This window comes from Mycobacterium sp. (assembly GCF_035570115.1).
Taxonomy (GTDB): domain Bacteria; phylum Actinomycetota; class Actinomycetes; order Mycobacteriales; family Mycobacteriaceae; genus Mycobacterium.
In genome coordinates, this window is sequence record NZ_DATMLH010000265.1 from 1 (window position 1) to 53,765 (window position 53,765).

Below are 53,765 nucleotides of genomic sequence, written 5' to 3' on the forward strand. Positions count from 1 at the left end.
CTTGCCCCGATAACCGGACGCGAAATTACCCCGAGTGAACGGATAGGTGCCCGGTGGCGGCGGCTCGTTACCACGCTCCCCCGGCCCGTACACGGGCTCCAGCGGGATGCCGGACGGAGTATGGGCCATGTCATCCATCGACGATCACCGCACTTTCCTCAATCAGCCGTCCGTGTCAGATCGACCGGAGACGTCATCAAACTGACGATATCATATCGCCTAAGTTCACATCCGGTCACCGCTTGAGGGCCGAGCGGTGCTGAGGCGCAATAGGTGCGCGAATCGCCCGCGGGAATCTGACCTGGTCCGCGATAGAATGTAAAATGTCGCAATGGCCGGAAAGCCGAAACACACGATCAGCGCACCGATCGCCCACAAGTCGATGACCGACCAAGTAAGCGAAAAATTGCGCAGCATGATCCTCTCACGTGAACTCGCGCCGGGAACGCGGGTCACGCAGGCCGATCTAGCCGAAATGCTGGGCGTCAGCACGATGCCCATCCGTGAAGCGCTGCTGCGCCTCGGCGCCGAAGGCTTGATCACCGCGTCGGCCAGTCGGTCGTTCGAGGTCTCCGCCGTAACCGGGCGCGGCATCCGCGACGTGTACTGGGTTCACGGTGTCCTGGCCGGCGAGCTGGCTGCGCGGGCGTGGGATGAGAAATCCGACGAGCTTATCGGCACGTTGCGCCAGGAGCACAAGAACTACATCGCTGCCCAAAAGGCCGGCGAGCACGAACTTTCGACCGAAGTGAACCGGCGGTTCCACGCGGCGATCAACTCGGTGGCCGCGTCGCCCACGCTCAATGTGCTTTTGCGAAACACGCTGCACTACTTCCCCGATTTCTCCCTTGAAGTGCCGGGGTGGCGGGATTTGGCGAGAAGCTGGCAAGTCGAACTCATCGACGCCTTCACCAAGGGCGACCGGGAGAAGGCGCGTCAGGTGTCGATCGAGAACAGCCGCACCGCCGGCGAGTTGTTTGTGCTGACGTTCTGGTCGCCGACCGTGGCCTAGTCAGCCCCCACCGCACGCCGGTAGATGTCGACGATCGCGCTCATATCCTCCGGTACGTGATAGCCGGCCTCGTCGCATACCTGGGCGAAGTTCTGCGCAACCTTCTCCACCGTGAGCTCACTGTCCACGTAGCCGACGGTCTCTCCGACAAAGATCCGAGCCATCCGCCCCGCGCCCACCGCGAACGCTTCCCCGCTCACCGGGCATGTCTCGTGGACGAGGAATACGCTGCCCGGGGCCACCAACTCGGGTTTGGAGTACGTCTCCATGAACTTTGCCTGCGGAGTAGGTGGGAGCCCCGCAGCCAATCGCGTATAGGCATGTGGTGAGACCATATTCACCCGGATGTCGTACGAGCGCCCACGCACAGCCAGGCATCGCCCCAACCCGAACGCGCCCATCTTCGTCGCACCATAGGACTGGATCGGCCCGTAGGTCCCCCCGTTCGAAGCGCCGAATAGTCCGGCGCTGGAAGTCGTTAGCAGAATGCGGCCGTACCGCTGCGCCTGCATGTGCCCCCATGCCGCCTCGGTTAGCCAGAACGCAGCGCTGAGGTTGACGGCAGCCAGTTGCTCGAATGTTCCATCGACGATGCCGGCGTTGTGGATTAAGACATCGATGCGACCGAACTCCTCGAGCGCGCGCCCGATAACCGCCTCGGCCCCAGCCTTGTCGGCCACCGAATGGGTATCGGCGACCGCCGAACCTCCGGCGTCGGCAATCTCAGCGGCAAGCTGCTCGGCCGGGGCCGCCGATGGACCCGAACCATCGGGCGCCACACCGAAATCGTTGACTACGACTGCGGCGCCGCGCTGCGCCAAGAGCTGGACGTACTGACGCCCGACACCGCGTCCGGCCCCGGTGACCACAGCGACGCGGCCGTCAAATCGGAGTTCGTTCACCGTCATGCCGCTTCCGCTATGCGCCGTCTGGTTTCCCCCAGCGACACCCCCACCCAACGGTGCCTCGCGGTCACCGTGGCGTTTGCCGTTGGCGGCTGACACGGTAACCCGACGCGGTTGGTTTTTGCTAGCGGTCATTCGTTTCACGCGCATGCCCAAACTCCCGGTGTCCATTTACGATATGATATCGTCGTATTGGGCTCCGGTCAAAAGATCAAAAATCGGTCTCAATGCGTCCCCACGGTCGCACACCGATGCCAGTCGGCGCCGAGGTTATCGGGCGGTGAGCTGGCTGTTCTCCCACAGTTGGGCCAGCGCATGCTTGTGCACCTTGCCGGTGGCTGTCATCGGTAAGGCTTCGAGCACGGTGATGGCCACGGGGTATTTCTGCGGTGCCATGCGGCGCCGCTGCAGGTAATCGATGATCGCCGAGAGTCCCGGATAACACTGCCCAGGGCGCGTGGTCACGTAGGCCACCACTTGCTCGCCCAAGCGCTGTTCGGGGACACCCAGGACCGCGGCAGCCTCGATGGCCGGATGATCGCAGAGCGCGTTTTCGATCTCGCGGGCCGAAAACTTCTCGCCGCCGCGATTGATGATGTCTTTGATCCGGCCGGTGATTCTCACCCATCCATCGCAATCCACCATGCCCACGTCGCCAGTGGCCAGCCAGCCACCAGGATGTCTCGTCGCGTCGACGTCGCGCACATATCCCATCATCTGCTTGGGGCTACGCAGCAACAGGTGGCCCTCGCGGCCGGCGGGCAGCGCCACGCCGGCCTCGTCGACAGCGACGACTTGTGATTCCGGCTCAACACGGCCGTCGAAGTTAGCTCGCCGGTCGAGGGGGTCACCTGCGGTCGCATACGATATCGTCGGCGCCTCGGTCATTCCCCATGCTCGCCAAGCGGCGATTCCGACGCGGTCAGCGCGGGCCAGCAAGGCTGAGCCGGTTGGCGCCGCGCCCGTCTGAAACTTCGATAGGCGGTGGCCGCAGAAGTCGGACGACTCATACAGCGCCACAAGCTCGTTGAGAAAATACGGCGCACCGACAGCGAAGGTCACCCGTTCCCGGGTGATCGCCTCGCGGGCGCGCTGGGAATCCCACTTAGACAGCAGTACCACCGGCGCACCCACGCACCACGGCACCAGCACGCTGATCACCAAGGCGCCGACGTGAGCGATTGGCGCCGGATTGAAGATGACGTCGCCGGTGGTGAGCTCGGCGCTGCGTCGGTAACTGTTCACCTCGGCCAGCAACGATCGTGAATCGTGGCGCACCCCTTTGGGTTGGGCGGTCGTTCCCGAAGTAAACAGAATCAACGCGCACGCGTCGGCATTGGCGAATCCCGGGTGCGGCTGCGGAGACTGTTCCTGCGCGGAGCCGCTAACAGGAAAGGGCATCCAGCCCGCGGTGCGATGTGCGACGCCCAACCGGATCAGCGGCCTGACTGACGCGGCAGCGAGTGCGCTGTCGATCTCGGCGGTTGGCACCCGTTTGCTCGACCCGGGGCCGGCGATGACCGCTGTTGGCTGCGTCTGCTGCGCGACCGCCGCAAGTTCCGGTTCACGGAGAAGAGGCAGCACCGGCACGGCGACGGCGCCCAGATGCCAACTGGCCAGGATTGCGGTGATCAACTCTGCGCCGTTAGGCAGCTGTATCAGGACCCGGTCGCCGGGACGCACGCCCCATCCGTGCAGCGTGGCGCACACACCTGCCGACCACTGCGCCAACATGGCGAAGCTGTAGTGCTGGGTGTCGACCGCGCAGGCCAACCCTGCAGCCCGCGACGGCTGACGGATCGCCTCTGACACGGTCAACCGCGACCACGCACCGCTGGCTTCCCACCCTGCTATCAGCGCTTCGGGCAGTGGTCGGGGGCGATCGAACTGCGCGCTCACGGGTAGGGCCCCCGGGTGATCTTCCGCACTAGCGGCACCCAAGGCTTTCGGTCAGCTCGTCAAGTGCCGGCTGCAAAAGCCGGGCGAGCTCATCGATGTCGGGTATCACGCCAGGCGAACTGGCCACCCCGACATCAAGGTGGTCACCATTGCTGACCGCGGTGAAATTGACGACAGAGTTCAGCATCAACGGACCAAAGACGAACATGGCGCTCACCGCGGCACCGCCGACAAAAAGCTGAACAGGAGGCCCGGGGACGTTGGATACCCCGATGTTTCCGATCAGGCTGATCCGCCGGTGTAGCCCCGCCGCGCGACAGAGCCGCGCCAACCCGCTGACCAGGATCGGCGGACCCGCGGCGGCCACACTGGTATCGCTTCGGTTCTGCAGCGCTTCGGTGAGCAGCTTGGCTTTCACACTGCTGTCATGAATCGCCGACAGCCGCACCAGGGGATCGCTGATTGCTGTTCCCAGGGTCGCGAACATAACGCTGAATTTATTGCTGCTGTCGACCTTTTCGTCAGCCGCGCGTGTCGACACTGCGACGTTGGCCACCAGCGACGGGCCGCTGACTCCCTGACGAGCCACTAGATAACGGCGCAAGGCGCCCCCGACCACGGCCAGCAGCACCTCGTTGAGCTTGATATCCGCCTGATGGCGGACGGCCTTCATCTGCTGCATCGACAACTGGGCGCCCGACACGGTCCGTTCCCGGCTGATCCACCCAGGGAAGGGATTGCGTGGCGCGTTCAAGCCGAGGACCGGCCGATCGCCGCTCAGGACTGCTCGACCGACCGGCAGCGCCTGGCGGATGAGTTGGCGGGCAACTTTGACCGATTCTGCCGGTTGCACGACCAGGCCACGCACCGCCGAGCGCAGCAGCATGTCGACGGCGTTGGGCCTGGCGGACCGGACGCGGGGCGGCCGCGCCGACACCGGCTCGCCGTGTGCGCTCGCAGTCGCCGCAGACATATCGAACATCGCCTGCATCGATTCCAGGCCGCCGACCCCGTCGAACAATGCGTGATGGTTTTTCATGATCAGAGCTCTTAACCGCCCCCGGCGCGTCTCCACCACGTAGCACTCCCACAGCGGCCGGTCGTGCTCCAGCTGGCGTCCGGCAACCTCACCGGCGGCGCGGAACAGGTGCTCGATGGAGCCGGCATTGGGTAACACCAGCCGCTTGATGTGATGTTCGGCATCAAACCCACCGTCGTCGATCCATACCGGCCGGTCAACTCCCCAGGGCGCCGCCCCGACGCGCTGGCCAAACCGCGCCACGCCGGCCAGCCGGGCTGCCAGCGCGGCGCGAAACAACTCGAACCGATATGCGCTCGGCATCGATGTGGGATCCAGGACCAGCAGCGAGGTGACGTGCCCATGCCACTCCGGCATCTCGCCGTGGATCAGCGCAGCGTCGATGGCACTCAAGCGCTCCACCACGACCTCCCGATAATTCGATTGATGATAAATCGATGACTAAGTTACCTAATTAGGTTATGGTTGGCTAGGGCTCCAGACGCCCAGCTGAAGGGAGTCGCAGTGTCGGGCACTTACAACCTCTCCGAGCTGATCGAACGCACGGCGGAGGCGGTCCCCGACCGGATGGCCGTCATCGCAGAAAACCGGGAGCTGACGTTTAGCCAGCTGGATCAGCGCGCCAACCAGCTAGCGGGCCATCTGCTGGCCTGCGGCGTGGGCCCGGGCGACATGGTCGGTCTGCACCTCTACAACGGCACCGAATACGTCGAGGCCATGCTGGCGGCGTTCAAGATCCGCGCTGTCCCGGTCAATATCAACTACCGCTACGTCGAGAACGAGCTCGAACACCTCTACCGCTACACCGACCTGACTGCGGTGGTGTTCCACCGCGCACTGGCCCCGGCGGTGATCCCAGTGGCTCGAAAGCTGACCGCGGTGCGCCATCTGATAGCGGTGGACGACGGCAGCACCGCCGCGCTGCCCGCTGACATCGTCGATTTCGAAACCGCTTTGGCTGCCCAACCGCCGCAGCGGTCGTTTTCTGGTCGAAGCTCGGACGACTTATATGTCACCTGTACCGGTGGCACGACCGGCCTGCCCAAAGCGGTGATGTGGCGCCATGAGGACCTGTTCTTCGCGGCGTTCAATGGGGGCGATATCACGGGTCGGCTCGGACCGGTCAGCGACCCGCAACAGCTCGTAGAACGGGTTTTATCGGGGCCCCCGCTGGTCCAGCTGAGCTTGGCGCCGCTGATGCACGTCACCGGCCACTGGGCGGTGCTGGCAATGGCGATATGCGGCGGGACAACGATTCTGGCTCCGCCAGGCAGCTTCGACCCCGCTAAGACATGGCAGCTAGTCGCGCAGCACGGGGTGAATTTAATCGGCCTGGTAGGCGACGCGATGGCGCGCCCGCTGATCGACGCATACCAGCGCGATCCGTTCCCCCTACCAACGCTGTGGGCAATTGGTTCGGGAGGCGCCAGGATCTCACCGTCGACCAAGGAAAGCATCAACGCCGCGCTGCCGCACGTCGCCATACTTGACGGCCTCGGCTCCTCGGAGACCGGCGTACTGGGCCGCAACCTGTCGGTGGCCGGCCAGCAACACCATGGTCGCTTCCCCATCGATGCGACGATCGCGGTGCTCGGCGAGGACCTACGCCCGCTCCCACCGGGTAGCACCACCGCCGGAATGCTGGCTCGCTGCGGCCATGTGCCACTGGGCTACTACAACGATGAAGCCAAGACCAAACGCACCTTCGTCGAGATCGACGGTCGGCGATGGGTTTTGACCGGGGACTTCGCCGTCCTCGAGAGCGACGGCACCGTCACGTTGTGCGGTCGGGGCAGCAGTTCGATCAACACCGGTGGCGAAAAGGTGTTCCCCGACGAGGTCGAGCAGGTTCTCATCGAGCATCCGGGCATTGTCGACGTCCTGGTGGTCGGCAAACCAGATCCGCGGTGGGGAGAGCGTGTGGTGGCGATTGTGCAAGGCTGCGGTGGCGCCGTCCCGACGCTGGACGACATCCGCCAGCACGCACGGCCTCGGCTGGCCGGCTACAAACTGCCACAAGAGGTGATCGTCGTCGACCTGCTACAGCGGCTTCCCAGCGGGAAGCCGGATCTGCAGTGGGCGAAGGCCTTGGCAAGCGCCTCATGAGACCGCCGGCACGGTGCTATGAGCTAACTCACCTGTACACGGGTATTCAGCACCGACCGCACTACCGTATTATATCGCTATACGATTGCTCGATTTAATAGGTTGGGTTACATGATGATGCGGCGACTGCAGGGCGTCGACAGCTACCTCTGGTACAACGAGACCCCGACCAATCACATGCATACGCTCAAGATCGCCGTCCTGGATACCGCCGCGTCCCCGATCCCATACTCAGCGGAGAAGTTCACCCGGATACTGGCCGAGCGGCTACATCTCCTGCCGTCGTTTCGGTGGCGGCTGCAGCAAACACCGCTGGCGCTTCATCATCCGGTGTGGGCGGAGGACCCGGCGTTCGATATCACCCGCCACGTGTTTCGGGTGACCGCCGATGCGCCGGGCGGTCCGCAACAGCTACACGACTGCATCGGCAGGATCGCTGAAACACCGCTGCGCCGCGACCGGCCGCTATGGGAGGTGCATCTAGTCGAAGGTCTGGCCAACGGGCAGGTCGCCGCGGTCGCAAAGATCCATCACGCGATGGCCGACGGCGGCGCGGCGGCCAATCAGCTGCTGAACGTGACCGACGCGGTCTCCTCCGCCCTGTCCGCCAGCTCGCCTCAACCCTGGTGCCCGGCGCCGCCGCCGTCGCGGCGCAGATTGATACTGTCCGCGCTGCAAGCCCACCCGCGCAAGGCCCGCGGTCTGCCCGGGCTGCTGGCCAAGACCTGGCGTGGACATCGTGCGGCCGCCCGCTATTGGCGCGAGCACCGGGCTTGGCGGGCGCGGCCGTGGTCGGGCCCGCGAGCCTTCACCAACGGGACCATCGACGCACGACGTCGATTTGCCACCACGTCGACGCCCCTGTCGGCCGTGCAGGCATTGCGGCGCGGCACCGCCTACACCATCAACGACATCGTGCTGGCTGTGGTGACCGAGGCCCTGCGTCAGATCCTGCTGGAGCGTCACGAGACGCCGTCACTGCCTCTGATCGCCAACGTGCCCGCTGACAGCGGTCTGCGTCGTGAGCGATTGTTCGGCAATTCTGTCGGGCTGCTGTTCACCGCGTTACCGGTTGAGCTCCCCGATCGTCGACAGCGGCTGCAGCACATTCATGACGGTGTGCGTATCGCCCGCACTGCCCGCGAGCTGCTGGGGCCCGAACTGCTGGATGAGTGGCTGGAGTACATCCCGCCGAGCCTGTTTGCCAGGCTGGCGCGGCTAAATGCGGGATCAAAATTGCTGGCCAAGTTACCGCCGATGATGAATGTCGTGGTTTCCAACGTCCGCGGCTCATCGACGCGCCTGAGCTTGGGTGGTTACCCGATCACCAACGTCTACTCGGTCGGCCCGCTGGATATCGGGATGGCATTAAACATCACGGTGTGGAGCTATGCCGATCGCTTGAACTTCAGCGTGCTCACCTGCCCGCGCCAGATCCCTGACCCCCATATCGTCACCGACGCATTAGAGCGTGCGTTCACCGGCCTCGAGGACGCAGGGCTGTCGTCGCACGGCCAGGCGCTGCTGGACGTCAGCTAAGACCACCACGATCTCACCGCGCGGGCTGATATCAATGGCTCCATGCTGTCGGTCCGTAGTGGCAGTGAACCTTAACGTTGGCTTGCGCGCGCCCGCGCCGGGGAAAACCCGCGCCGAGCGGGATGAGGCATAGGGGGCTCTCGCTGGCCGTCGTCGACGCAGCGGTCTAGGCGTCTCGGACGGGTTGGTAGGTCAATAAGGCGAGGCCATCACCGACGGTACGGGTGTCGATGAGGCGCATGGGTTTCTTGTCGCTGGTCTCGCCGAAGAGGCGCTCGCCGGCCCCGAGGACGACCGGATACACGGTCAGCCGCAGTTCGTCGACGATGTCGTGTTCCATCAGCGTGTGTACGAGCTGGGCGCTGGCATACACGACGATGTCGCCGTCTAACTCCTGCTTCAGCTTCGAGATCTCGTTCACCACCTCGCCCCTGAGGACCGTCGAATTGCTCCACTTGGGCTCTTGGAGGGTCGAGGACACGACATACTTGGGCAGGCTGTTCAGCCTGTCCGCCCACTCGCCACTGCGGCATAGCCACCGCGCGGCGAACCACTCGTCGCTCTGCCGGCCAAGCAGCAGGGCCTTGGCGCCCAGTGCCTCGTCGAGCTCGAGCTTCGCCCACGCTTCGCGATCCTCGTGCCCTACCTCGAGGAACCAACCGCCGCGCCCGAAGCCCTCCTCACCGGTCGGGTCCTGCACGACTCCGTCGAGCGAGACGTTTTCGCTGATGATGATCTTTCCCATCGGTTCTCCTTGATCGGCGTTTCGTAGCTACCACTGATGGAGACACCGCGGCATCAAGAAAGTGGCGGCCCCCAACCGCCCCGTTTGTCCTTGGTGCGTGTCTATACAGGATGGAAGTGCAACAAGGGTGGGGGAAGAAGGTGATGCGAGGGGTGGTAGGTGGCGACCTGATGTCCCGGGCGCGGGCCGGAGACGGCGAGGCGTTCCGGAAACTGACCGAGCCGTACCGTCGCGAGCTGCAGGTGCACTGCTACCGGATGCTGGGATCGTTCCAAGACGCTGAAGACGCCCTGCAAGATACGCTGCTGGCTGCCTGGCAAGGCTTCCGAGGGTTCGAGGGGCGCGCCTCGCTGCGCACGTGGCTCTACCGAATTGCCACCAACCGGTGCCTCAACGCGCGCCGGTCGGCCAGCCGACGCCCGGCCAAGCAGTGGGACGTGCGTAATGTTGAACCGCCCGAGCCGACGCGGCTCGGCGAAGTCGTATGGCTCGAGCCATTTCCCGACGCCCTGCTTGAGGGTGCCATCGATGCGCCCCTCGGCCCGGAGGCCCGCTACGAGCAGACCGAAGCCATCTCCCTGGCCTTTGTGACCGCCCTTCAGATCCTCCCACCTCGCCAGCTCGCCGTGCTCATCCTGCGCGACGTCCTCGGATTCCACGCCAACGAGGTGGCCGACATGCTGGACTCGACCGTCGAGTCGGTCAAAAGCGCCCTCAAACGGGCGCGCGCCGGCCTGCAGCACCGACGGCTCACCACCGACGACCGCGAACCGCCGCCTGCCGCCGATTCACCCCCAGAGGATGCGATCGTGGCGAAATTTGTTAGCGCGTGGGAATCCGCCGATCTCGACGCGCTGGTCATCCTTCTGACCGACGACGTCTTCGTGTCGATGCCGCCGATGCCCTTCGAATACCAGGGCCGAGACGTCGTGGCCCGCTTCTGCGCCAGCATCTTCCGTGCAGGTCGCAGGTTCGACCTCATCCCAACACGAGCCAACGGTCAACCGGCGTTCGGAGCCTACCTGCGCGCCCCAACCGGCATCCGCCACGGAACCGGCCTCTACGTCCTCACCCTCACCGGCGACCGGATAAGCGCCATGACCCGCTTCGACAACAGCGTGCTTCCATCGTTCGGGCTACCGCGATCGCTCCCAAGCCCCTAGCCAGCTTCCCAACGGTAGAAGGCCCGAGCTCTGGGCGACCAGAACGCGCCGGTCTCTAGCCCGCCGGGCAGGCCTTGCGGAAGTGGGCGAGTCGGCAGGAGCTGCTGCCGGTTTCGGTGATCTGCCCGGCAAACGTCAACGGGTCGACAACCGCGGCGCACAGCCGCGGGTCGGTGAATGTCTTTGTCCACGAGGACAATGGCTCGTTGAATCCATCGTGGGCAGACCATGAAGCTCGCAACTCGATCGCTGGACTTCACAACACAGATTCGTCGCGGGGCAGCCCGAGCAGCTGTTCGGCAATGGTGTTGCGCTGTATTTCGGCGGTGCCGGCACCGATGGTTGCTCCACGCGAGTGGAGGAAACCGGTGAGCCAGCGGCCGTTCTCGACAGCGGCCGGCCCGCTCGCGATCAGCGCGTCGGGGCCGAGGAGATCGATGGCAAGCTCGTGGAACTCCTGTTCCAGCAGACTGAAATACAGGCGCGCGACGGACGCGGACGGACCGGAATTGGAGTCATGGAGGGCGATCGCGCGGACGGCCTGCAGGTACAAGATCCGGACGTGAATGACACACTGCGCAAACCTGTCTCGGGCGAGTGGGTCGTCAAGTGCGTGCCGACTGTTCAACAGTCTGGTCAGCGAGTCCAACCGGCGTCGGTAGGCACTCGCCTGACTCAACGACCGGGCGGCCCGTTCGTTGCCCAGAGTAGTGCGCGCCAACGGCCAGCCGCCGTTCTCCGCGCCCACGCGGTTGGCCACGGGCACCCGGACGTCGTCGAACACAACCTCGCAGAACCGCGCGTGCCCGCTCATGTCGCGCACCGGGTGCACCGCGACTCCGTCGGCACGCAGGTCGATAAGCAGATAGCTGATGCCATCTCGGCCGGAATTGCGCGACCCGGTGCGCACCAGCGCGAACATCATGTCGGCGAGATCGGCGTAGCTGCTCCATAGTTTGGCACCACGCACCACGTAGCAGTCGCCGTCGCGGACTGCAGTCGTGGCCAGCGATTGCAGATCCGAGCCAGCCTCAGACTCCGAAAAGCCTTGAGCCCAAACCTCATCGCCACGCAGCATCGCCGGTAAATACCGGTGCTTCTGCTCTTCGGTACCGAACTTCAGTAGAGTGGGGCCCGCGATGAGGGGACCGTTACCAGGATGCGGCGGCACCGACAGCGTGGCAAGTTCGTCATAGTAAGCGACTTGGTCAGCGAACGTCAGCGCCATCCCCCCGTACTCGCGTGGCCACGCTGGACCAGCAAGTCCGTTGACGTACATCGTCGCCGCCCATGCCCGTTGGCCGGCTATTCGCTCCGGCTTGCCGACTCCGCGCAGATCCGGTGGCGGGTTAGCGGCCACAAACTCCCGTAGCCGGCGTCGCAGTTCGTTACTCACATGTCACCCATCCCACGGCACCAAAGATTATTCGTTCTATGATAGCTCGCATTAGCACACTTTGGAAAAATCCGCGACGGTCGATTACGCGCAGCCGTAGGCGTCGTCCACGTTCGGATGGGATCGCGGAACTGGCCTCAGTCAGTCCAGCAGATCAAGAACGCTGTTGACCTCTGGATCGGCGAGCAACTCAACGTCGCCCGCGGCGAGGTGCTTGCGCCATAGTTCCTCGGCATCCTGGGTTGCACCGGCGGCGATGAGGTCGACCAAGCGCTCATGCGCGCGGTGAGCCGCATCGGTGGCCCGCTTGCGTTCAGGCTGCGAGCCACGCGAACTCATGTACCGGTCGGCTTGGGCCTGGATAATGCGGTTCGATACCCCGGTGAGCACCTCAAAGGTCTGCGATCCGGATAGCTGAACCAGCAGTTGATGAAAGCGCCCGTACGCGCGCGACAATTCGGCGGGGTTGTCCAGCACCGCTTCCTCATCGGCCAAGGCTTCCCGCAGAGCGGCCACGATGTCGCCGCGGTCATCAGCGCGCGCCAACAACCCCGCCGCCGGCGCTTCGAGCATCAGCCGAGCATCGTAGACATCCCGGAGGGTGGCGCCCTCACACTGCAACACCAGGCCGATATACCGAGCAACGTTGCTCACGCTGGGAGTGCGTATACGCGCTCCCCCACGCGCTCCGCGCCGAACGACCAACAGACCCTCGGATTCCAGGATGCGCAACGCCTCGCGCACCGTGGTACGGGCGACGCGAGCGTGTTCCATGAGTTGGTCCTCCGGTGGCAGCGGGTCCCCCTCCTTGAGCACACCTTCGATGATCTGCTCCCGAAGATCGGCTGCGACGATGTTTGCCATCTTCGGAAGCTGTACGGCGCGCACCACATTCGCCATGGTCTCCCCTATCTCACGCTTGTACCAAGATCATTCGTTATATTATCAGTCGGTTCTGTATCCGAAGATTTGCAAACTGCGGGACACGCAGATCGGTTGCAAGCCAACCCGCTACGCCTCGTGCGCCGGCGGGCCGGCGGCCAGAAAATCAGGCGGTGTTTTCGTGCGCAGCGCCCGCACGCCCTTGCGGAAATCGGCCGACCCCAGCGCGGTGTTCATGTCTTGCACCGAGGCACGATAAGCGTCGTCGAAACCGAGTGCCGAATCGATGAACACCTGCCGCTTCATCATCCGCAGCGACTCGGCAGAACTTCCGGTGGCCAATCCTCGCGCGTACGCCACGGCGTCCGCGACCACCTCGCCGGGCTCACAGACCTGCTGCACCCAGCCGAGATCCGCGGCGCGTGCGGCGGTGATCGGACGCGGTGAATACAACAGCTGGGCAGCGTTCGGCAACCCGACGATGCGTGGCAGCAACCATCCCAGCCCGTACTCCGCCGGTAACCCGAGCGCGGCGAACGCAGTTGCCACCTTGGCGTGCCGGTCAGCAAACCGTATATCGGCGTAACTGGCAACCACGAAGCCGGCGCCCGCGCAAGCACCGGAGATCGCCGCAATAACCGGAACGGAAATCGCCAGAGGATAGAAGTGGTTGCGGCGCAGGTGTTGTGGCGTTTCAGCCGGAAAATCGGGCAGATCCACCCGATCGACCTCATAGACACCGCCACCGTCCCCGATGTCATCTAGCGCCGCCGAGTCGGCGCCGACGCAGAAGTCGTTTTCTCCCGTGACGACCACGGCCCGCACCTCGGGGTCGACATGACACCAGTGCAATGCCCACCGATACTCCACGGCGGTGTGGCCGCCCCAGGCGTTTCGTCGTTCGGGGCGATTCAGCGTAATAGTCGCGACGCCCAGCTCCGCGCTCAGACGCATCCGGGTGAACTCATCGGGCTGCATAACCCTACCCCCGGCCCCGATACCGAACGGCTCGGCGCTTGTGAATCAACGGATTTCCCATGTACGTTCAGTGCCCGGCGCGAACCCCAGCTTGGTCTTTTCGTTGATGAGCTGCGTGTACATCAATGGAACCGAGCGGCACGCCTCGATAGTCATCGACAGCGAATCCCATACGGCCTTCACGGTGCCCTGCACCGCCAGCGGCGGTTTGTCGGCCAACCGTGCGGCAAGTGTGTGTGCCCGGTCCCACAGCTGCTCACGGGGTATCACCTCAGTGACCAAGCCGATGCTCAATGCTCTTGCGGCGCTGAGCCTTTCCTCGTTGCCGAACAGCGCAATGCGCATCACCTCGCCGAACGGAATGCGCCGCAGCAGTGCCGCCGGTTCGAGCGCCGACGCCATCCCGTAGGTGGTGTGTGGGTCGAAGAACGTGGCGTCCTCGGAGCAGATCGCGACATCACATTCGTTGAGCCAGTAGAAGGCTCCGCCGGCGAACAGACCATGGATCGCCAAGATCAAAGGCTTCCACACTCGGTTCTGCTTGGCGCCCAACCAGAATCCGGGATCGTCTTCGGACAACGGGTTCGGATGGCGGAAACGGCCCTGCTTGCGATCGACCCCTGTGGAGAACGCGCGGTCGCCCGCGGCACGCAGAACGACGGCGTGGATGTCGTCTTCATGGCGGCAAATCCGCCATATCTCGCTGAACTCGTCGAGCATCTGCTGGTTGAAGCAGTTCATTACCTCTGGCCGGTTCAACGTGATGGTGGCGATGTGGTCGGCGACATCGAAGAGCACGGTTTCATACGCGGTCTTGTAGGAAGGGGTCATCGGAAATCCTTCGGTCGGTTCGAACGGCCTAGGCTCGATCGGACGGCGGGCGTTGCGGATTGGTCACCATTGGACGTGAACGTTCTTGATACGCAGATACTCATGCAGGCCATGGCGACCACCCTCGACACCGTGTCCGCTTTCCTTCCACCCCGAGAAGGGCGCCGCGGGCGGTAAGGCAGCCATGCCGTTGACAGAGATATAGCCAGCGTCTAATGCCTCGGCGACGCGGTGCGCGCGCCCGAGATCCAGCGTCCACACGTAACCAGCCAAACCGTACCGGCTGTTATTGGCAATGCTCACCGCCTCCGATTCGTCGTCGAATGCCATCACGCTCAGAACCGGGCCGAACACTTCGTCCTGCGCGAGCGGGCTTTCCGGGTCCACCTCAGCGAAAATGGTTGGCTGAATAAAATTTCCGCCGGCGAGGTCACCGGTCGCCGATGCCCCGCCGTATGCCAGGCGGCCGTCCCCCCGGCGACGCGCCGCGTCGATCATGCCCAATATGCGTTCGCGGGCACCGGCGTTGACGACCGGGCCCATGGTGGTCGCCGGATCGAAAGGATCACCCAGCCGAAACCGTTTGGCCTCGGCGACGACGCCGTCGAGCACGCGGTCATACACGGAACGGTGCACCAGCAGTCTTGTCGGCAGGAAGCAACCCTGACCGCTGTTTTGGGCGATGCCCATAAACGCGGATAGTTTGGCAACCTTGTCGATGTCGACGTCGGGGAACACCAGTGAAGCTGATTTGCCGCCCAATTCGAGGATGGTCGGTAGATGGCGCACCGATGCGGCTTGGGAGACCTCCCGTCCCGCCGCGGCACCTCCGGTAAAGGAGATCAGTTTGATATCTGGCTGGGCGCACAGCCGCGCTCCCACGTCGGGACCACCAGCCGTCACGTTCACGACGCCGGCGGGCAATCCGGCGGCGGTGACCAACGACGCGAAGTACAGGCTGGAGAACGGCGCGAATTCCGAGGGTTTGACAACCACGGCATTGCCGGCGGCCAGGGCTGGAGCGACCTTGAGCGCCAGGGCGACAACGGGTCCATTCCACGGGATGATCGCGGCGACCACGCCATAGGGTGCGTAGCGGGTGTAATCCAGCGCCGCGCGAGTCGGCCCGACGGAGGGCACCACACCGTCAATCTTGTCGGCATGACCGGCGTAGTGACGAAACCATTCGACGGCGGCGCGCACCCCCGCCCGCGACATCCTCAGCGGCATGCCCATCTCCAGCGACACCATCGAGGCCAGCGTGTCGGCGTCCGACACCATCGTGTCGGCCAGCGCCAGCAGCTTGTCCCGCCGCTCCGCGGGGGACAGCGCCGCCCATTGAGTCTGCGCGCGCGAGGCCGTCTCGGCGGCTCTGTCGATCTCACTCGGCCCAGCCAGCGTCCAGGTGCGCAGCGGCTCACCGCTGACTGGATCGAGGTGTGTGTATCGCTGACCGCTGCCGACTACCCACCGGCCCTCAATGTAGGCCGACGCACTCGGCAAAGCCGCGAGCGCCGCGTCGCGAAAGGTGGTGGCCAGCTCGGCCGGTGTGCTCACAATCCGAGTTCCTTCAGCAGTCGTTGGCGGTGGAATGCCGCGTTTCCGAACAGCATCTGGCTGCACTTGGCACGGCGGAAGTACAAGTGCGCCGCATGCTCCCAGGTGAACCCGATCCCACCGTGAACCTGAATGTTCTCGGCCGCCACACCGCAGTACGCCTCCGAGCAGTATGCCTTCGCCAGGCTGGCCAGTGTGGTGGTCTCGGCGGAGTCCTCGTCGATGGCCTCACCGACCGCGTGCGCCGCGGTCGCGGCACACTCCACCTGCATCAGCATGTCCGCGCACTTGTGCTTGATGGCCTGAAACGATCCGATCGGACGACCGAACTGATGGCGGATCTTGGCGTACTCCACGCTCATTTCCAGCACCCGACGTGCGCCGCCCACCTGCTCGGCGGCCAGCGCTGCCAGACCGGCATCGAACGCCCGGCCCAGGTAGTCGTCGGCAGCGCCGGCCTCCCCGATCAGGAACGCGTCGGCGTCATCGAAGGTCAAATCGGCTTGCCGGCGGGTCATATCGACGGTAGCCAACGGCGTTGCGTGGAACCCGGCGGCGGCGTTGTCCACCGCGAACAACGACGGGCCCGCCGGCGTGATGGCGGCGACCAAGATCGTATCGGCGACCGCACCGTCAAGGACGAACCGCCGACGACCCGTCAGCGTCCACCCGTGCCGGCCATGGTGCGCATGTACTTCGCCAGTCGTTGCTTCCCAACAGCCGCCGGCGTCGGTGAAAGCCAGCGCGGCGATGCGGGTTCCATCGGCGATCCCGGGAAGCAGCTCGGCACAGCGGTCCGCATCGCCACTTGCGAGCAGGGCGTGGACCACCAGGACAGCAGACGAGAGATACGGGGCGCAGACCAGCGCCCGGCCCATCTCCTCGACGACGACCTGCACATCAACGAATCGGAAGTCGGCGCCGCCGTATACGGAGGGAATCAGCAGGGCCTGCAAACCGAGCTGGTCGGCCATCAGCCGCCACAGATCTGGGTCGTAGCCGTCGGTGGTCATCATCGCCGAACGGACCGCCGGCTCGTCGGAGTGTTTGGCGAAGAACGCTCGCGCGGTCGCGCGCAGGTCGTCCTGCTCGCCGGCGGCGGACGTAGCAATCACTCGTGCTCCCGAAGACACAGCCAATATATTCGCTCTATAAATAAACGATATAATAGCATCCGGCGAACCTCCGGCGATATGGGCACGCCGGCTGACGCCACAGCTTGCGGGTTGCTCGACGTCCCTTGGCCCGCGCGCCAACCGTGATTCCATCAATGAATCGGTGATAAATTGACCTCAACCGCACGCATGGGTGCCGAAGGCTAGACGGCGAGAGCGCAGAGGTAGGACCTTGTCTGAGTTGGTCACCGACGCGGAGGAGCCCTCCTCCAACGCCGCTTCGCTGGTAGCTGCCCAGATCCGCAAGCAGATCGTCCTCGGCGAGTTGACCGAGGGTGACCTACTGCCGTCGGAGCCCGAGATGATCAAGCGGTTCGGAGTGTCGCGCCCGACACTGCGGCAGGCATTTCGCATCCTGGAAACCGAGCACCTGATCACGGTGCAGCGCGGATCTCGCGGTGGCACAACGGTTCTTCGGCCCGCGACGAAATTGGCCACCCGCTATCTCAGTGATCTGCTGCGGCATCGCAAGACCACGCTCGGCGACGTGCTGACCGCCCGGCTGATGATCGAGCCTGCCGCGGTGGCCCAACTGGCCCGTTCCCGCGACGCCGATGCGATCAAGAAACTCTCCGCGCTGGTTGACGAGCAGCGCGCCGCCGAGGACGGCACCGCCGCCACGAAGGCGGCCGATCAGTTTCATGTCCGGCTCGTCGAGCTCGCCGGAAATCCGGTCCTTGCCCAGTACTGCACGCTGCTCCACTACCTCATTCGAGGCCATGTGCGGCGCCTGGCCAGCGCGAGTCGCAGCGGCGACATCGGGCTGACGCACGGATCCGCCGAGGCCCACGCCAAGCTGGCTGAACTGGTTTCAGCCGGCGCGGTGCACGCCGCGCTAGAGCACTGGCGCGACCACCTATCCGACATTCATGCGCAGCTGGCGGCGCGGCTGGACCTCGACTCTGCTCTCGAAGCACCGGAGTGACGCGGAACAGCGTAGCCGAACAGGACTGCAAGAGAGGCGATCTCACGCACGCAATCGCCAGCCTGCGGCACGTTCCCTAGCGAGCCCAGGGGCCTTCCTCCGGCGTGGGCATACCAGGCAGCAAGCCGTGATCGGCCGGCGGATCGGGATAGGACGGCAAGCCCCTAGTCCGCGAGGGCAGGCGCACCCGCAACGTGCCGTACGCCGTCCGTTCGTCGAGCTGATTGTGGCACGCTACCGAGCAGAGGACCTCCGGGTAACCGCTGGACTCATCGACCGACGACACCTCGCCGGTGATCTTGGTCAAATCCCCCAATGTGTTGAACCCCGTCACCCGGTCGTCGACGGCCACGATGATGGCATCGTCGCCCATCCAATCGGTTACCGCGTGCATCAGCCACGCGTTGCGCAGCATCCCGTAGTCGTAGGCCCGGCGCGCGCCGACCGATCGTGCGAAGGCATCGTCCCAGTGAACGCGCATGGCCGAATCCCACGCGCCGAATTCATTGCGGGAGTAGAAGCCGCCCATCCGCTGCCGGTTCTTCCAGTTCAGCCGGTATGGGAAAATCTCGTGGCGGCCGTTGCCTTGCAGCCAGGCAATCACGTCGCCCGTCACCAACGGACCACGGAACCGCGGCGTGAACGTCTCACCCGGCTCGACGTCCTCGACGTAGCGCTTCTCACCGCCGCGAATCGACTCCATGGCGTAGTGCTCGTCCACCTCGTCCAGCTCCGCGGCCGTGTAGTGGTGTTGCACCAACGGCTTGTTGTCGGTGTTACGCTCGGCCGCCGTGGCACGCTCGGTGTGGACAAAGTCGGCGTCCCAGATAGCGATGAGATCGCCGGCGTCATTCCAGTACACGCGTCGGCGCACAGACACGGCCGATTTTCCACCGAACCGCGAGCGCTCTTTTTCCTTGATGTCGGTGTAGAAACGGCGGACCCAGATGCGCTCACCTTCGCGGACCGGACGGAAATAGCGAATGTGGTCGCCCGCCCAGAACATGTGGACGCCGGACAGCGCGCCACGACCGCGGGCGCGCACTTCACGCGGCGTTGTCACTTTGGGCGTCAGACCCGCTCCCTCAAGGAATCCCGGCGGGGCGATGATGCCATTCCATCGGGTTTGCGCGGCGTAATCGGGATCGCACCACAGCGGGTTGTCGTCGCCGAAGCCGTTGGCGTAGTGACGGATCCCGTCGCGCGTCGCAGCTTCATTCCAGGTGGTCCAACGGTCGTAGGGCCAGTCGACCCCGATCTTGCCGCGGAATGCCTCAAGGCCAGCTGGTGTCAGCTTGCCGAACTCGGGCTGCTCCGAGGCCGCCTCGGGTGTCGTCACGCTCGTCATCGCCCATCCTCTCCCTATAAATAGAAGTATCATACATCGTTATCTCGGCCTCCGACACGTCGTGTGCTCGACCACACCCGCAAGTCACGGCTTGGTGCTCCGATTATTCGATGTCTAAACTATCGCTTTAAAGCCAACGACTGCGATCGGCAATCCCGCTCGGCCCGCCAGCGGCCGCGAGGCCTGGCGCCCGGCCGTCGCACACCACCGTAAGGAAGACAATGCAGGCGAAGTACCTCGAAGAGCTCAGTGCCGGTGACAGCTTCTTGAGCGCCGGACGCACCATCACCGAGACCGACGTCGTCGGGTTCGCCGGGCTCAGTGGCGATTTCAATCCCATCCACACCGACGTCGAGTTCGCTCGCAGCACCGTCTACGGGAAGCGCGTCGTCTATGGCCTTCTCGGCTTGGCGATCTTGACCGGACTGTTGGACCGAACCGGGCTGTTCAGCGGTACGGCCATCGCGATGCTGGGCATTCGCGACTGGCAGTTTCGTGCACCGCTGTTCATCGGCGACACCGTCCGCTTCCGTCTCACGATCACCAACGTCAGGCGGACAAGCCGCGGCGACCGTGGCGTCGTCGAGCGCTATTTCGAGCTCCTCAACCAGCATGACGAAGTCGTGCAGCACGGACATATCGACATCATGGTCCGCGCTCGGGATGCCGCTGCGACATAGCGCCAGGCGGTGCCATCCGCGGTGCCGGCTCCGATGCCAACGCCGTTGCATTAGATAACTAATTAACCTAATATGACTGAATAGCCGTCCGCCAGACAAGTAAGTCAGACAATCGATGAACCTCTCCCTACTCCTTGACATGGCCGCCGATGGTTTCGGCGACCGCATCGTGCTGGGCTTTCGTGACGGAGGAATGACAGCCGAGCGCCTCCGCCGGCGCAGTCTCGCCGGATCGCGCATATTGCGTGATAGGGCTGCCGACGGGTTGATCTACCTCGGCGTCAATAGCCCTCTCTTTCCGGCCAGCTTGTTCGCCGCCGCCCGGGCAGGGGTCCCGCTCATCCCACTGAACTACCGACTCGGGGACGAGCAACTACGGCAGTTGATTGCCCACCATCCCAACGCGGTGGCCGTCGCCGACGACGAACACTGTGAACGGGTTGCCGCCGAAGGCATCGAGACGTTTTCCATGACGACCTGGAGTGCCGCCCTCGATGAGCCCGCGGCCGCCACGGACGCGCCCGACGACGACCGTCCGGCGGTGCTGATATATACCAGCGGCACCACGTCGGCACCCAAGGGCGTGGTCATCCGGCACGCCAACCTGCTCAGTTACGTTTTCGACACAGTCGAATTCGCGTCGGCCGGTCCCGAAGACGCCGCCTTGATCAGCGTGCCGCCGTATCACATCGCGGCGGTGGCGAACGCCGTCACCAACCTTTACGCGGGCCGCCGGTCGGTGATCCTGGAGCAGTTCAGCGGTGCCCAATGGTTGGCCCTCGCACGGCGCGAACGCATCACCAATGCATTGGTCGTGCCCACCATGCTGGCCTGCATCGTCGACGCAGACGACGAAGACCTGCAGGTGCCCACGCTGCGCACTGTCGCCTACGGTGGCGCCGCGATGCCCCCGCAGGTCATCGAGCGCGCCCTGCGGGCCTGGCCGGAGGTGGACTTCGTCAACGCCTACGGCCTGACCGAGACGAGCTCGACGATCGCCGTGCTCAGTCCCGAGGACCACCGCGCCGCCACTGCCAGCGACGACGACATCGTGCGGGCCCGGCTGCACTCCGCCGGTCACGTGCTTCCCGGTGTGCACCTTCAGATTCGCGATGACGACGGCAATCCGCTGCCGCACGGCCGGGCTGGACGGATCTGGGTTCGCGGGGCGCAGATCTCCGGTGAATACGCCGGAATCGGCTCAACGCTTGACCCTGATGGATACTTCGACACCCGCGACACGGGCTACCTCGACCGCGACGACTACCTGTTCGTCGTTGGACGCGCTGACGACACCATCATTCGCGGCGGCGAAAACATCGCCCCGGCCGAAATCGAAGCGGTCCTGCTACGCCATGCGGCCGTCGCCGACGCCGTTGTGGTCGGCGTCCCCGACGACGAGTGGGGATACCGCATTGAGAGTGCCGTCGTCCTTCACCCGAATGCGACAGCCACACCGTTCGAGCTGATCGCGTATGTGCATGAGCGGCTGCGTGGGTCCAAGACGCCGGAGCGGATCGTCGTCTGGGACGAGCTACCCAGAAATGACATTGGCAAGATCGTGCGGCGTGAAGCCCAGGCCAGGCTCGCACACGGGCGCACCTGACGCCGCTATGCATGCGCCTAAGTAGCCGCTAGCTGTCGGAGCCTTCCAACTGCGTCACCAGCCGGGCCACCGCGGCGCGATCGATCTTGCCGTTAGGAACCCTGGGCAGCGATGAAACGGTGAACAGGGCACGGGGGCGCTTGTAGGAGACCAGGCGCGACCGCGCCGACTCGAGCAGGGCCTCCGGCGTCGCCGTCGACTCGACCACCGCGACTGGGACCTCTCCCAGTCGCTCGTCTGGGCGCGAGATGACCACGGCCTCCACCACACGGGGGTCGTCTTCGAGTACCGCCTCGACCTCTTCGGGGGCGATGTTGAATCCGCCGCAGATGATGATGTTCTTGACCCGACCGGTTATATAGAGGTAGCCGTCGCCGTCGAGATAGCCCCGGTCACCCGTGCGCAACCAGCCGTCGGAGCCCAACGGTGTCGTCTCGTCGGCATTGAGGTAGCCGACGGTCGCCGAGCGGGATCGAACCCAGATTTCGCCGTCCGAGCCGCCCGGCCTGTCGACCCCGTCCTCGTCGACGATGCGGATCTCGACGCCGGGCAGCGCCCGTCCGACGGAGCCGGCTCTGCGCCGGCCGGCCAGCACATCGCGCACGCTTTCGATCGCGATGCCGCCGAACGCCTCGGTCTGGCCATAGGCCTGCAATACCGGCACACCGAACCGCGACTCGAACTCCTCGCGCAGCGCGGGCGTCAGCGGCGCGGTGCCCGACGACACGTAGCGCACCGCGCCCAGCTTCTGCCCGGCGGGCACCTCGTCCAGCAGCATCCGCAGCATGGCCGGATTAAGGGTGAGATTGTCGATGCCGAACTGGTCCACCAGTCGCTTGGCCAGCGCGCCGCCGAACTTCCGCAGTAACACCACGTCGCGTCCGACATACAGCGCGAAGAGCAGGCGCACCACGCCCGCGGTGTGGGACAGGGGGTTGGCAATCAGGTTCGGCGGTTTGGCCACCGTCGGCAACGGGCTGGGATCGGTATTGGAGCGGAACGCCGAAACCGTCGCGCGAAGGTTCGACCACGCGTTGTCATGAGTCAGCACAACGCCTTTCGGCGCACCCGTGGAACCCGAGGTGAGCAGAACCAAGGCGGGCTCATCGCCGGCGACATCGGGTACGGCCAGCGCCTGCGCCCTGTCCACGCCCTCGTGGGTCAACCGGGCGAATGGCACCACGGTCAGTCCGAGCTGGCGCAGGTCGTCCGCCTCGCCCGGATCCACCACCGACACGCGGGCATCCATCGAGGTCGCCACGCGGTGTGCGTCATGCTGCGGTACGCCGGGATGCATCGCGATGACGGCCGCCCCTAGCGACCAGCCGGCCGCCAGCACCGCCAGGAACCGCTCGTCGTTGCCGATGCGGCACAACACCCTGTCGCCGTGCGACACACCGGCAGCCGCCAGTTCGCCGGCAAGCCGTGCCGCAGCTGCCGTGAGCTCACCGAACGTCCACGCCGACTGGTCTTCGATGAACAGGAACGGGTGTTCGGGCGCCTCGGCGTCGCGCCAGGCGAGAAGAGCCACCAGCGAACCCCGCCGTCCGACGGCGGCGGCAAGGTCATCCGCGCGCGTGCTTGATGCTGGCCGAGGCTCAATAGCCGAAGTGTTCACCACATCTCCCGATGGACCCTGACCCCCTGTACGCCGAAACCACAGAGGCTTAAATAGTTATATCAGATGATTATTTATGAATCGGGATCGGGCTTCAAGGTTAATCCGATCTATGATTGTCAAATTACTGGTGACGACGAGGAGAAGCCGTCGATGACGCCTGCCCGAGAGCCCGAACTGGTCAGTCGCGACGAGTCTCAAGATGACTATGACCTGCTGACTTACCGGGAAGTGGCGGCTCGGCTCTCGGAGGAGATCGTCGCTGAGTCCCAGCGCATCGCCGAATTCGAGGCATCCGGCGCTGACCCGAAGGCACTGGAAGAGTCGAAACGGCGACTGGCCTCACTGCAGGCGAGCACACATCGCTACGAGCAACACGCCAAAACCGCTGATGTCTTCATGCAACGGTTCGGCCTGCGGCCACGGATCAGTGCACCTGGAGGACAATAGCCCCAGCCTGCCCGCCCGCGGCACACATCGTCGCCAGCGCGTAGCCGCCTCCCCGACGGCGCAGTTCGTGGGTGAGCGTCGTGAGCATCCGGGCGCCGGAGGCGGCGACGGGATGCCCCAGGCTGCACCCGCTACCACTGGTGTTCACGATCGCCTCGTCGATGCCCAGTGCCCGGCATGCCGCGATCGGCACGCTGGCGAAGGCCTCGTTGATCTCCCACAGTGCGATGTCGGACATCTTTAGGCGGGCACGGCCGAGGACGCGGTGGACGCAGTCGATCACGGCCAATCCGTTGAGCCGGGGCTGGCCCCCGACGTTGGCCCACGCCCGAACCGTGGCAAGCCGCTGCAATCGTTCCGCCCGAGCCACGTCGCTGGACACCACGGTCAGCGCGGCCGCCGCATCGTTGACGCCGCTGGAGTTCCCGGCAGTGATCGAGAAACCCTCGATCTCTGGATGAATGGGCTTGAGTGAGGCGAGCTTGTCCATCGACGTCGACCGTCGCGGGTGCTCGTCGGTGCCGAAGTCCTTCACGCTGCCGTCGCGCTGCCGTGCCCGCACCGGGATGATCTCGTCATCGAATGCGCCTCGGTCGATGGCCTCGACCGCCCGCCGGTGCGAACGAAATGCCCAGGCGTCCATGTCTTCTCGACTGATCCCGGCCTCGACGGCGGTGTTCCAGCCAACGGTGATGCTCATGTCGCGATTGGGTGCCTCGGCCGTGTCGGGATGGGCGGGGCTGGCCCAGTCCTCGATCCAGTCGTTGGCGGTGCCGACCACTCGGCGCCGTTGCGCCGGATTGAGCGAGGAGGACTGGACACCGCCGGCGACGATCACCCGGTCCATCCCTGCGTGAATCGCCCCGGCGGCGACCTGAACCGCCGTGAGGCTCCCGGCGCAGTGCCGGTTGACCGCCTGCCCGGGCACCTGGGTCAGACCAGCCTCGACCGCCGCGTGTCGGGCGAGATCGCCGCCGCCGTAATTGGACTCCGCTAGGACGATGTCATCGAAGGCCGCGGGGTCGAGCTGTGAGCGCTGCACGGCCTCGGCGAGCACGATGCGCGCCAGCTCCTCGGGCGGCGTCTCGGTCAACGATCCCCTGAAGGCCGTGCCGATCGGGGTGCGAACGGCGTTGACGATGACGGCATCGGACATGATCCACCTCGGTTTCATTACGGATTGCTGAGTCGGCTGCGTAGAGCTCCGTCGCGGGAGTCAGTGTCCCGCCCACCGCGGCGGGCGGCGTTCGGCGAAGGCGAGCGCGCCCTCACGAGCATCGATGCTGCCGAAGATGGGCTCGCGGTATTCCTCGACCATCTTCAGCGCCTCGGATGCACTCTGCGTGATCGTCGCCCGCATCATCGCCTTCGTCGCGGCCACGGCGAGTGGCGCGTTCCCGGCGATGGCGTGTGCCAGATCAAGGGCGACGGTGAGCACCTGCGACGCGGGCACAACTCGATTGACCAGGCCGAGTTGGTAGGCGCGTTCGGCGTCGATGGGTTCTCCGGTCAGCCCGAGTTCCAGTGCGACCGCCAGGGGCACCCGGGCGGGTAGCGCGACTCCGCCACCCGCGGCGAATAGGCCTCGTTTGACCTCGGGCAGGCCGAATCGGGCGTGCTCGGCGGCCACCACGAGGTCGCACGCCATCACCAGTTCAAAGCCGCCCGCCACCGCCGCGCCGTTGACCGCGGCGACCACCGGCTTGGCGTGCTCGCCGCGGGTGAATTCGGTGAACTCAACGGTCGCGGCCATGTCCCGCAGCACTCCCCCGGCCGCGAACGCTTTGAGGTCCATGCCCGCGCAAAACGCCCGGTTCCCCGCGGCGGTGAGCACGACCGCCCGCACCCCGGCGTCGCGCTTGATGTCGGCCAACGCGGCCGAAAGCTGCTCGAGGAGAGCGGGACTCAGCGCGTTGCGCTGCTCTGGCCGGTTCAGCGTCAGTATCTCGACGTGGCCGTCGCGCCCACGCTCCAACTCCCCGCCCGTGGTGTCCATGACTCAGCCCACCCCACGCGCGGTGAACCGCAATGCCCCGTCGAGGCGGATGGTCTCGCCGTTGAGGTAGATGTTCTCGGCGATCTGTTGTGCCAGCTGGGCGTATTCGGCCGGCCTGCCCATGCGTTTGGGAAACGGCACCGCCGCGCCCCATTTCGCGTCGAGCGCCTCGGGGTCTGCGTCCCCGAAGGCGGGCGTCAGGAATGTGCCCGGCGCGATGGTCACCACCCGGATTCCGATCGGAGCCAGGTCGCGCGCGATCGGCAGCGTCATGCCGACGACGCCGCCCTTGGCCGCGCTGTAAGCGGCCTGCCCGATGGTGCCCTCGAACGCCGCGATCGACGCGGTGGTGATGATGACCCCGCGTTCCCCCTCGGCGAGCGGTTGGCTTTTGGCGATGCTGGCCGCCGCCAGTCGCACGACGTTGTAAGTGCCGCCCAGGAACACCGTGAGGACCTTCATGAACAGCTCCTGGTCGGCCGGCTTGTTCTCGCGGTCCAAAGTGCGTTGTGAGCCGGTGCCGCCGTGGGCAACCACCGCGATGCGCACAGGCCCGAGCTCCTCGGCCGTGGCCAGCGCGGCCTTGACGCTGGTTTCGCTGAGCACGTCGGTGCGCATGAACACGGCGCGCTCGCCGAGATCGTCGGCAACGGCCCGGCCCTTGACCTCGTCGAGGTCACCGACGACGACGGTCGCCCCCGCCGCATGCAACCCGCGTGCGGTCGCCGCGCCGAACCCGCCGGCACCCCCGGCGACGAATGCGACGGCACCGTCGATGATCATGCGGACCTCCTGGAGTCTGGACGGCCGATGGACCCCGAGGACGAACGATCCGGACCCAGCCATTTTAGGTTACTGTTATACCTATATACCGTGTCGTTAGGACGAAGGGCAATGACCGCGATCACTCATCGATTCGTTCAGACCGACCCACTGCTCCATCGGGAGCGGTTCGGCCTCGACGGCGCCAACGACTTCTTCTGGCTCAGCGGAGCCGACGGCGTGCTGCGCTTCTGGACTTGTGCGACATGCGGTTATCGGACTCATCCGGGCGGGTCGGCCTGCGCGCGGTGCCTGCGCCGCGACGTGGGTCCCCAGCCGGTTTCGGGACTGGCCACCGTCCTCACCTACACGGTCAACGTCCAACAGTGGTCACCCGGTCAGCAGCCGTATGTGATCGCGATTGTGGGCATCGACGAACAAGATGATCTGCGGTTGACCACCAACATCGTCGATTGCGACCCCTGGTCGGTGCGCATCGGCGACCGGGTGGAGGTGGCGTTCCTGCACCGCCACGGCCTGTACTACCCGCTGTTCCGGCCGGTGGCCCCATGAGCCGCCATTTCGAGCACGACTCCGTCATCTCGGGCATCGGGCAGTCCGCGGTAGGCCGTCGGCTGGGACGCTCGGCGATCGACCTCACCGTGGAGTCGGCCCTGGCCGCGATCGAGGACGCCGGATTGCGCCGCGAGGACATCGACGGGATCACCACGTATCCGGGTGGAGACAGCCTCACCTCGTTCGGATACGCCGGCCCACCGGCCAGCGCGGTGATCGATGCGCTACGGCTGCAACCGAATTGGTTCCAGGGGTCCGCCGAACTGCCCGGCCAGCTGTCGGCGATCGTGGCGGCCATGATGGCCGTCTCGGCGGGCCTGTCTCGCCATGTGCTGGTCTACCGCACGGTGACCGAATCGACGGCGCAGCGGGGCAGCGGGCGCGCGGCGGTCTACGACCCAGACGGGGAGTCCCCGCCGAATGTGATGGGGTGGTCACGCGTATTCGGGGCTCCGTCGGCGTCCAACTGGCTGGCCATGCTGGCCACCCGGCACTTCCACGAGTTCGGTACCACCCGCGCGCAGCTGGGCCAGATCCCGCTCACCTGCCGTCGCCATGCCGCGCTGAATCCCCTTGCCGTCTACCGCGATCCGCTGTCCCTGGATGACTACCTCGCGGCGCGGATGATCTCCTGGCCGCTGTGCCTGTTCGACTGCGATGTTCCGGTGGATGGCTCTACCTCGGTCATCGTCTCGGCCGCAGACACCGCCGCCGACCTGAGCGCCCGCCCGGTCTATGTCGATGCCGTCGGGACCGCGTTCCGCGGCCGCTACTCGTGGGACCAGCAGCCCGCGCTCGCCGAGATGGCCGCGACGGGCGCGGCCAAGCACCTGTGGAGCCGCACCGCATTGCGGCCCGCCGACGTCGACACCGTCCAGCTCTATGACGGGTTCAGCGTGCTGGCCCTGGTCTGGCTGGAGGCGTTGGGGTTCTGCAAGCCCGGGGAGGGCGGCGCGTTCGTCGAGGGCGGATCGCGCATCAGCCTCGGCGGCGAACTACCACTCAACACTGCCGGCGGGCAGCTGTCGGCGGGCCGGCTGCACGGTTACGGACTGGTGCACGAGTCGGTGCTCCAGTTGCGCCGGCAAGCCGGGGACCGTCAGGTCGCGGGCGCGCAGGTCGTGGCGGTGTCCAACGGCGGCGGGCCGATCGCGGGGACGATGCTGTTGACCGCCGAGCGCGCCGCCTGAGTCAGAGCGCCTGCACGCCGGCCTCGGCGGTCGTCAACCTCGCCCGCGCGCTCATGTCCGGCAGCCCGCAAGCGGCCACGTACTCCGCGCGCAGGCGCAGGACCAGCTCGGCGACGCTCGGGATGTCGTCGATCAGGTCGATGCCTTGGCCCGCCGACCACAGCGTCTTCCACGGTCGCACCTGCGGCGGAAGGTGGTCGTAGGTCCGGCCTCCTCGCCGCGGCTTGGGCAGATTCTCCGGATCCAGACCCAGCCGTCGCATGGATTCGACCATCCAGTTCGCGGGCACGCCGGCGATGTCGGGTGTGTAGAGCAGATCCGTCGAGCTGTTCTGCACGATGAGCTGCTTGTAGGCGATGTCGGCGTCCGACTCGCGGGTCGCGATGAAACGGGTCCCGAGGTAGGCCAGGTCGGCCCCGAGCACTTCGCCCGCGCGGATGGCCGCACCCGTGGAGACCGAACCGGCGATCACGATCGTCCCGTCGAACATCGTCCGCACCTTGGGCACCAGCACCAGATGTCCGAGCGTGCCGGAGTGACCACCGCCGCCCGCGCCGATACAGGTCAGCCCATCGGCTCCCGCGGCGATGGCCTTCTCGGCGAACCGCAGCGACGTGACGTCGTGATACAGCAACATGCCGTGGTCGTGGACCCGGCGGGTTGCCTCGGTCGGGTCGCCACCGGCCGTGATGATGATCTTCACACCGTGGCGGGCGCACAGCCGCAGCTGCCGGTCGAAGTCCGCGCCGCCCATCGCGATCCGCAGGTTGACCGCGATTGGCGCGATCCGTCGCGACGGCTCCCGCTCGGAGGCCCGTTGCAGGTCGCGATCGATCGTGGTGAGCCACTCGGCGAAAGTTTCCTCGCTGCCGGCGTTGGCGCGCGGCAGCGCGCCGATGATGCCCGCCAGGCAGGCTTCGCGCACCAGCGCCGGGCCCGTGACGCGGAACATCGGCGCACAGATCGCGGGAAGGGTCAACCTGTCCCGCAGCTCGGCCGGCAGGCTCATGATCGAACCGGCCGGGGCACGACGTGGTGCCCGGTAGGTTTCACCGTCACATCAATCCTCCTGTCTTCCTAGGAAATTCGGGCACCTTCAGTGCTCTTGAGCCGTCTCGGTCACCGCACGAACCGCTCCGCCGCGCGTTCGGCGAAGTCCGGCGCCACCCGTTGTGTCCGAAAACTCTCGTCGGCCAGTCCCGCCGACAGCGCCATCCCGTCGGTGCGCAACAGCGCCTGCTTATGCTCCCGGTGGCTGAACCACGATCCCCGCGTGATCGATTCGACGAGCTCGGCGGTTGCGGACTCGAGGTCGGCGTCGGGGACGCAGCGCGATGCGAGGCCGATCTCCGCGGCCTCGCGGCCATCGAAAACCCTTCCGGTGAACATCATTTCGCGGGTGCGATACGGTCCGATCCGTCGTGGTAGGCGCTGGGTGAGCCCCCAGGTCGCGGCGAGCCCGAACCTCGCATGCGTGTCGGCGAATCGCGCCGACTCGGCGGCCAGGATGAGGTCGGCGGCCAGTGCGAGTTCGAGTCCGCCGGTAACGCAGTGCCCGTGCACCACGGCCACGACGGGCTGGGGCAGGTTGGCCAGCCGCTCGATGACCGACGCCTGGAAGTTGCGCCGCGGTGCCCGGGTCGGCCCCGAGATGTCCGCGCCCGCCGAGAAACACCGTCCCGCGCCGCGAATGACGACGGCACCGATCGTCTCGATCGCCTTCTCCACCTCGGCAACGTGGGCTTCCAGAGCTAAAAACGTCGCGATGTCAAGGGCGTTGCGCTTGTCCGGCCGGTTCAGCGTGAGGTAGGCCACGCCCGACGCGTCCTCGCGCAGCACGACGCCGCCGGTCTGCTCGCTACTCGCACCGACCATGTGCCGGCCCTCCTGCCGCTGGCATCTTTCGCATCCCAAGACTACCTTTTATATAGTTATAGTAGTAACCGATTTATTGAGGGGCTGGGTGTGACCGGTATCGTCCTGACCACACGCGCCGAACGGCGCGAGCTCGCCGACACCGTCCGTAAGTTCCTGGGCGCCGAATGCAGCGAGGCGCACGTGCGCCGCGCCATCGACTCCGAGGATGGATTCGACCGACGGCTGTGGCATCGGATGGGTCAAGAGCTTGGACTGCAGGGCCTCGCCGTGCCCGAGGAGTTCGGCGGCGCGGGCTTCGGCAGCCTGGAGCAAGCCGTCGTTTTCATCGAGGCCGGCCGCGCGCTGCTGCCGGCACCACTGCTCACATCGGTGCTAGCCACGCAGCTGCTGCTGGCCAGTGGCGATGCGGATGCTTACAAAGAATTGTTGAGCGGGTTGTGCGGCGGGGACCTTGTCGCGACGGTGGCGCCTCCGGTCGCCGACGGCGGATTCGATTTGTCGCGCACTGTCTGTCGGGCGCGATTGGCGGAGGTGACCACGGCCGACGGCGAGCTGAGCTTTGTGCCGTGGGCAAGCGCAAGTGACAGCATCATCGTCTTCGCCGCCTCGCAGGACGGCGTCGGATTATTCGTCGTCGAGCGCGATCAGCCCGGCGTGATCGTGACACCGCAGGAGACGCTTGATCTCACGCGCCCGCTCTACCGGGTGCGCCTCGAGGCCGCCCGCGCCCGTCCGGTCGGTGGCCCCGACTGCGCAGCCGCCGCCCTGGCTGCGGCGTTCCCGGTGTTTCTCACCGCTCTTGCCGCCGAGTGTGTGGGCGTCGCACAACAGGTGCTGGACATGGCAGTCCAGTACGCCAAGGTGCGCGAGCAGTATGGACGGCTCATCGGATCGTTCCAGGCCGTCAAACACCGATGCGCAGACATACTGCTGGCAGTCGAGGGTGCCACCTCGTCCGCGCAGGCCGCGGCGACGGCGGTCGCCACTGGCGCAACCGACCGGGTCATGCTCGCCCACCTCGCGGCCGCGCAGTGCACCGATGCCGCCGTGTATGCGACGACCGAAAACATCGAACTGCACGGCGGGATCGGCTACACGTGGGAGCATCCCGCGCATCTGTACTACAAGCGGGCGCTGTCGTCTGCCGCGCTGTTCGGCACCGGCTCCACGCACCGAGCCCGCGTCGTCGAAGAGGCCGCGCGCACCCGAACCGCCAGCGGTGACCCCGCCGGCCAGCCTGAAAACGCTTCTGCGCATGAGGGATTGCTCGCCCTGGCCGCCGACGACGCCGAACGTGGCTTCGCCCGGGAAGCGCTGCAGTTCTTGTCCGCCAACGCGCGTCCTCGCGTCGCGGCATCGGCTCTGTGGGGTGAGGGCGATGAGGGGCTCGCCCTCTTCCACGAGAGTTCGGGTGAGCAGGAGCGCGAGGAAGCCCGCGCCGCCCAGCAATGGCAACGCAAACGCTGGGCTGCCGGATACGGCTGGATCACCGGTCCCACACGATTCGGTGGCCGTGGCCTTCCGGCATCCTATGAACGCCTGTACCGGACGATCGAGGGCGCATTCGAGATACCGGACATGAACCCCATCCGCATCGGGCTGAGCACCGTCGGGCATGCCATCACCGACTTCGGCACCGACGAGCAGGTGGCCCGCTGCGCGGCTGGCATTAGGCGTGGTGACATCATCGCCTGCCAACTCTTCAGCGAACCAGAGGCGGGCTCCGACCTCGCTGGAGTGCGATCGCGTGCCGAGCGCCGCGCTGACGGATGGCACATCGATGGACAAAAGGTTTGGACGTCCAACGGCACGTTCGCTGATCTCGGCCTTGCTTTGGTACGCACGAATCGGGAGGCGCCCAAGCACCGGGGGCTGACCATGTTCCTCGTCCCGATGGACGCCCCTGGCGTTGATGTCCGCCCCCTGCGCCAGATGACCGGCGGCGCCAGCTTCTGCGAAGTCTTCCTCACCGATGTGGTTGTGGACGACACCATGCGCATCGGCCCCGAGGGTGACGGCTGGAAGGTCGCCACGAAGACACTGGCAGCCGAACGACGCTCGACTGGCGACCGCAACCACGAGACGAACGTGCGCGCCGTCGAGTTGTTGTGGCAGCTGATTGTCCGGTCGGGGCGAGACGACGACCCGATGGTGCGCGAGGCCTGGGCGCAGGTGTTCACCCGCATTCAGACCGCTCGCTTTCAGCAGATCCGCATGGAAGCGGTGCCCGACGGCGAGCTGGTCGGCACAGAACGGGCGATCGACAAACTGTTCCTGGTTCAATCTCTGCGCGCCATAGGCGAACTCGCCGCCCAGCTACTTGGACCAGCGTTCGTCGCCGACACCGGTGAATGGGGCACCTACGGATGGAACCGCTGGCTGATGGGAGCCCTGGGCTACCGGATTGCCGGCGGCACGGATGAGGTACTGCGCGTCATGCTGGCTGAACGACTGCTCGGGCTGCCCCGCGACCCGCGCTGACCCACATACGGGCTCAGAGTTTATCGCTTGCAGTGAAGTAGGCGCTCACTTCTGTCAAGTGCACTCCGAAGAATGCCCACGCCAACAAAAGAAGCCCGGCAGCGCCGATCTCGGCGGTCCCAGGCCGAACGCCGCCAGGAGATCCTCAGCGCGGCGCGCCCCGTCTTCCTGACCTCCGGATACGCCGGCGCGACCGTCCGCGAGATCGCCGCCGAAGCCGATGTCAACGACGCCGTGCTCTACCGCTCGTTCAGCACCAAAGAGCAGATGTTCGAAGAAGCGGTCGCCCGACCGCTGGAGGAAGCAGTCTGCGCCGCCTTGCAACCCGGATCTCGAAGTCCGTACCGTGGCAGAAGGATTCGTCTGCGAGCTCCTCGAAGCGATGGGTGACATCGCTCCCCTGCTGCTTGCCGTGCTCGGAGATTCCGAACGCGGGAAAGCCTTCTATCGCGACCGTTTCCAGCCTGCACTGGCAAGCTTCGTGAGAGCATCGACACGAACCTGCCGAGCTGGGCACACCGCGACTTCGACCCCGATCTCGCGACAATGACCGTGTGTGGCATGTGCCTATTCGTCGATGGAGTGTGTGGGTGAGGTGGTCCCACAGCGGACAGACCAGCGGCGAGATCAGACCGCCGGCGAGTACCGAGATGGCAAGGCGCAAGTGGCCGCCCTGGGCGCGCTGGCGCCGTAGCACCCATACGGTAATTGCCAGCGCGACAACGAGGTTGGCCGTCGCAAAGATCCACAGCAGCTGATTGTCGGCGTGCATCTAATGCGGTGCCGCAAGCGTGGTCATCGTTTACCTTCGCCCGCGATCGGACCGCGGAGTTGGTCCAGATAAAACCCGGCCCGAAGAGGGCTCATTTCGGGCAAAGCTGTCGAGCAATTTCGAAAACCGTAGGAGGAGTGCGACTTCTACCATGCATACAGACTTGAAGTCGCGCCGAGGTCAACGTCGCGTTCCTCGCTTCATGCTCATATCTGCCCATGTCCCACTGGTTGTTCATTCGCGATGGGATAGCGCCGACGCTCGCTCGCGGGATGCCAATCGACCGCGACAGCACGGATCATGCCCCAGAGCAGGCCGAAGGAGAGGACCACAGTGCCGAGAGACCCCAGGGTACGCAGCAATATGCTCTCGGTGTTACTCATCATCCACACCATTGGGATGTCGGGGCACTTCGATGCCCATAGTGCCAACAGCATCAGGGGCGCGAAGACCCATGTTTGACGATCGCTGCTCAGCAGATGTCTGCGGACCAGGTAGATGGCGACGGCCGCAGCCATGACGCAGGTCCCGTTTGTGAACCACCAATTCAGAGGCAGCCCTGTGAAGTTGAGCGGCTGGTTGCCCCAATAGCGCCACCACCCGAGGGCAACAGGCAACGGTTCGAACAAGGCGGCCGCTAGCACAAGAACACCGGTGTATTTCCAGAGTTGACGTTGTGTCACACCCGCCTCCAGACGTTGGTAGAGCCATGTCACAGGGAAGGCGAAGTAGAAGATGTAGACAAAGAAAATGTAGAGCGGCACATCGTGGCCAAACCAGTTATGAATCATGAACCGGGGTCCCCTTGGGTACCCGCAATCAAGAAGCATGTCGGTGAAGGGCTCGTACAGCATGGTAAGCATCGAGCCGACGATCACCCACAGCGGCCAGACCTTATGTTCGCGGCGCGCCACGCTGACGCAGTAGCCGATCGACGCCAGCCCCGCAGCGCCCAAGACGATCTCGGCCGCCAGGCTTGAGGTTGCGCTGATTGACCAGTCGGGCTGGAACGCCGGATAGATCATGGATCCTCCAAAGTAGGCGCCTACTTACGACGGACCCTAGACGTAGGCTCCAGACTCCGTCAAGACCTCGGACGATATTTTGATACGGGCAAGTGCAAAATAGCGATTGCGCGGATAGCCTGCTGTTTCAAAGATTTAGGGCACAGATCGGGGTCGGCAACGACTAACGAGCGGTTCGTTCCGCGACCAGGCTGACGACCGCGTCGTCAAGCGTCGACACGGGCTCGCTGCTCGCGCGCCGCGGCGAGAATCTTCCGCTGCTCATCCGCCGAACGACGGGGGCGACGTTGCCGCGGCTGCTGATTCTTCACCGGACGCTCGGGCCGTCGCCCTGACAAGTTTAATCAGCGCCACCTGACCCGCAGCGGTCGAATCGCGGCTGCGGACGCGACGGACATCGGTCCAGCGCGCGCTGGCCTGGCCGAGATGCGGGCGATGCAAGCGCTTTTCACCGTTGCGCCCCAATAAGCGCTAACGACCGCGGCCACGGCCGCCTTCGGCGCTCTCTGATTTGGGTTAGGTGATTGCGCCCGCGATCTTCAGCTCGATCAGCTCCTCTTCGGTGAAACCCAGCTCACGAATGACGTCGTCGGTGTGCTCGGCGAACTGAGGCGCGCGCCGCAGCTGCGTCGGAATCTCGTCGAACTGCACCGGGTTGTTGACCAGTTCGCGTTCCTTGCCGTCGGCATCGGTGACGGTGGTGATATAGCCGTTGACGCGCAGGCTGGTGTCCTGGCTGACCTCCCACGGATCTTGCACCGCGGCCCACTGCCCCCGCACGTTGTCGAGGGCCGCGCGCCAGTGTCCGAAATCGTGCTCGGCGATGATCTCTGCGACGATCTCCGCCGCCTCGGCTGCGTTGGCCATAATCGAGTCCGCGTCGGTGAATCGCGGATCGCTGGCCAGCTCCGGTCGCCCGACGGCCGTGCAGAACTCGGGCCAGTACTTGCCTGGTTGCAACATCGTGAGCATCAGCCAGCGGTCGTCGCAGGTTTTGTACGTTCCACTCAACGGGTTGCGCGCCGAGCCGTGACGGGGCTGCACAGACTCGGGCGGTGGTCCGCCCACCAGCATCGCGAGGTTGACCGCGAACTGCATGGCCCACGCGCCCACCGCCAGCAGCGATACATCGACCACCGAAGTCTGCCCAGTGGTCGCTCGCGCGTACAGCGCGGCGGCGATGCCGCCGGCGATCGTCACGCCACCGATGTTGTCGCCGAAGGCGCCCGTCGGCATGTGCGGCATCTGGTCGGCGCCGGGTTCGGTCACACCGTCGCCCGTCCCGGCCCTCGCCCAGAATGCCGTCGAGTCGTAGCCACCCTTATCGCGCTCGGGACCTCGCTGACCAAAGCCGCTGCCCCGCACGTAGATAATGTCGGGGTTCAAAGCGCGAATGCTGCGACAATCGATGCCAAGCTTCGCCTGTGCCCGCGGTAGGTAGTTGGTCAGAAAGACGTCCGATCGTTGGATGAGCTTCGCAAGTACCGGCCCGGCCTCTGGACGGTCCAACGCGATCCCGACGCTGCGCTTACCCCTATTGGGTCCCTCCATCACCGGGAAAAATGAGCAGCCAGACACCCCGCCATCGAGTCCCATCACGCTGACCAGGCCACGCTGGGCGTCGCCATACTCGGCGTGCTCGACCTTGATCACCTCGGCGCCCCAGTCGGCGAGCACCGCGGCTGCCGACGGCACGAAGGTGTACTGCGCGACCTCGAGGACTCGGACGCCATTCATCGGCAGATGCATTCACGTTTCCCTTCTCGAGCTGATGAGCCGCCCAACCGAGTCACAGAACGCCGGGCATTTGCTTGATCACCGAGCCGGCGTCGACTCGAAGCTGCATACCCGTGATGTATCGCGACTCATCGGAGGCCAGGAACACCACGGCGTTGCTGACGTCGACGGGTTGGATGTACGGAATTGGCATCGCCTGCATGGCCGGGAAAGCGATCTCGGCGTCTTCGCGGGTCGGAGACTCGAGGTCGGGGCGGAACAACGAATACATCGCCTCGGTGTGCAGCAGATCCGTGTCGCAGTTGGTGGGGTGAACGGCGTTGACCCTGATGCTGCGCGGCGCCATCGCCAGCGACGTTTCGCGGACGAACTGGGCAATCGTGCGTTTGGCAAAGGAATAGCCACGTCCGCCGGGGCCGGCGGCCGGCCCATCGGTCGCGCCGGGGACGAGCGCGGCAACCGAGCCGGTCGCGATGATGGATGCCCCGTCCCGAAGATGCGGATACGCCGCCGCGACCGTGTTGAAGACCCCAACGAGCAGTGTGTTCAGGGTCGTGAAGTAGGTGTCGATCGGATAATCCCCGAGTACGGCGATGCCCGCGTTGGCGACCACGACATCGAGATGGCCGAGTTCTGCGACGCCGTCGTCGACCACGCGTTGGACCGCCTGCCGGTCGCCGACGTCGGCGACTCGGGCAACGATGCGCCGGTCCAGCTTCTCCACGAAGGCCACCGTCTCCTCGAGGTCATCGTGACTGGCCATGGCGTAGGGAACGTGCGGCAGGTTCGCGCAGATGTCGAGGCCGATAATGTCGGCGCCCTCCTCAGCGAGGCGGATGGCGTGCGAACGACCCTGCCCGCGCGCGATCCCGGTGATGAAGGCGACTTTCCCCTCCAAGCGACCGCCCATGACGTTCTTCCTTCTCGCTTTTCGACTGATGGCGAACTCGACAGGTGGAGCCCCGTCAGGCGTCCAGGTGCATCAAGTTGCGGGCATTGGTCTCGACGATCATCCGGCACTCCTCATCGGGCACCTTGGCGAGGTTCTCGGCGATGCGTTTGCGGCTATTGGGCCAGTTCGAGTCGGAGTGCGGGTAATCGACCTCGATGAGGATGTTCTCTATCCCGATCACGTAGCGGTTGTCCACGCCATGGACGTCGTCGATGAAACATCCCCAGAAGTGTTTCTTGATCAACTCCGACGGCCGGTCGTTTTTGTTGATGTCCTGGTACCAGCGATGCCGCTCCCAGGTGTAGTCCATGCGCTCCATCAGATACGGCAACCAGCCGATGCCGCCCTCGGACAGCATCACCTTCAATTTGGGGTGCCGCTGCAGCAGGCCGGAGAACACGATGTCGGACAACGACCACATGAGGTTCGTGGAAAACACGCTGATTGCCACGGCGAAGGGCGCGTTTGGATCGACAACATCGTTGTCCATGAACGAGAAGCCGGGGACGAAGCTGCCCGAACCGAAGTGCAGGCACACCGGCATCTCGGTGTCCTCGAAGGCCTGCCAGACCGGCTCCCAGTGGGTCGGATGGTGAAACGACGGCAGTCCTAGCGGGATGGGTGCGTCGGGAAACGACACCGCCTTGGAGCCGATATCCCGGGCGCGGCGCACCTCGTCGGCAGCCAGCTGCGGGTCCCACGTAGGCAGGATCGCCAGCGGTATGAGCCGGCCCGGTGCGGCCGCGGCCCACTCACCGACCTGGAAGTCATTCCACGCCTTGACGCACTCCAGCGCGAGATCCTTGTCCTTGGCGCGCTGAAAGACCCCGCCGGCGAATCCGGGAAAGGACGGGAAACACAGCGCCGCGTGCACGCCGTCGATGTCCATGTCCTTCACCCGCTCGGCGGCGTCGTAGCAGCCCGGGATCATGTCGTCGTAGCGGACCGGCTCCATCCCGTAGTCGTGCGGGTCTTTGCCGGCCACCGCGTTCAGACCGATCTGCGGGTATCGGTCCCCCTCGTACTGCCACACGTGGTGGCCTTGCTCGTCCTCGATGATCTTGGGCCCGAGTTCCCTGTGGTGCGCCGGCAGCCGGTCCTGCCACAGGTTGGGCTGCTCAACGAGGTGATCGTCCACCGAGATGATTTTCATGTCGGGCTGCAGTGGCATGCCGCCTCCTCACCGTCGTGGCTGCCCGTTCAAAGATATAACTAAATATACCCTTTAGGGAAGCGCGGAAGGCAAGTTTGCCGCCCATCTACCCGCCGCAGACTATGTGATATAGATTACTGATAGCACGAATAATGCCCCTACAGGGTGGTGGAGGATCGGCATGGGCCACGAGTACAACTACCAGCTATTCATCGACGGTGAGTGGACTGAGGGAACTGGGGACGAGGCCCTTCCCGTCCTCAACCCCGCGACCGAAGACGAGATCGGGCGTGTCCCCCAAGGGACCGTCCAAGACATCCGCACGGCGGTCCGTGCGGCGCGGGTTGCGTTCGATGAAGGTCCGTGGGGCAGATCGACACCGAAAGAGCGCGCCCTGACGCTCGGGCGAATGGCCGAAATCATCGAGCGGCGTTTCGACGAACTGGTCGAACTGAACATCGCCGAAGCGGGCAGCACTCGCATGCTGGCGAGCGCCCTGCAGATCGGCGCGCCGCTGGAGGCGATGCGCGACTACGCCGATCGCGTTCTGCCCCAGTACCGATTCGACACGCCGCTGATGCCCTACATCGGCGCCGACGGGCTGGCCGGAATCGGGCAAGGCGTGATCCAGCGCGAAGCCATCGGCGTCGCTGCCCTGATCACCCCCTACAACTTCCCGTTCTTTCTCAACGTCTTCAAGGTCGCCCCGGCACTCGCCGCCGGCTGCACCGCCGTACTGAAGCCGTCGCCGGACACCCCGCTCGAGGCGCTGATCCTCGGTGAAATCGCCCAGGAGGCGGGACTGCCACCCGGTGTGCTGAACATCGTCACCGGTGACGCCGACGCCAGCGCCGAGCTGACCCGGCACCCGGACATCGATCTGGTCAGCTTCACCGGCTCAGATGTGGTCGGGCGCGCGGTGCACCAGCAGGCCGGCAACACACTCAAACGCGTGGTCCTCGAACTCGGCGGCAAGTCGGCCAACCTGATTCTCGACGACGCCGACATCGAAAAGGCGCTGCCGGGGATCGTGATGAACTTCACCATGCACGCGGGACAAGGTTGCGCTTTGCTCACTCGCACCCTGGTGCATCGTTCGTTGATCGACGAGGTCGCCGCGGCGCTCAAGGGTGTCCTCGACCAGATCACCGTGGGCGATCCCGCTGACGAGTCGGTGTCTATGGGTCCCCTGATCAGCGCGCGCCACCGCGAACGAGTCGAGGGCCTGATCCGCGGCGGCGTCGACGAGGGCGGGCAGATCGCCTACGGCGGTGGCAGGCCCGCCGGGCTGGACAAGGGCTACTTCGTTGAACCGACCTTGTTCGTTGGCGTCGACAATTCGATGGCCATCTGCCGCCAGGAGGTGTTTGGCCCCGTCGGCGTGCTGCTGCCTTTCGACAGTGACGATGAAGCGGTCGCGATCGCCAACGACAGCGACTTTGGCCTCGGCGGAGGCGTGTGGTCGGGAGACCCGGTGCGTGCCTACAACATTGCGCGTCGGATGCGCACCGGCAACGTCATGATCAACACCACCGCAGGCGGCGGCGGCCTGAGTCCGTGGGCGCCGTTCGGCGGCTATAAGCACAGTGGCCTGGGCCGTGAGTGGGGCGCCGCGGGCATGGAAGAGTACCTGGAAACCAAGTCGATCACCTGGTCGGCGGGCAACGCCTGAGGCAGCGGCCGCCCACGTCCGAGCAGCAGCAGTTCTCCCGACCAGCTGCGGCCGCCGACGTGAGAAAGTTAGCTCGTGACGGCTGACGACGGGGAACAAACCCCGGATACGGCGGCATCCGCTCTTGTCAGCGCTGGCCACCTGGAGGGGCTCAAAGGCCACGAGCGCCGCGAGCGGGCAGAGCTGATCGATTGGCTGCTCGACCGTGGCTTCACCGCCGATCAGATTCAGCAGTCACTGGTACCGATGCTGCTGCCCGCCAATCGGGTGCTTGGTGACGACGGCGTCTATGTCTCGGAGCGTGAGGTCGCCGAGTCGACCGGGATCGATCTGGAGATACTGCAGCGGTTGGAGCGGGCAGCGGGTCTTCCCAAAATTGACGATCCCGACGCAGCGGTGTTGCCGCGTGCTGACGCTCTGGCCGCCGGCCGTGCCAAGGTCTTCCTCGACCTGGGAATGGACGTCGCAGATGTAGTGGACATTGTCAGGGTGTTGAGCATGGGGCTTAGCCGTACTGCGGCGATGATGCGCCAACCCGCCTTCGGCGTGACTGTGCGGCCCGGCGCCACCGAGCGTGAATTCGCTGAGGTCGCCGAAACGTTGGCGCAGACGGCCGTCCCAGCGCTCGGCCCGTTGGTCGAGGGTCTGCTGTTGCGGCAGCTTCGGCACATGTTCGAAGAGCAACGAATCAGCGCCACCGAACGCGCGGCCGGCAAGCTCCCCGGCGCTCGCCACGTCGCCGTCGCCTTCGCCGATCTCGCGGGGTTCACCCGCCTGGGCGAAACGCTGCCGCCAGAGGATCTGGTGCGCCTGGCCCGAAGACTCGCCGAACTGGCTCTTGAGATCGCCGGGCCGCCCGTGTGGTTCATCAAGACCATCGGGGACGCGGTCATGCTCGTGTCTGCCGACACCATCCGCCTGGTCGACGCGGTTCTTGAACTCGTCGACGCGGCGAACACCAACGGGTTGCCTCAGCTGCGGGCTGGCGTGGCTGACGGGCTCGCCGTTAGCCGCGCCGGCGACTGGTTCGGCAGCCCGGTCAACGTGGCGAGCCGCGTCACCGCGCTCGCGCAACCAGGGACGGTTCTGGTGACCGAGTCGGCGCACGGGGCCGGTCACGCGGACAGCGGCTTGACGTGGTCACCAGTTGGCGCACACCGCCTTCGCGGGGTACGCGAGCCGGTCCGACTCTTCCGCGTTAGCCGTCCCGCCGGCTGAGCCGGGCATCAGCGGCAACGAACAACATTTGTCGCGAGCGCTCCTAGAGTGCGAGCGCGGCCGTCAGGCCGTCGTTGAATGCCGCCCATGCCGACCGGGGTGCCACCGCGTCACCGATGATGCGGTACGGGATGTGAGCCCTTTCCAGCGCCGGCACCACCTCCAGTCGCGGTAGGCCGGGCTCGATTACGACGATGGTGGACGCTTTGATCTCGGCGAGCGTCTCGCCGGCCGGGCGTACGAGCAATACGACTTCCCCGTCGACGTATCCGACCAGAGCACCGGTGTGGATGCGTTTAGTCCTGGCCGCCAACAACTCTGGGACGTGAGAGCGATGGATATGACCGGCGTGGGGTATGACCACCTCGAACGGTGTCGCGAAGACGACCTGGCATCCGCGCCGGGCCAACTCCTCGGCCACCAGCGCTGCTTCGATCGTGCCGAAACGGTCATAGACGAAGACATCACCGTCGATGTCGGCGTCGTTGAGAGCTTCGGCAGAGCTCACCACGCGACCGGTTTCGCCGCCGTCGAAACTCACCGCAGCCGGGCGCGCGACCGTTCCTGTCGCCAACAGCACCTCATCGGGTTTGCAGCGGGCCACCAGTTCGGCATCGACAGTGGTGCCCAGATGCAGCGTCGCGTCGGTGAGGCTCAACTCCGACAAAAGGTACTCAATAGCCGCCAGCAGCTGTGCGCCACTTGTGTGTTCGGCCGCGCGCAGCCGGCCACCGGCGGTGCGCGCCTGGTCGTAGATGTCGACGTGATGACCGCGGCGGGCAGCGACCTCTGCTGCTTTCAGACCCGCCGGCCCGGCACCCACGATCATCACGCGGCGTCGTGTCTGAGCCCGCACGGCAGGGTCGAGTTCTGTCTCGCGGAGTACTTCGGGATTGTGAAAGCAGCTGATGTCGGCGAACCCGGCGAGTTTACGGTCGACGCACACCGTGGCCCCAACGCAAGGGCGGATCCTACCACCTTGGCCTGCAACGGTTTTCGCGACGACATCCGGATCGGCGATATGAGCACGCGTCATGGCGACCAAGTCGCATGAGCCTTGGTTGAGTAGCGCCTCGGCCGCTGACGGAGATGTGATGTGGCCGACCCCGATTACCGGTACGGCAACCTCGACGAGCTGACGCAGCCGGGTCAGGAATGGAATGTTAGGGCCCTCGCCGAACCGGTAGCTCGGAATCGCGCGGTAGTAGCTCTTTCCGCCGTCGCCCACGGTCGTATTGAGCAGATCGACCTGCCCCGTACCGAGAATGGCCTTCAGATCCTCGGCGATGCCGGCCGCACCGCGCCCACCATCCTCGGGCGAACGAAAGTCATCGGTAGCGGTGCGGTACCCAACGATCCCCTCTGGACCAAACACCTCGCGCGCCGCGGCGATGATTTCGCGCGCGAACAGTGTGCGGTCGCTTCCCCACCGGTCCGTACGGCTGTTCCACCGGGGCGTCAGCGCCTGCTGGATCAGATACCCATGCGCACCGTGCACTTCAACTCCGTGAAAGCCGCTCTCGGCCGCAAGCACCGCCGCTCGCCGATAGGCCTCAACCATCTGCTCGACTTCGCCGTCGGTCATCTTGTGACACGCCTCGCCGGCATCGGACTGACTGTGATCAAAGGACCACAACGGAGGACGACGAGGGTCGGACTCGGTGCGGCCGAACACCCCCAGGTGGGCCAGCTGCAGTAGAACGACGGCGCCCTCATCGCGCACCGCCGCGGCCAAGGCCGCGTGGCGTCGCCGGATCTCGTCGGGAAACGCGGAGAACGGGTTGGGATACAGCGGCTGCGCGATAATCAGGCCCACGCCCCCTGCGGCCCGGCGACGCACGTATTCGATGTAGGGCGCGGCCGGCTGGGCGGGATTGCGAAACAGCTCAGTCGCGCCATGCGACGTGATGGCCACCCGATTCCTTACCGCCGTCGAGCCCACCATGATCGGAGACAGCAACTTGTCGAATGCCACGCCAACGCCTCCTTCGCGAGACCCCGCCAATATTAAACGCTATTTGGTTTTGTGGTGAATTCGGGGCGACGGCGCCTGAGTTGTGCGCTCGGGGGCGGTGCCGGGCGCCGGAAGCGACGCCTAATGATTCGCAGTGGCCGGCGTCGGCACGCAGTCTGCTGCCGGTCACGGGCTGCCCGTGGTCGCTGGTGCACTAGCTCCTAGGTCACGTGCCGATACGGTCCTTGAACACTTCCGCGACCGGAACTGAGGCGCTGCTGTGCGACCGGTAGCAAATGCCGCGGGCGAAAGCTACAGCGACTTGTCGGCGTAACCAATCGATGTTAGATTCGCTGGGGTAGCGATTCACGACAGCGACGTGTCGCCCTCGGGAGTTCTTCGATGACTGCAGATGCCCCCCTCGCCCAGCACACCGCAGCCGAGCACGCGCGACGCTGCCCGGTCGTGGACTACGACTTCGCCGACCCCGACCTGCGCAACGGCCTGCACCAGCGGCTGGCCGAGATCAGGTCGGAGTGCCCGGTCGGCTGGAGCGAACTCTACGGCGGCTTCTGGCTGCTCAGCCGGTACGACGACGTCCAGCAGGCCGCCCGGGACTTCGAGCGTTACACCACCCGAGAGGGGATCATGATCCCTCCGACCGGGGCCTCGATGAAGGTCATCCCGGCCGAGCTGGACCCGCCCGAGCACACTCCCTACCGCAAGCTCACGCTGCCATACTTCACCGCACGCGCCGTGGGCGAGCTGGAGCCGGAGATCCGGACCATCGTCGAGTGCGTCGTCGCGGCGTTCGCGCAGAAGGGCAGCGCCGAACTGATCGCCGACCTCGCCGAGTCCGTGCCGCCGCTCGTCATCGGCCTCGCGGTCGGGCTCGACGAGCAGGACTGGCCGGTCATCCGCAAGCTCGCCAACGACTTCCTCTCCTCGGCCAAAGTGGGCATCGAGGCAAAGATGAAGGCCGCCCGCGCGCTCGAGGACTGGATCGAGGGGCGGATCCAGGACCGCCGCCAGAACCCGCGCGACGACACCCTCAGCAAGCTGGTCAACGCCGAGATCGACGGCGCGGAGATGCCGCCGCACATCGCGCTCGGCATGATCCAGCTGATGGTCGTGGCCGGCCACGAGACGACCGTGCACGGCATTGGCAGCCTGTTGTACCGGGTGCTCGCCGAGCCGGGCCTCAAGGAGCGGCTGCGGGCGGACCCGAGCCTCATGCGCCAGACCGTCCACGAGTCCCTGCGATTGGACCCGCCCATTATGCACATGGCCCGGGCCGCCGTGGTCGACCACACGCTGCGAGACGCCGATCTCCGCGGCGGCGAGAAGGTCATGCTCAACTACGGCGCGGCCAACCGGGACCCGGAGCGTTTCCCCGAGCCAGACCGCTTCGATGTCGACCGGGAGTCCAACCAGCACCTCGCCTTCGGCACGGGACGGCACCGCTGCATTGGCGAGCACCTCGCCGTCACCGAGATGGTGGTGGTCCTCGAGGAAGTCCTGCGCACGCTGCCGGACATCCGGCTGGCGATGGACCCGGCGGACATGAACTGGCGGGGCGGGGCGAACACCCTCGGGCCCGAACGCCTCGACGTGGAGTTCACCCCGGTCCGCGCCGCCCTCCTCGCTGATGTCACCCAACGACCCGCAGCAAACTAGCGCGTTCGCAGGTCTGGTAGGGGCCGTCCGCTTGTGACACGACCGTCGTACGCTGGGCCACGTGCAGTAAACTAACGTCGATTGGTTAGTTGGGAACGAACGCGCTCGGCGCTGTCGTCAGATGACCAACGCCACCGCGTCGATCTCGGGCAGGAACGACAATCCACCCCTGATCCTCGAAAGTCGCGCTCTCAGCTTTGCCGCGGTCATCTGGACGCCGCATAGCCGCTGATCATGGCCAGGTCCAAGATCGTCCGGCAACCCGGTGGGGCATCGACGAGCACCGGGACCATGTTGATGGCCCGCGCGGAATTGAGCTGCGAGTTGGCCAGCGCGTGCGGTATGCCTTCCGGCCACGTCAGGGTGGCGACCAACGGCGGCGATGCGTCGATCTCGACGGTCCATGCGGGCGCGTTGTCGTCGGTGCGCCATCCCTCGCCGAGGCCGAAAACGGCAGTCTGCTCGTTGACGATCGTGAGGAAGACCTCGCCACCCGAGCGGGCTTCCCAGGTCCACCGCACGCCACCGATCGTTCCCTTCTCGATGGTGCATCCGCTGCCGGGCAGGGTGACGGTGCGCGGCGCCGGCCGGGTTTCCTTACGGACCGTCCGCAGACCGTCGAACGGAATTCCGATGGCCCGCGCCACCGTCTGGGACGACATCGCCATCAGCCATTCCCACATGCCGTCGACCTCGTGATTTTCCGCAGCCTCCACTGGGAGCCCCAGTCCGAGGCCGGCTACCAACTGGTGCGCGGACGGATAATGCGCCACATGGTTGCGCTGAACTGCCTTGATGTGCCGGATCGTGCCGGTGAAGCCGGTCAGGAAAATCGGAAGGGCGTCGCTGATCAGCCCCGGTATGTTGCCGGCCGCCGCGAATGTGGAGCCGCCGGTGCGGCATGCCCGCTCGAGCAACTCTTGTTCGGGCTGGCCGGCCACGTCGTGGCCACCCAGCGCGGTGTAGACGTTGACGCCCGCGGCCAGGAGCTTTGCGATCAGCGCGGGCTCGTAGCCCTGCCGGTGCCAGATCGCGGCGTCGGGGTGCAGGGCGATGATCTGGTCGAGATCGCGCGTCGCGCTGATACCGATCGGACCGATGCCGACCAGTTCGCCGGCATCCTTGCCGTCTTTGTCGGCCGAGTGCACCAGCACGCCGACCAGGGTCATGTCAGGGTGATCCACGATGCGTCGCACGCACTCGGATCCGACGCCACCGGTAAAGCACTGAACGACTCGGATGGGGGTGGACCGCTTGCCCACCTTGTATGTCGGCGCAACCACGGGCATAACGGACCTCCAGAAATCCGGCTTTACTGCGGCTGCGCCGCCGTGCCTGGATAGCGGTCGGCGATCGTCCTCATCCAGCAGGCACGCGCCGATCTAGATTAATGATAGATCTAATTTACCAACACGACCGCGCGTGGCCGAAGCTGGCGTCCCGCTCGGAAAACAACAACCGCGTCAGCGCGGACTAATGGCATAATCAGTGAATTAAGGTAACTGGAGGAACCATTTAAGGTTCGGCCGGCGCGGAGACGAGAGAGAGGCAGACCCATGGTCACCCGAGTTCGATCGCCGATCACCGGCCAGGTGCATCCGCAGAAGACGGCTGCCCTGATCGCAGCGAAGATCCGCCGGCAGATCGTGCGGGGTGAGCTGCTACCGGGCATGACCCTGCCGACCGAACCCGACCTCCTCGCTGAGCTCGGGGTGTCGCGGCCCACGTTGCGCGAGGCGTTCCGGATTCTCGAGACAGAGTCTTTGATCTCGGTGCGACGGGGAGTCGGCGGCGGCGCATTGGTGCTGACGCCTGATGTCAGTGTCAGCGCTCGGCACGTGGGTCTGTTGCTGCAGATCGAGGGCGCCACGATCGCCGACGTATACGAGGCGCGAACCGCGCTCGAGCCGATTTGCGCGGGCATGATGGCGGCGCGCAACGATCCCGAGGACCTGCGTCGGCTCAACCAGTGCATCGACGACGTCGCCGCGCTACTCGACGAAAGTCCCGACAACGTGCCAAATGCCGACGCATGGTCGCAAACCACGTATGAGTTCCATGAGCTCGTTCTCAAGGGCAGCGGCAACAAGACCCTTGCGCTGCAGGGCGGCCTGCTGCAGGAAGTCGTCTCCATGCACTACGCCGCCACCGTGCCAGCCAAGTTCGCTAAAAATGTTAAGCCGCAACGGTTTCGGCGCGTTCTACTGTCGTTCCGCAAGCTTGCGACCCTGGTCGCGGCGGGCGACAGCGAAGGCGCCCAAAAGCATTGGACGCAGCACATGCAGACAGCGGCTACGACGCTGCTGGGCGACGACTTGAAGAACAAGAAGATCGTCGACCTGTTCAGCTAACGGTTGTCACCACCGGATCGCCATGCCCGCGTCAACCGGGATCGCCGACCCGGTGATGTACTGAGCCTGATCCGAGGCCAGAAAGGCCACCAGGTCGCTGACCGTCTCCGGTTGAATCCAGGGCACCGGTATTACGTTGAGCCGCTGGGCGATCCGAGCGTAGGCCTGTTGGGTCTGGGCCTCTCGTGGTTCTCCGGGTAGAAACAGTTCCAGCGTGGAGTCGTTCTGGCTCATCGGCGAGTCCACGGTCGTGGGATGGATCGTATTGACTCGGATCCGGTGTGTGCCCAATTCGAGTGCCAGCACCTTCATCAGGCCGACGATCCCGTGCTTGGCGGCGGCGTAATGCGCCGCGTTGGGGATACCGCGCAAGCCCGCGGCCGAGCTGACGATGATCACCGAACCGCCGCCACCACCGGCAACCAGGTGCGCGATCGATGCCCGGATGGTGCGCCACACACCGCTGAGATTGATCGCGATCATTTCGTCCCACTGATCCTCGGTCATCTGGTCGGCGGCCGCATACGACGCAATCCCGGCGTTGGCGACCACCACGTCCAGTCGACCGAAGCGCGCGACCCCGGCGTCGACCGATCCGCGCAGTCCCGTCAGATCCCGAACGTCGGCAATGTGGGCCTCGATACGCCGACCGGTGGCTTCCACCGCGGCGATCGTCACATCGAGGTCCTCCTTGCTGGCCATCGGGTACGGGGCGGTGTCCACGGGTGCACACAGGTCAACGGCAATAATGTCGGCACCCTCACGAGCCAGGCGCACCGCATGGCTGCGCCCCTGACCGCGGGCAGCGCCCGTGATAAACGCAACCTTGCCCTCAAGGGTTCCGGCCATGGCTTCCTCTTTCTGTCGACAACAACGACCGTTGGCGCGCCGCGGGGCCCGACACGACGGTGTCAAGTGCGGCCGCCAACTCGTCAGGGCAACTGAGCATCGGTGCGTGACCCGAATCGAGTTCGATCGCGTCGACGCCCAGCAGATCGCGGCTCGCCCGCCGCGAGTAGTCAGGGCTCAGTGATCGATCAAACTTGCCCAGGATGTAGGCGGATTGCGTGAACGGCCAGGTATCGATGGGCGACACTTCCTTCCAAATGCTCTGCGCGGACGGCCGCATATGGTCCCACGCCGCACGGGCAACCGCTTCGTCGCAGTCCTGGTAGTAAAACTCGCGCGCGGTCGGCCATGGGACGATCATGCTGCCCGCGGCGTCGAATTCGAGCCGATCGCGCCTCAGGGTGATGGCTGTCGGCGGATCTCCCAGGCAGTCTCGGTGTGGGCGGGCGGGCAGCGGCACCACCGCGCACAGGAAGACCATCCGCTGGACCGGTCGCATCGTGGCGATGACCGGCAAGGCGAGGCCCGCCAGGGAATGCCCGACCACCACGATTTCCGAAGAACTCACGCTGTCGATACTGCGACAAGCCGCGCCGGCCCAATCCTGGACTCCGGCAGCGGGATCGTCCATGGGAATCACCGGGCAAATGACCGTGTGCCCACGTGCCTGCAGCCGCGGCACGAGGGGCTCCCATGCCCAACTGCCGTGCGCCCCACCATGCAGCAGCAGATAAATCATCGGATAAGTCCAATCGCCAAATCAGTTCTCGGCTCGATCATGCCGCCCAGCCGTCCGGTGATGAGTTCGTCGGCCTCGGCGACGATGCGTGAGACCAACTCGGCGACGGTCGGGATGTCGTCGATCAGACCCATCGCGGTACCGACGCTCCAGACGCCGGCCTCGAGGTCGCCGTTCTCGAAGACGTTACGACCGCGGGCGCCCGCAACGAGATCTCTGACGTCTTCGAACTGTCCACCGCGAGCGAGGATTTCCACGACTTCGCGCGACACGGTGTTGCTGGCCACCCGCGCGGTGTTGCGCAGCGTACGGAAGATCAGCTCGGTGTCCCGCTCGTCGCCGGCCTTGATCGCTTCCTTGACGTTCTGATGAATGCACGACTCCACCGTGCACATGAACCGGGTGCCCATGTTGATGCCATCGGCGCCCAAAGCCAACGCGGCCACCAGGCCACGCGCGTCGGCGAAACCGCCGGAGGCGATCATCGGGATAGCGATCTTGGCCGCGGCCGCCGGGATCAGCACCAAACCCGGAATGTCGTCCTCACCGGGATGGCCCGCGCACTCGAAGCCGTCGATGCTTATGCCGTCCACGCCCAGGGTCTCGGCCTTGACCGCGTGGCGCACCGAGGTGCACTTGTGCAGCACCTTAATTCCGTTGTCGTGAAACATCGGCAGATGCGGCGCCGGGTTGGACCCGGCCGTCTCAACGATCGTGACGCCGGCATCCACGATCACCTGGCGGTACTCGTCATACGGCGGTGGGTTGATCGTCGGCAGGATCGTCAGGTTCACCCCGAACGGCTTGTCCGTGAGGTCACGCGTCTTAGCGATCTCGTTGGCCAGATCGGCCGGGGTGGGCTGGGTCAGCGCCGTGAGGAACCCCAGCGCACCCGCGTTGGCCACCGCCGCAACCAATTCCGCGCGGCCTACCCACTGCATCCCACCCTGCACGATGGGGTGCTCGACCCCGAACACGTCCGTGAACTTCGTCGCCAGCGTCATCGCGCACGTTCCCCCATCGCCCCGCCGGTCGACGCGGCGCTCACAAGCCCAGACTCCGGCCGATGATGTCCTTCATGATCTCGGTGGTTCCACCGGTGATGGTTGTCACGCGGGTGTCGACGTAGTCCCGCGCGACCCGGTACTCGTTCATATAGCCGTAGCCGCCGTGCAGTTGCAGGCATGAATCGACGACTTTCTTGGCCAGTTCGGTACACCACCACTTGGCCTTCGCGGCCTCTACCGCGGTGAGTTCCTCCTCCACCACGGCCTGCAGGCAGCGGTCGATATAGCACTCGGCGATGTCCAGTTCGGTGTCCAGCTCGGCCAGCACGAACCGGTTGTGCTGGAAGGACCCGATCGGTTGACCGAATGCCGTGCGATCCTTGGCGTATTGCACGGTCTGCCGCCATGTCTCGCGCGCCCCGGCTACACCGCGCACCGCGATGGACAGTCGCTCGGAGGGAAGATTGCGCATCAAGTGGTAAAAGCCTCTGTCGACCTCGCCCAGCACATTCGCCGCGGGCACCCGCACATGGTCGAAATGCAGCTCCGCGGTGTCTTGGCTGTGCTGGCCCATCTTGTCAAGCTTGCGTCCGCGGGTGAAGCCGTCCATACCGCGCTCCACGACCAGCAGCGAGAAGCCTTTGTGCCCGGCGCCGGGATTAGTGCGTGCCACCACGATCACTAGGTCGGCGTTGATCCCGGAGGAGATGAATATCTTGTTGCCGTTGAGGATCCAGTCATCGCCGTCGCGGACCGCCGAGGTGCGGATCCCCGCGAGGTCACTGCCGGCGCCGGGTTCGCTCATGGCGATGGCGCCGATGAGCTCGCCCGCGACGAAGCCGGGGAGCCAGCGCTGTTGCTGGTCCTCGGTGGCCAATGATTTCAGGTACGGACCGACGATGTCGTTCTGCAGGTTCAGCGCCGGTGCCCCCGCCCCGAACTTGGCGAGCTCCTCGATGATCACCGCGTTGAACCGGAAGTCGTCGGAGCCCCCGCCGCCGTACTTTTCGGGCATGTTGAAGCCGATCAGTCCGTACTTACCCGCTGCCAGATACGCCGAGCGATCGACGATGCGTTCTTGTTCCCACTTCTCGGCATGGGGTGCGACCTCGCGTTCGATGTAGAGCTTTGTCGTCTCACGCAACTGATCGTGTTCGGGCTCGAAGACCAATCGCCTCATCTGGCAAACCTCTCGCTTACGTGTGTCGGGCCGCGCGCACCTCGGCCGCCGCCGGATGACTGGCGACGCCCAATACGATCTATAATTATACTATTAATTCGGATGCAGTCCGCAACCCGTGAACCCGATGTCAGATGGTCGCGGCCGGCGGGACGGCACCCGCGACGTCGATGTCGCTGACGAGCAAGCAGCCGGTGAGAGCCGCGTCGGTCGTGTTGTCCTCGGTCGTGACGTAGACGGTGCGGTCGACGCGGCCAAAGCAGACGCTGGTCACCCGCCGCGCCGGCACTGTGATGACCCGCAGCAGCTCGCCGGTAAGCGCGAAGCATGCGATGCAACCGCCACCGTAGAACGCGATCCACACGTTGCCATCGGCGTCGAGGGCGAGCCCGTCCGGGACACCGTCGACGGCGGCGGTACTAAACCAGGTATGGGCGGTGCCGTCGGCACGAACGCTGTTGATCACCCGGCGTGCCGAATCAGCTTGTAGAACAACACCATTGGAGTACACCGCGCCGTTGGCGGTTTCTACGTCGGCGAGCAGCCGCACCGCATGTCCGGGCGCGTCGAGGCGTAACAGCTCGCCGCTGCCGAACAGCTCGTCGTCGCCCCGCACGTGCCCAGCCGGGGTGCGCACCGTGCCGATGTACAGCTCGCCCGATACTCCCACCGCAAAGTCGTTGAACGAAGTGATCAGTCCCGGCGACGGGGCGACATCGCCCGGGGCTAGGAGCAGGCGGTCCGGGCCGGCGCCGACGTGGCGCACGTCGCGTCCGCTGATCACCAGGCCGCCATCGCGGTGCAGGGCCATCCCGCCCACCCCACGGCGTCTGGGTACCACCACCGCGGGTTCGTCCGCGCCCGGGGCCAGCCGATACACCCCACCGCCGGTGATGTCGCTGAAGTAGATCGAACCGTTGTCGCCGACGGTGGGAGTTTCCAGAATCCCAAAGCCGCTGGCCAGCACCGACCAGGCCCCTGTCACGACGCGCGGCACCTCCAGACCGGCGCCGGATTCCTCGGCAACCGCGAAAATGGCTGCTAGGCAGCGCCAACAGGCCAGGTAAGCGGCAAGTTGTTCAGGCCATACACACCGCTGTGGTGTTCGAGGATGGGTTGGCCGGCCGCCAGTGAGTAGTGCGGTATGCGACGATGCCATTCCTGCAGCCCGACGATCAGTTCGACCCGTGCGAGATGCGAGCCAAGGCAACGGTGCGGGCCGGCCCCGAACGAAATATGGCGGATGCGGCCGCGGTCGAAGTCGATCGTCGACGGATCTTCGTAGTGTTGCGGGTCACGGCCCGCAGCGGCCAGCGGGAAGAGCACCATCTCGCCCCGCTTCAACGGGCATCCGCGGAACACGATGTCGTCGGTCACCCGCCGGCCACACTGCACGATCCCGTACACGCGAAGAAACTCCTCCACCGCCGAGGGGATCACCGCGGGGTCATCGATAATGCGCTGGCGCAGGCCGGCGTCGGTGGCCAGGGTGTACATGATGAAGGACAGCTGAGCTGCGACGGTGTCGAGTCCGGCCACGAAGATCAGCGTGCACAACGACAACAAGTCGGCATCGGTGATCGGGGCGCCGTCAATCTCCCATCGCACTGCGGTGCTGATGATGTCGGTCTTGCCGGTGTCGTCCTTGCGGGCCTCGGCGATAACTCCGGCGAAGTATTGGGCCACTTCGCCCATGGCTTGCGCGGCACGCTCCCGTTTGGGGTCTGTTTCGTCGTTGCCGTGCAGGATGGTGTACTCCCAGGCGAGGAACTTGTCGAGCTCGCTGAGTGGTAATCCCATCATGCCCAAGAAGATTGCCGTCGGGAACTTGCGGGCGAACTGGGACATGAAGTCGCCGTGACCCTGGTCGGCAAGCTCGTCGATCAAGGTCGTGGCCTGTGTGCGGATATCGTTTTCCATCGCGGCAGCACGGGCCGGCGTGAACATGGGGGCCAGCAGCCGGCGCCATTGGGTGTGCTCGGGCGGGTCGAGCATTTCCGGGATCCACCGATACTCCGGGTTGGGGGTAATCGGCTCGATGGCATGGCTCGAGAACAGGTCGGTACGCTGCATGCCCTCCGCGATCGCCTCTTGCTCGGTGAAGACGTGGTAGCCCTCGGCGTCGGTCGTATAGAAAACAGGCTCCCTGTCCTCGCGGTCGAACTGTCGGAAACCTGTCATCGGCGGGTGGTCGCCCGACGCCCACGCATAATGACCGACCGGGCAGCCTCGGGTGCGTTCGGGTGCCGTCATCGATATCTCCTCTGGTATGGAAACAGCTCTGGTGTCAACTGTTGCGCAGCCGAAGCGAAACCGGTAGACCATCCGCACCGGACCGGCGCATGCGATTCGCCCGCCAGGTCACCTTTCGAACCGTTTTGTACGCATGTCGGGATTACCTTCTCCGTTCAGCGGATAATTCGATATATATCATACCGAATAGTTGGTGGTCTACACCACACCGACGGCTGCTACCGGTCAGTCGGGGCGGACGACCGCGGAGGTCGCCTGTGCCTTCAAGCCGATCAGTGCGACGTCTTGCAAGCGGCTCGGCAGGTTCCGCAGGCCGATGACGGCGGCGAGCCGACGGGGTACGGCGACGTATTGAGCTTGCTGGTGCACAGCATCCGCGACCCCTCGGGCGGCGTCGGCCGCCGTGATCATCGGCAGGATCTTGCTGCGGGCCAACCGCGTAGAGACCGCGGCGATGATCGGCGACTGCCGCGCCTGCTCCATCATGTG

47 protein-coding genes and 3 pseudogenes are annotated in these 53,765 nt (G+C 65.3%); 17 read left to right on the forward strand and 33 right to left on the reverse strand.

Annotated elements, in window-relative coordinates; genetic code table 11:
* A partial coding sequence (locus VNW74_RS25040) for a methylmalonyl-CoA mutase family protein (RefSeq protein WP_325677284.1) occupies positions 1-138 on the reverse strand: 138 nt, incomplete at its 3' end.
* 193 nt (positions 139-331) lie between these two features.
* On the opposite strand from VNW74_RS25040, the gene VNW74_RS25045 reads away from it, so the two are divergent.
* Entirely contained in the window at positions 332-1,012 is a 681-nt protein-coding gene (locus VNW74_RS25045) for a GntR family transcriptional regulator (protein ID WP_325681855.1), read from the forward strand.
* Here the strand turns inward: VNW74_RS25045 and VNW74_RS25050 are convergent.
* The 3 genes from VNW74_RS25050 to VNW74_RS25060 form a co-directional block, all read right to left on the reverse strand.
* Positions 1,009-2,088 (reverse strand): SDR family NAD(P)-dependent oxidoreductase, encoded by a 1,080-nt coding sequence (locus tag VNW74_RS25050; RefSeq protein WP_325681857.1) that lies wholly within the window; start codon positions 2,086-2,088, stop codon positions 1,009-1,011. The genes VNW74_RS25045 and VNW74_RS25050 overlap by 4 nt on opposite strands.
* 99 nt (positions 2,089-2,187) lie before the next feature.
* Positions 2,188-3,816 carry a class I adenylate-forming enzyme family protein gene (locus tag VNW74_RS25055; RefSeq protein WP_325681859.1) on the reverse strand — a complete coding sequence of 543 codons (1,629 nt, stop codon included), beginning with the start codon at positions 3,814-3,816 and terminating at the stop codon, positions 2,188-2,190.
* A 28-nt stretch (positions 3,817-3,844) separates the two neighbouring features.
* A complete protein-coding gene (locus VNW74_RS25060) occupies positions 3,845-5,248 on the reverse strand; it encodes a wax ester/triacylglycerol synthase family O-acyltransferase (protein ID WP_325681861.1) in 1,404 nt (467 codons plus the stop codon).
* Positions 5,249-5,359: 111 nt separating this feature from the next.
* Here VNW74_RS25060 and VNW74_RS25065 point away from each other — a divergent pair, with 111 nt between their 5' ends.
* A complete protein-coding gene (locus VNW74_RS25065; protein ID WP_325681863.1) occupies positions 5,360-6,961 on the forward strand; it encodes an acyl-CoA synthetase in 1,602 nt (533 codons plus the stop codon).
* A 111-nt stretch (positions 6,962-7,072) separates the two neighbouring features.
* Positions 7,073-8,500: a wax ester/triacylglycerol synthase family O-acyltransferase gene (locus tag VNW74_RS25070; protein ID WP_325681865.1), complete on the forward strand. Its 1,428-nt coding sequence runs from the start codon at positions 7,073-7,075 to the stop codon at positions 8,498-8,500.
* 166 nt (positions 8,501-8,666) lie between these two features.
* On the opposite strand, the gene VNW74_RS25075 is transcribed toward VNW74_RS25070, so the two are convergent.
* The gene (locus tag VNW74_RS25075; protein ID WP_325681867.1) at positions 8,667-9,245 is read right to left on the reverse strand and encodes a dihydrofolate reductase family protein; all 579 of its coding nucleotides are present in this window, start codon (positions 9,243-9,245) and stop codon (positions 8,667-8,669) included.
* Positions 9,246-9,397: 152 nt separating this feature from the next.
* Between VNW74_RS25075 and VNW74_RS25080 the strand changes: the two genes are divergently transcribed.
* Positions 9,398-10,408 (forward strand): sigma-70 family RNA polymerase sigma factor, encoded by a 1,011-nt coding sequence (locus VNW74_RS25080; RefSeq protein WP_325681940.1) that lies wholly within the window; start codon positions 9,398-9,400, stop codon positions 10,406-10,408.
* A gap of 55 nt (positions 10,409-10,463) precedes the next feature.
* Here the strand turns inward: VNW74_RS25080 and VNW74_RS25085 are convergent.
* From VNW74_RS25085 to VNW74_RS25115, 7 genes and pseudogenes are all read right to left on the reverse strand, one after another.
* A pseudogene (locus tag VNW74_RS25085) lies at positions 10,464-10,616 on the reverse strand (AAA family ATPase); the annotation flags it as partial.
* Positions 10,617-10,664: 48 nt separating this feature from the next.
* On the reverse strand, positions 10,665-11,804 hold the full coding sequence (locus VNW74_RS25090; protein ID WP_325681869.1) for an acyl-CoA dehydrogenase family protein: 1,140 nt from the start codon (positions 11,802-11,804) through the stop codon (positions 10,665-10,667).
* Between the two features lie 141 nt (positions 11,805-11,945).
* Positions 11,946-12,668 carry a FadR/GntR family transcriptional regulator gene (locus tag VNW74_RS25095; RefSeq protein ID WP_325681870.1) on the reverse strand — a complete coding sequence of 241 codons (723 nt, stop codon included), beginning with the start codon at positions 12,666-12,668 and terminating at the stop codon, positions 11,946-11,948.
* Positions 12,669-12,815: 147 nt separating this feature from the next.
* On the reverse strand, positions 12,816-13,664 hold the full coding sequence (locus tag VNW74_RS25100; RefSeq protein ID WP_325681871.1) for an enoyl-CoA hydratase-related protein: 849 nt from the start codon (positions 13,662-13,664) through the stop codon (positions 12,816-12,818).
* 45 nt (positions 13,665-13,709) lie between these two features.
* Positions 13,710-14,495 (reverse strand): enoyl-CoA hydratase/isomerase family protein, encoded by a 786-nt coding sequence (locus VNW74_RS25105; protein WP_325681872.1) that lies wholly within the window; start codon positions 14,493-14,495, stop codon positions 13,710-13,712.
* 63 nt (positions 14,496-14,558) lie between these two features.
* Complete coding sequence (locus tag VNW74_RS25110) at positions 14,559-16,052, reverse strand: aldehyde dehydrogenase family protein (RefSeq protein ID WP_325681874.1); 1,494 nt, start codon at positions 16,050-16,052, stop codon at positions 14,559-14,561.
* Entirely contained in the window at positions 16,049-17,167 is a 1,119-nt protein-coding gene (locus tag VNW74_RS25115) for an acyl-CoA dehydrogenase family protein (RefSeq protein ID WP_325681876.1), read from the reverse strand. The genes VNW74_RS25110 and VNW74_RS25115 overlap by 4 nt, the downstream gene beginning before the upstream one ends.
* A gap of 232 nt (positions 17,168-17,399) precedes the next feature.
* Between VNW74_RS25115 and VNW74_RS25120 the strand changes: the two genes are divergently transcribed.
* Positions 17,400-18,152: a FadR/GntR family transcriptional regulator gene (locus tag VNW74_RS25120; protein ID WP_325681878.1), complete on the forward strand. Its 753-nt coding sequence runs from the start codon at positions 17,400-17,402 to the stop codon at positions 18,150-18,152.
* Between the two features lie 76 nt (positions 18,153-18,228).
* On the opposite strand, the gene VNW74_RS25125 is transcribed toward VNW74_RS25120, so the two are convergent.
* Positions 18,229-19,500, reverse strand: a complete 1,272-nt coding sequence (locus VNW74_RS25125; protein ID WP_325681880.1) for an FAS1-like dehydratase domain-containing protein — start codon at positions 19,498-19,500, stop codon at positions 18,229-18,231.
* 221 nt (positions 19,501-19,721) lie between these two features.
* Between VNW74_RS25125 and VNW74_RS25130 the strand changes: the two genes are divergently transcribed.
* Together VNW74_RS25130 and VNW74_RS25135 are read left to right on the forward strand one after the other, a co-directional pair.
* Entirely contained in the window at positions 19,722-20,180 is a 459-nt protein-coding gene (locus tag VNW74_RS25130) for a MaoC/PaaZ C-terminal domain-containing protein (RefSeq protein WP_325681882.1), read from the forward strand.
* Between the two features lie 115 nt (positions 20,181-20,295).
* A complete protein-coding gene (locus VNW74_RS25135; RefSeq protein ID WP_414686767.1) occupies positions 20,296-21,786 on the forward strand; it encodes a class I adenylate-forming enzyme family protein in 1,491 nt (496 codons plus the stop codon).
* 28 nt (positions 21,787-21,814) lie between these two features.
* Here VNW74_RS25135 and VNW74_RS25140 read toward each other — a convergent pair whose 3' ends face one another.
* Positions 21,815-23,317, reverse strand: coding sequence for a class I adenylate-forming enzyme family protein (locus VNW74_RS25140; protein ID WP_325681886.1), 1,503 nt, complete (start codon positions 23,315-23,317; stop codon positions 21,815-21,817).
* A gap of 240 nt (positions 23,318-23,557) precedes the next feature.
* On the opposite strand from VNW74_RS25140, the gene VNW74_RS25145 reads away from it, so the two are divergent.
* Positions 23,558-23,854, forward strand: coding sequence for a hypothetical protein (locus VNW74_RS25145; protein ID WP_325681888.1), 297 nt, complete (start codon positions 23,558-23,560; stop codon positions 23,852-23,854).
* On the opposite strand, the gene VNW74_RS25150 is transcribed toward VNW74_RS25145, so the two are convergent.
* Genes VNW74_RS25150 through VNW74_RS25160 form a run of 3 tightly spaced genes read right to left on the reverse strand, consistent with a single transcriptional unit; the run spans position 23,832 to position 26,633 of the window.
* Positions 23,832-25,010 (reverse strand): thiolase family protein, encoded by a 1,179-nt coding sequence (locus tag VNW74_RS25150; RefSeq protein WP_325681890.1) that lies wholly within the window; start codon positions 25,008-25,010, stop codon positions 23,832-23,834. The two genes, VNW74_RS25145 and VNW74_RS25150, sit on opposite strands and share 23 nt — an antisense overlap.
* 60 nt (positions 25,011-25,070) lie before the next feature.
* Positions 25,071-25,850: an enoyl-CoA hydratase-related protein gene (locus VNW74_RS25155; protein WP_325681892.1), complete on the reverse strand. Its 780-nt coding sequence runs from the start codon at positions 25,848-25,850 to the stop codon at positions 25,071-25,073.
* A gap of 3 nt (positions 25,851-25,853) precedes the next feature.
* Positions 25,854-26,633, reverse strand: a complete 780-nt coding sequence (locus VNW74_RS25160; RefSeq protein ID WP_325681894.1) for an SDR family NAD(P)-dependent oxidoreductase — start codon at positions 26,631-26,633, stop codon at positions 25,854-25,856.
* Between the two features lie 111 nt (positions 26,634-26,744).
* On the opposite strand from VNW74_RS25160, the gene VNW74_RS25165 reads away from it, so the two are divergent.
* Both VNW74_RS25165 and VNW74_RS25170 read left to right on the forward strand, forming a co-directional pair.
* Positions 26,745-27,185, forward strand: coding sequence for a Zn-ribbon domain-containing OB-fold protein (locus tag VNW74_RS25165; RefSeq protein ID WP_325681896.1), 441 nt, complete (start codon positions 26,745-26,747; stop codon positions 27,183-27,185).
* Positions 27,182-28,378 (forward strand): thiolase family protein, encoded by a 1,197-nt coding sequence (locus tag VNW74_RS25170; protein ID WP_325681897.1) that lies wholly within the window; start codon positions 27,182-27,184, stop codon positions 28,376-28,378. The genes VNW74_RS25165 and VNW74_RS25170 overlap by 4 nt, the downstream gene beginning before the upstream one ends.
* A 1-nt stretch (position 28,379) precedes the next feature.
* On the opposite strand, the gene VNW74_RS25175 is transcribed toward VNW74_RS25170, so the two are convergent.
* Entirely contained in the window at positions 28,380-29,387 is a 1,008-nt protein-coding gene (locus VNW74_RS25175; protein ID WP_325681899.1) for a nitronate monooxygenase, read from the reverse strand.
* Positions 29,388-29,497: 110 nt separating this feature from the next.
* Positions 29,498-30,253, reverse strand: coding sequence for an enoyl-CoA hydratase/isomerase family protein (locus tag VNW74_RS25180; protein ID WP_325681901.1), 756 nt, complete (start codon positions 30,251-30,253; stop codon positions 29,498-29,500).
* 90 nt (positions 30,254-30,343) lie between these two features.
* Between VNW74_RS25180 and VNW74_RS25185 the strand changes: the two genes are divergently transcribed.
* Positions 30,344-32,737, forward strand: a complete 2,394-nt coding sequence (locus VNW74_RS25185; RefSeq protein ID WP_325681903.1) for an acyl-CoA dehydrogenase — start codon at positions 30,344-30,346, stop codon at positions 32,735-32,737.
* A 72-nt stretch (positions 32,738-32,809) separates the two neighbouring features.
* Positions 32,810-33,127 carry a helix-turn-helix domain-containing protein gene (locus VNW74_RS25190; RefSeq protein WP_325681905.1) on the forward strand — a complete coding sequence of 106 codons (318 nt, stop codon included), beginning with the start codon at positions 32,810-32,812 and terminating at the stop codon, positions 33,125-33,127.
* Between the two features lie 588 nt (positions 33,128-33,715).
* Here VNW74_RS25190 and VNW74_RS25195 read toward each other — a convergent pair.
* The 4 genes from VNW74_RS25195 to VNW74_RS25210 all read right to left on the reverse strand — a co-directional run bounded on the left by VNW74_RS25195 (position 33,716) and on the right by VNW74_RS25210 (position 38,394).
* Complete coding sequence (locus VNW74_RS25195) at positions 33,716-34,534, reverse strand: hypothetical protein (RefSeq protein WP_325681907.1); 819 nt, start codon at positions 34,532-34,534, stop codon at positions 33,716-33,718.
* 516 nt (positions 34,535-35,050) lie between these two features.
* On the reverse strand, positions 35,051-36,283 hold the full coding sequence (locus VNW74_RS25200; protein WP_325681909.1) for a CoA transferase: 1,233 nt from the start codon (positions 36,281-36,283) through the stop codon (positions 35,051-35,053).
* A 40-nt stretch (positions 36,284-36,323) separates the two neighbouring features.
* Entirely contained in the window at positions 36,324-37,181 is an 858-nt protein-coding gene (locus VNW74_RS25205; protein ID WP_325681911.1) for a mycofactocin-coupled SDR family oxidoreductase, read from the reverse strand.
* A gap of 55 nt (positions 37,182-37,236) precedes the next feature.
* A complete protein-coding gene (locus tag VNW74_RS25210; protein WP_325681913.1) occupies positions 37,237-38,394 on the reverse strand; it encodes an amidohydrolase family protein in 1,158 nt (385 codons plus the stop codon).
* Positions 38,395-38,557: 163 nt separating this feature from the next.
* On the opposite strand from VNW74_RS25210, the gene VNW74_RS25215 reads away from it, so the two are divergent.
* Together VNW74_RS25215 and VNW74_RS25220 are read left to right on the forward strand one after the other, a co-directional pair.
* A complete protein-coding gene (locus tag VNW74_RS25215) occupies positions 38,558-40,048 on the forward strand; it encodes an aldehyde dehydrogenase family protein (RefSeq protein ID WP_325681915.1) in 1,491 nt (496 codons plus the stop codon).
* 141 nt (positions 40,049-40,189) lie between these two features.
* A complete protein-coding gene (locus tag VNW74_RS25220; RefSeq protein ID WP_414686768.1) occupies positions 40,190-41,266 on the forward strand; it encodes an adenylate/guanylate cyclase domain-containing protein in 1,077 nt (358 codons plus the stop codon).
* A 43-nt stretch (positions 41,267-41,309) separates the two neighbouring features.
* On the opposite strand, the gene VNW74_RS25225 is transcribed toward VNW74_RS25220, so the two are convergent.
* Positions 41,310-43,241: an NAD(P)-binding protein gene (locus VNW74_RS25225; RefSeq protein ID WP_325681919.1), complete on the reverse strand. Its 1,932-nt coding sequence runs from the start codon at positions 43,239-43,241 to the stop codon at positions 41,310-41,312.
* 444 nt (positions 43,242-43,685) lie between these two features.
* On the opposite strand from VNW74_RS25225, the gene VNW74_RS25230 reads away from it, so the two are divergent.
* Positions 43,686-44,897 carry a cytochrome P450 gene (locus VNW74_RS25230; RefSeq protein ID WP_325681921.1) on the forward strand — a complete coding sequence of 404 codons (1,212 nt, stop codon included), beginning with the start codon at positions 43,686-43,688 and terminating at the stop codon, positions 44,895-44,897.
* Between the two features lie 206 nt (positions 44,898-45,103).
* Here VNW74_RS25230 and VNW74_RS25235 read toward each other — a convergent pair whose 3' ends face one another.
* Positions 45,104-46,186 (reverse strand): dihydrodipicolinate reductase, encoded by a 1,083-nt coding sequence (locus VNW74_RS25235; RefSeq protein WP_325681923.1) that lies wholly within the window; start codon positions 46,184-46,186, stop codon positions 45,104-45,106.
* A 267-nt stretch (positions 46,187-46,453) separates the two neighbouring features.
* On the opposite strand from VNW74_RS25235, the gene VNW74_RS25240 reads away from it, so the two are divergent.
* A complete protein-coding gene (locus tag VNW74_RS25240) occupies positions 46,454-47,248 on the forward strand; it encodes a FadR/GntR family transcriptional regulator (protein ID WP_325681925.1) in 795 nt (264 codons plus the stop codon).
* Between the two features lie 6 nt (positions 47,249-47,254).
* Here the strand turns inward: VNW74_RS25240 and VNW74_RS25245 are convergent, their stop codons facing one another.
* The 4 genes from VNW74_RS25245 to VNW74_RS31985 are packed head-to-tail and all read right to left on the reverse strand — an operon-like array spanning position 47,255 to position 50,315.
* Positions 47,255-48,097 (reverse strand): mycofactocin-coupled SDR family oxidoreductase, encoded by an 843-nt coding sequence (locus VNW74_RS25245; protein ID WP_325681927.1) that lies wholly within the window; start codon positions 48,095-48,097, stop codon positions 47,255-47,257.
* On the reverse strand, positions 48,081-48,836 hold the full coding sequence (locus tag VNW74_RS25250) for an alpha/beta hydrolase (protein ID WP_325681928.1): 756 nt from the start codon (positions 48,834-48,836) through the stop codon (positions 48,081-48,083). The genes VNW74_RS25245 and VNW74_RS25250 overlap by 17 nt, the downstream gene beginning before the upstream one ends.
* On the reverse strand, positions 48,833-49,840 hold the full coding sequence (locus VNW74_RS25255; RefSeq protein WP_325681930.1) for a nitronate monooxygenase family protein: 1,008 nt from the start codon (positions 49,838-49,840) through the stop codon (positions 48,833-48,835). The genes VNW74_RS25250 and VNW74_RS25255 overlap by 4 nt, the downstream gene beginning before the upstream one ends.
* 40 nt (positions 49,841-49,880) lie before the next feature.
* On the reverse strand, positions 49,881-50,315 hold the full coding sequence (locus VNW74_RS31985; RefSeq protein WP_414686769.1) for an acyl-CoA dehydrogenase family protein: 435 nt from the start codon (positions 50,313-50,315) through the stop codon (positions 49,881-49,883).
* A gap of 66 nt (positions 50,316-50,381) precedes the next feature.
* Between VNW74_RS31985 and VNW74_RS31990 the strand changes: the two are divergent.
* A pseudogene (locus tag VNW74_RS31990) lies at positions 50,382-50,432 on the forward strand (hypothetical protein); the annotation flags it as partial.
* Here the strand turns inward: VNW74_RS31990 and VNW74_RS31995 are convergent.
* The 4 genes and pseudogenes from VNW74_RS31995 to VNW74_RS25275 form a co-directional block, all read right to left on the reverse strand.
* Positions 50,430-51,023: pseudogene (locus VNW74_RS31995) on the reverse strand (acyl-CoA dehydrogenase family protein); the annotation flags it as partial. The pseudogenes VNW74_RS31990 and VNW74_RS31995 sit on opposite strands and share 3 nt — an antisense overlap.
* A 130-nt stretch (positions 51,024-51,153) precedes the next feature.
* Positions 51,154-52,008, reverse strand: coding sequence for an SMP-30/gluconolactonase/LRE family protein (locus VNW74_RS25265; protein WP_325681934.1), 855 nt, complete (start codon positions 52,006-52,008; stop codon positions 51,154-51,156).
* 56 nt (positions 52,009-52,064) lie between these two features.
* Positions 52,065-53,276: a cytochrome P450 gene (locus VNW74_RS25270; protein ID WP_325681936.1), complete on the reverse strand. Its 1,212-nt coding sequence runs from the start codon at positions 53,274-53,276 to the stop codon at positions 52,065-52,067.
* A gap of 225 nt (positions 53,277-53,501) precedes the next feature.
* Positions 53,502-53,765 (reverse strand): hypothetical protein (locus VNW74_RS25275; RefSeq protein WP_325681938.1); only part of this gene is annotated, 264 nt, incomplete at its 5' end.

Coding starts and splice junctions, on each gene's coding strand:
- VNW74_RS25045 (WP_325681855.1), top strand. CDS start 332: ATGGCCGGAAAGCCGAAACACACGATCAGCGCACCGATCGCCCACAAG.
- VNW74_RS25050 (WP_325681857.1), bottom strand. CDS start 2,088: ATGGACACCGGGAGTTTGGGCATGCGCGTGAAACGAATGACCGCTAGC.
- VNW74_RS25070 (WP_325681865.1), top strand. CDS start 7,073: ATGATGATGCGGCGACTGCAGGGCGTCGACAGCTACCTCTGGTACAAC.
- VNW74_RS25075 (WP_325681867.1), bottom strand. CDS start 9,245: ATGGGAAAGATCATCATCAGCGAAAACGTCTCGCTCGACGGAGTCGTG.
- VNW74_RS25095 (WP_325681870.1), bottom strand. CDS start 12,668: ATGGCAAACATCGTCGCAGCCGATCTTCGGGAGCAGATCATCGAAGGT.
- VNW74_RS25100 (WP_325681871.1), bottom strand. CDS start 13,664: ATGCAGCCCGATGAGTTCACCCGGATGCGTCTGAGCGCGGAGCTGGGC.
- VNW74_RS25105 (WP_325681872.1), bottom strand. CDS start 14,495: ATGACCCCTTCCTACAAGACCGCGTATGAAACCGTGCTCTTCGATGTC.
- VNW74_RS25125 (WP_325681880.1), bottom strand. CDS start 19,500: ATGACGAGCGTGACGACACCCGAGGCGGCCTCGGAGCAGCCCGAGTTC.
- VNW74_RS25130 (WP_325681882.1), top strand. CDS start 19,722: ATGCAGGCGAAGTACCTCGAAGAGCTCAGTGCCGGTGACAGCTTCTTG.
- VNW74_RS25135 (WP_414686767.1), top strand. CDS start 20,296: ATGAACCTCTCCCTACTCCTTGACATGGCCGCCGATGGTTTCGGCGAC.
- VNW74_RS25145 (WP_325681888.1), top strand. CDS start 23,558: ATGACGCCTGCCCGAGAGCCCGAACTGGTCAGTCGCGACGAGTCTCAA.
- VNW74_RS25150 (WP_325681890.1), bottom strand. CDS start 25,010: ATGTCCGATGCCGTCATCGTCAACGCCGTTCGCACCCCGATCGGCACG.
- VNW74_RS25155 (WP_325681892.1), bottom strand. CDS start 25,850: ATGGACACCACGGGCGGGGAGTTGGAGCGTGGGCGCGACGGCCACGTC.
- VNW74_RS25160 (WP_325681894.1), bottom strand. CDS start 26,633: ATGATCATCGACGGTGCCGTCGCATTCGTCGCCGGGGGTGCCGGCGGG.
- VNW74_RS25165 (WP_325681896.1), top strand. CDS start 26,745: ATGACCGCGATCACTCATCGATTCGTTCAGACCGACCCACTGCTCCAT.
- VNW74_RS25170 (WP_325681897.1), top strand. CDS start 27,182: ATGAGCCGCCATTTCGAGCACGACTCCGTCATCTCGGGCATCGGGCAG.
- VNW74_RS25175 (WP_325681899.1), bottom strand. CDS start 29,387: ATGAGCCTGCCGGCCGAGCTGCGGGACAGGTTGACCCTTCCCGCGATC.
- VNW74_RS25180 (WP_325681901.1), bottom strand. CDS start 30,253: ATGGTCGGTGCGAGTAGCGAGCAGACCGGCGGCGTCGTGCTGCGCGAG.
- VNW74_RS25190 (WP_325681905.1), top strand. CDS start 32,810: ATGCCCACGCCAACAAAAGAAGCCCGGCAGCGCCGATCTCGGCGGTCC.
- VNW74_RS25195 (WP_325681907.1), bottom strand. CDS start 34,534: ATGATCTATCCGGCGTTCCAGCCCGACTGGTCAATCAGCGCAACCTCA.
- VNW74_RS25200 (WP_325681909.1), bottom strand. CDS start 36,283: ATGCATCTGCCGATGAATGGCGTCCGAGTCCTCGAGGTCGCGCAGTAC.
- VNW74_RS25205 (WP_325681911.1), bottom strand. CDS start 37,181: ATGGGCGGTCGCTTGGAGGGGAAAGTCGCCTTCATCACCGGGATCGCG.
- VNW74_RS25210 (WP_325681913.1), bottom strand. CDS start 38,394: ATGCCACTGCAGCCCGACATGAAAATCATCTCGGTGGACGATCACCTC.
- VNW74_RS25215 (WP_325681915.1), top strand. CDS start 38,558: ATGGGCCACGAGTACAACTACCAGCTATTCATCGACGGTGAGTGGACT.
- VNW74_RS25235 (WP_325681923.1), bottom strand. CDS start 46,186: ATGCCCGTGGTTGCGCCGACATACAAGGTGGGCAAGCGGTCCACCCCC.
- VNW74_RS25240 (WP_325681925.1), top strand. CDS start 46,454: ATGGTCACCCGAGTTCGATCGCCGATCACCGGCCAGGTGCATCCGCAG.
- VNW74_RS25245 (WP_325681927.1), bottom strand. CDS start 48,097: ATGGCCGGAACCCTTGAGGGCAAGGTTGCGTTTATCACGGGCGCTGCC.
- VNW74_RS25250 (WP_325681928.1), bottom strand. CDS start 48,836: ATGATTTATCTGCTGCTGCATGGTGGGGCGCACGGCAGTTGGGCATGG.
- VNW74_RS25255 (WP_325681930.1), bottom strand. CDS start 49,840: ATGACGCTGGCGACGAAGTTCACGGACGTGTTCGGGGTCGAGCACCCC.
- VNW74_RS31985 (WP_414686769.1), bottom strand. CDS start 50,315: ATGCGCAATCTTCCCTCCGAGCGACTGTCCATCGCGGTGCGCGGTGTA.
- VNW74_RS25270 (WP_325681936.1), bottom strand. CDS start 53,276: ATGACGGCACCCGAACGCACCCGAGGCTGCCCGGTCGGTCATTATGCG.